The organism is Buttiauxella cochleicola, assembly GCF_021282405.1.
Lineage (GTDB): Bacteria > Pseudomonadota > Gammaproteobacteria > Enterobacterales > Enterobacteriaceae > Buttiauxella > Buttiauxella massiliensis.
The window spans coordinates 346030-403700 of sequence record NZ_JAJSOU010000003.1 but is presented as its reverse complement, the minus strand read 5'-3'; the positions used below and the strand labels follow the sequence as shown (position 1 = coordinate 403700).

Genomic DNA, 57671 nt, shown 5'->3' with positions numbered 1-57671 from the left:
TTCAACTCGCGAATATTTACACCGTTATCACGCAACTCACTCACCATGCCATCGAAACTGCTGTCCATCACCGAGCCTAAAGTCTGATACGCTTTTTGGGCGGCGCGTTGAATTGCTTGCTTGTCTTGATCGGCAAGTTTGTTCCATGTGTCTTTATTCATCACCAACGGATATATATGGCCCAACCACAGATCTTTGGAGATCAAAACATTAGGGGCCGTTTTATGCACGTTTAGCTCAAAACCGCTGTCGACGTTAACCATTAATCCGTCCAGAGTTCCTGCTTTCAGCGCGTCATAAATTCCCTCGCCCCACGGCATAGAAACGGGAATGGCACCGCTGTTTTTCAGAAAGTCCTGATGCCAGAAACTGGCTGAACGCCACTTGGTTCCTTTGATATCACCTATTGCGCTCAGGGGTTTGGTACTGAAAAAAGCCACGGGATAGCCGGTCGCAAGGAAGATGTTAACCACATTTTGCTTTGCTAACTCAGCCTGGAATTCAGGGATAGTGGCGTAAGCCTTGCGGAAAAACTCAACCTGTTTATCACCCGTTGGCCCGACAGGGAAACTTTTGAAGATCTGCTGCAGGGGAAATTCCTTCGCCGTGTATTCAGGCACCACGATTGCCATATCAGCAACCTTCCCTTCTTTAACGACACCCAGAGCATCATAGCTACGAGCCAGTTCACTGTTCCAGTGATCGTCAACCTTCAGGCGGCCGTGCGATTCCTTCTCAATTTCGGCAAAGAAAACATTCTTGATAAAGCTGGTGCGCATCCCGTCCAGTGGTTCATGGTCGGAATATTTCAGAATTTGAACTGCCGATACCGTGGTGGGTATGAACATCATGGTGAGGAAGACGGCCAGAATTTTTCTGGCCAGGGGTTTTCGTTGCATTGCGGTTCCTTCGCGTTGTGAAAATTAAGGTTCAAATGGGCGACGGCTAAACTGGTTATGCCCGCATTTCGGGCAAACGGGCAGCACATCAGGGGTATAAATCGCCAGGTGGAAATGGCAATTCTCACAAACCAAATTGCCAAGACCGACCACTTCACCGCTATGATAAACGCCGTGATGGTTGAGATCCTGGAAAACTTCGCGCCACTCGAGCTGCGTTTTGTCTGTGATATCAGCCAGTTCCTGCCAAAGACTCTCTTTAATCACTCGCATGAATACGCTGTCGGTAAATTCATCCTGGCTTTCGTTATAGCTGCGAGCAAACTCTTCTAAATCACGACGGACTGCGCGTGTCACTTCATCTACTTCGGTACGAGTCAGCTCCCCGGTTTCGTTCATGCGTTTACGCGCGCTGTCGACCAGTTCGTCAATATCGCGCTCTCCATTGCGTAACCGTTCGGTGAGTGAGGCCACCAGTTCACGGTAAAATTGAGCAACCTTGTTCATCGTCTACCTGCCTCCTTGAAGAGTTTCATGCGTTCAGTGTCATGTAACTGACTATAATAGTAGACCTTAATCGGGCATCTCTTTGTTAGATTGACCACAAGCAAGGTAAATATCTGCAAATGAGAAATGGTGATCACGGCCCTTGAAAGGCTGTTTTGCCGCACTCTTATCGGCTATGCTATGCGGATCAAATCACACGTTAGGATTGAAACCTAACCTGTAGCTGTTTTTCATCACAGGACCATTGGCTGCCATGCAAGAGCAATATCGCCCGGAAGAGATAGAATCCAACGTACAGCTTCACTGGCAAGAGAAGCGTACTTTTGAAGTAACCGAAGACGAAGGCAAAGAGAAGTATTACTGCCTCTCGATGCTACCCTATCCTTCTGGCCGACTACACATGGGCCACGTTCGTAACTACACCATCGGTGACGTTATCGCACGTTACCAGCGTATGCTTGGCAAAAACGTACTGCAGCCAATCGGCTGGGATGCGTTCGGCCTGCCAGCAGAAGGTGCAGCGGTAAAAAACAACACCGCTCCAGCACCGTGGACTTACGACAACATCAACTATATGAAGAACCAGCTCAAAACGCTGGGCTTTGGTTATGACTGGAGCCGCGAGCTGGCGACCTGTACCCCAGAATACTACCGTTGGGAACAGCAGTTCTTTACTCAGCTGTACAACAAAGGCCTGGTTTACAAAAAAACCTCCGCGGTTAACTGGTGCCCGAATGATCAGACCGTTCTGGCAAACGAACAGGTTATCGACGGTTGCTGCTGGCGTTGTGATTCCAAAGTTGAGCGTAAAGAGATCCCACAGTGGTTTATCAAAATCACCGCTTACGCTGACGAACTGTTAAACGATCTGGATACGCTGGACCATTGGCCTGAACAGGTCAAAACCATGCAGCGTAACTGGATTGGCCGCTCCGAAGGCGTTGAAATTACTTTCGACGTTGAAAACAGCGCTGAGAAGCTGACCGTTTACACCACGCGCCCGGACACCTTTATGGGTGTGACCTATTTGGCCGTTGCCGCAGGTCACCCAATCGCACAGCAAGCCGCACTGAACAACCCAGCGCTGGCTGAGTTCGTTGAAGAGTGCCGTAACACCAAAGTTGCTGAAGCTGAAATGGCAACCATGGAGAAGAAAGGCGTTGCTACTGGCATTAACGCTATTCACCCACTGACTGGCGAATCTGTTCCAGTTTGGGTGGCAAACTTCGTCCTGATGGAATACGGCACAGGCGCGGTAATGGCCGTTCCTGGTCACGACCAGCGCGACTGGGAGTTTGCGACTAAATATGGTCTGCAAATCAAACCGGTTATTCTGAATGCTGACGGCAGCGAGCCTGACTTGTCTGCATCTGCAATGACCGAAAAAGGCGTGCTGTTTAATTCAGGTGAATTCGACGGTCTGGACTTCCAGAACGGCTTTAACGCTATTGCCGACAAACTGGCTGCCAAAGGTGTTGGCGAACGCAAAGTTAACTATCGTCTGCGCGACTGGGGTGTTTCCCGTCAGCGTTACTGGGGCGCGCCAATTCCAATGGTGACTCTGGAAGACGGCACCGTTATGCCAACGCCTGCAGATCAGCTGCCTGTTATCCTGCCTGAAGATGTCGTAATGGACGGTATCACCAGCCCAATTAAAGCCGATCCTGAGTGGGCAAAAACCACTATTGATGGCAAACCTGCGCTGCGTGAAACCGATACTTTCGATACCTTCATGGAATCATCCTGGTACTACGCGCGTTACACCTGCCCGCAGTACGACAAAGGTATGCTGGATTCTAAAGCAGCTAACTACTGGCTGCCGGTTGATATCTACATTGGTGGCATCGAACACGCCATCATGCACCTGCTCTACTTCCGCTTCTTCCACAAACTGATGCGTGATGCAGGCATGGTGACCTCTAACGAGCCCGCCAAACAACTGCTGTGTCAGGGTATGGTTCTGGCTGATGCGTTCTATTACACCGGCGTTAACGGTGAGCGTAACTGGGTTTCCCCGGTTGATGCGATTGTAGAACGTGACGAGAAAGGCCGTATTATCAAAGCCTCTGACGCACAGGGCAATGAACTGGTCTATGCTGGCATGAGTAAAATGTCGAAGTCGAAAAACAACGGCATCGACCCACAAGTGATGGTTGAACGCTACGGCGCAGATACTGTTCGCCTGTTTATGATGTTTGCATCTCCTGCGGATATGACGCTGGAATGGCAGGAATCTGGCGTTGAAGGGGCTAACCGCTTCCTGAAACGTGTCTGGAGACTGGCTTACGAGCACACCAGCCGTGGCGCAGCACCAGCATTAGACGTTGCTGCATTAAGTGAAGATCAAAAAGCATTACGTCGTGATGTTCATAAAACCATCGCGAAAGTGACCGATGATATTGGTCGTCGTCAGACCTTTAACACCGCAATCGCTGCCATCATGGAATTGATGAACAAACTGGCGAAAGCACCACAGGACGGCGATCAAGACCGCGCACTGCTGAATGAAGCGCTGATTGCTGTAGTTCGTATGCTTTATCCTTTCACCCCGCATGTTTGCTTCGATATGTGGCAGTCTCTGGGTGGTGAAGGCGATATCGACAACGCACCATGGCCGCAGGCTGATGAAAAAGCGATGGTCGAAGACTCGCTGCTGGTGGTTGTGCAGGTGAACGGTAAAGTTCGCGGCAAAATCACTGTTCCAGCGGATGCAACGCAAGAACAAGTGCAGGAACGCGCAGGTCAGGAACATCTGGTTGCGAAATATCTTGAGGGTGTGACCGTACGTAAAGTGATTTACGTTCCGGGCAAACTGCTCAATTTGGTTGTGGGCTAAGCGCAGGAGGAACCGTGCGACATCCCTTTATCAGCTTGTTAGTTACTTTGGCGGTGCTTGTCACTGCCGGGTGCGGTTTTCACCTGCGTGGCAGCACGCAGGTTCCAGATCAAATGAAAACCTTGATCTTCAACTCTGGCGATCCGAACGGCCCACTAGCGCGCGAAGTACGCTCTCAGTTGCGCCTTAACGGCGTTACGATAGTCAGCGATACCGGAACGGGTGTTCGCAAGGATATTCCGTCGCTGCGCTTACTAGGCAGTTCGCTCGGAAAAGATACTGCATCTGTCTTCCAGGATGGTCGCACAGCGGAGTATCAAATGGTTATGACAGTTTCAGCGCAGGTGCTGATTCCGGGTCATGACATTTATCCGATTAACGCCAGAGTATATAAGTCATTCTTTGATAACCCACTCGCTGCACTGCAAAAAGATGCCGAGCAAGATTTATTGATCAAAGAGATGTACACCACGGCAGCTCAACAGCTTATTCGTAAGCTGATGACCGTGCATGTTGCTGATGTCGCTGAAACCGAAGCAGCTGAGACGCCTGTTACAGGCGCAACCTCAACCTCTACGCCAGCAACGCCAGCAGGGCGCACGTCGACCACGCTTTCGGCTACATCTGGTAGCCAATGATAAGGTTGTACCCTGAACAACTTCGCGCGCAGCTCAATGAAGGGCTGCGCGCGGCGTATCTGCTACTCGGTAACGATCCGCTATTACTCCAGGAAAGCCAGGATGCCATTCGCCAGATGGCTGGCACCCAGGGTTTCGAAGAACACCATACCGTTCAGATTGATGTCAGTACCGACTGGCAAGATCTGTTCTCGATTTGCCAGGCTTTAAGCCTGTTCGCCAGTCGCCAGACACTTCTGTTGCTACTACCAGAAAATGGCCCAAACGCTGCGATCAATGCCCAACTAGAAACTCTGGTGTCCCTGCTGCATGACGACATTCTTCTGCTGGTGCGTGGGAACAAATTCACCAAAGCTCAAGAGAATGCAGCGTGGCTAAGTAAACTGGCCGAACGCTGCGTTATTGTGACCTGTCAAACCCCGGAACAGGCTCAATTACCGCGCTGGGTAGCCCAACGCGCTAAACAGATGAATCTCACACTCGATGATGCGGCCAACCAACTGCTTTGTTATTGCTATGAAGGAAATCTGCTGGCACTGTCGCAAGCGCTTGAACGTCTTTCGCTGATTTGGCCTGATGGTACGTTGACCTTGCCTCGGGTTGAGCAAGCGGTAAACGATGCAGCTCACTTCACACCATTCCATTGGGTGGATGCGATTCTGGCAGGGAAAAGTAAGCGCGCATTGCATATTCTGCAACAGCTCCGGTTGGAAGCCAGTGAACCAGTGATTTTGCTGCGTACAATCCAACGTGAACTGCTACAACTGGTTAATCTCAAACGTCAATCGGCTAACACCCCACTACGCACGTTATTTGATCAACAACGCGTATGGCAAAATCGTCGCGCGCTGGTGACTGAAGCACTCAATCGCTTATCCGCCGAACAGCTTTATCAGGCGGTGCGTTTGCTTAGTCAAATCGAAATGACGCTGAAAAAAGATTACGGCCAGTCGGTCTGGGCCGAGCTGGAAGGGCTTTCTCTGTTGCTGTGCCATAAAGCACTGCCGGAAATTTTCATCGATGGCTAAGAGTGCGCTGAGGTTAACTGCTCTGTATGGCGGGACATTCGATCCCATCCATTATGGGCATTTAAAACCGGTCGAAGCACTGGCAAAACAGGTGGCGCTGCAACAAGTCACTATCATGCCGAATAACGTCCCTCCACATCGTGCGCAGCCGCTGGCGAACAGCGAGCAGCGCAAAACCATGGTCGAACTTGCGATTACCGGGAACCCGCTGTTTAAGCTGGATGACCGCGAATTACAGCGCGAAACACCGTCGTACACTGTTGAAACTCTCGAACAGTTACGCTCGGAGATTGGAGCTGAACAACCGTTGGCGTTTATCGTGGGACAGGACTCCTTGCTTAGCCTGCAACGCTGGCATCGTTGGGAAACACTGCTAACGTTATGCCACCTGCTGGTTTGCCAACGTCCCGGATATTCTCTGTCGATGAACACACCAGAGGAACAGCAATGGCTTGAAGCGCATCAAACCGGTTCGGTTGAAGAGCTCCATAACCAGCCTGCCGGTAAGATTTACCTCGCGCAAACGCCAATGTATGACATTTCGGCAACGGCTATCCGCCAACGATTAGAGCAGCATCAAACCTGTGATGATCTACTCCCCCCAGCAGTCGCTGAGTTTATTCGCCAACACCATCTGTATTGCTAAGAATGCGCTGCATGGCAGCCAGTAGTTTGTCGTTATCGACAGGGCTTTTAATCGCCACACGGTAATAGCGCGAATCTAGTCCCGGATAATTCGCACAGTGACGAATTAAAATATTCTCTTCCAGCAACCGCCGTTGCAGATCTAAACCTTCAATTTCGCAGCGTAGAAAAATATAGTTCGCCCGTGGAGGCCATACTTTAATTCCCGATAGCTCACCAAGACCTTTAAACAAGCGAGGTTGTTCGGTGCTTAGCCAACGATAACTCGCCTCAATATAATCCCTGTCATTGAGAATAACCTCTCCTGCCAATGCCGCAAACGCATTAATGGTCCAGGGTTCTCTTTGTGATCGAATACGTCCAACCACTTCCGTATTGGCACTCACCATATAGCCAAGTCGTAGACCAGCAATAGCAAAGAATTTGGTGAGCGAGCGCAGAACGTAAAGTCGGGAGAACTTTGCTAAGTACGGAATCAGGCCTGGCTCATCGGGTAAAAAATCGAGGAAGGCTTCATCAATGATTAAATCGATGTGGTTTTCCTGGCAACGCTGCGTAATAGCCAACAGTAAAGATTTATCAGGCATCAAACCGGTTGGGTTATTCGGTGTGCATAAAAACAAGCAATCCAAATCGGGCGTTAATGCTTGTAATAATGATTCATCAGGTTGCCAGCTTTGTTCTTCACTAAGATGGAAATCAATTATTTCGCAATTAATTTGCGTTAGCGCACGACGATACTCGGCAAAACCTGGCGTCAATAACAGCGCCTTACGTGGCAAGAGTTGCTGCACGAGATTAAAAATCAGCTCCGTTTCGCCATTGCCTGCCAATACCCAATCCTGGGGGACTTGATGATGTTCTGCCAAAGCCTGGTGCAGCGAGCGATATTCAACATCAGGGTAACGTTCAGCAATAGCCAGGTTTTCGGTAATGGCGCGCTTCAATGAATCGGGCATACCTAATGGGTTAATATTGGCACTAAAATCGATAAGTGAATTTGCATCCACACCCATAACAACTGCAGCTTCAATGATATTGCCACCGTGCTGACTACTGAACGCCATATATCCCCCCAATAAAACAGACTTCGAGCTTGAGGCGCAATGATACACTTATGCCAGGGCCAGCCAATGTTTGTACGAGGATGAGATGAAATTATGGTTAGTGCGCCATGGGCAAACCCAGGCAAATTTAGACGGTCTTTACAGTGGTATTTCTGAAACCCCACTGACTGCAGAAGGCATCAACCAGGCCGAAGCGGTAGGCGATATGCTAAGTCATGTTACTTTTGAGAAAGTACTTTGCAGTGAGTTGGGCCGGGCACAACACACCACTCAATTGATTCTCCAGCAACGTAAAATTCCTGTAGTGACCGAACCACGCCTTAATGAGATGAATTTTGGTGACTGGGAGATGCGCCACCACCGTGATTTACAGCGTTTGGATAGCGAAAACTACGCCGCATGGTGCAATGACTGGCAAAACGTTATTCCCCGCAATGGTGAAGGCTTCCAGCTTTTTTCCCGCCGTGTAAGCGAGTTCTCCGCATCGTTATCCGCGTTGCCAAAAGATGAAAATGTTCTGATTGTGAGCCATCAGGGAGTACTGAGTCTGCTTATCGCCACCCTGCTCAACATGCCACCCGCGTCATTGTGGCACTTTGTAATTGAACAAGGGGCGTGGAGTTCAATTGAGATTCGAGAGGGGTTTACCACGCTCAGAACTCTCAATAACCGTGCTATTTGTCCACCGGTGCAATAAGTTGCCAGCGTCTCTGGTATCGTCAACCATTGACACTACACCTCAGACTGTTATGCTCCGCTGCCATAATTTCCTGCCCGCAAGCATGACTTTCCAAAATAGTTTTACAAAAATGGCGATGCAAACCAGGCCACTCGGTGGGATGATACCCCGCTTTGAGCGCCGCATTGCCGAATTGTCAGTAAAGCTGCCCCATTATGGGTATCATGCGGGCTAAATCGAACACACTCTACTTTTCCCAGGGGGAACACTTGCAGGGTAAAGAATTTCAAGATTTCATCGTTGATAAAATCGACGACCTCAAAGGCCAGGACATCATCACTCTGGATGTTCAGGGTAAATCAAGCATCACTGATTGCATGATTATCTGTACCGGCACCTCTAACCGTCACGTTATGTCCATCGCTGAACACGTTGTAGAATCATCTCGCAAAGCCGGTTTTGAAGCTTTGGGCGTGAAAGGCGTGAATGCGACTGACTGGGTGGTTGTTGACCTTGGCGAAATTATCGTCCATGTGATGCAAGAAGAAAGCCGCCAGTTATACGAATTGGAAAAGCTCTGGGGTTAATGAGTGAAGCTCCAATTAGTAGCAGTTGGCACAAAAATGCCTGACTGGGTGCAAACCGGCTTTACCGAGTACCTGCGTCGTTTTCCCAAGGATATGCCATTCGAACTGGTAGAAATTCCCGCGGGAAAACGCAGCAAAAACGCTGATATCAAACGCATTCTCGAAAAAGAAGGTGAAATGATGTTGGCAGCGGCCGGCAAGGGCAACCGAATTGTCACGCTGGATATCCCGGGGCAACCTTGGGATACGCCGCACCTTGCCGTGCAGCTTGAACGCTGGAAACAGGATGGTAGAGATGTAAGCTTGCTGATTGGCGGCCCAGAAGGACTCGCTCCCGCATGCAAAGCTGCTGCAGAGCAAAGCTGGTCACTGTCCACTTTGACAATGCCACATCCTTTAGTCCGGGTGCTGGTAGCGGAAAGCCTCTATCGTGCGTGGAGCATTACGACCAACCATCCTTATCACCGTGAGTAGATATCGTCAGGTAGAACAAAGCTGCGGATGAAATTACAGAATTCTTTTCGTGACTATACAGCTGAGTCTGCGCTTTTTGTGCGCCGGGCGCTGGTCGCGTTTCTTGGTATTTTGGTACTAAGCGGTGTGCTTGTTGCCAACCTTTATAATTTACAAATCGTCCGTTTCACCGACTACCAAACTCGCTCGAATGAAAACCGCATAAAGCTGGTCCCTATTCCGCCTAGCCGCGGCATTATCTACGATCGCAACGGCACACCACTCGCACTTAACCGCACCATTTACCAAGTGGAAATGATGCCGGAAAAAGTTGATGACGTGCAGGCAACACTTGAAGCGTTACGTTCAGTCGTGGACTTAACTGACGAGGATATTGCCAACTTTAAGAAAGAGCGAGCACGCTCTCACCGCTTCACCTCTATTCCGGTCAAAACCAACCTCACCGAAGTGCAGGTTGCACGTTTTGCCGTGAATCAATACCGTTTCCCGGGTGTTGAGGTGAAGGGCTATAAACGCCGTTTCTACCCGTATGGCTCAGCACTAACACATGTCATTGGCTACGTTTCCAAAATTAACGATAAAGACGTTGAACGCCTTGATAAAGACGGCAAGCTGGCAAACTACGCCTCAACGCATGATATCGGTAAGCTCGGTATTGAACGTTATTACGAAGATGTCTTACATGGTCAGACCGGTTATGAAGAAGTTGAAGTAAACAACCGTGGCCGTGTGATTCGCCAGCTCAAGGAAGTACCGCCGCAAGCCGGGCACGATATCTATCTGACTATCGACCTTAAGCTACAGAATTATATTGAAACCTTATTAGCAGGAAGCCGCGCAGCAGTTGTGGTCACCGACCCACGTACCGGCGGCATTCTGGCGCTTGTTTCGATGCCAAGTTACAACCCGAACTTGTTCGTTGACGGCATCTCAAGCAAAGACTATTCCGGTTTGCTCAATGACCCGAACACACCGCTTATTAACCGTGCAACGCAAGGGGTTTACCCTCCGGCTTCCACGGTGAAACCGTATATGGCGGTATCCGCGTTAAGTGCCGGGGTGATCACCCGCAATACTTCCCTCTTTGACCCAGGCTGGTGGCAGTTGCCTGGTTCTGAAAAGCGCTATCGTGACTGGAAAAAGTGGGGCCACGGCCGCCTGAACGTCACCAAAGCGCTTGAAGAATCCGCTGATACCTATTTCTATCAGGTCGCTTACGACATGGGCATCGACCGTATGGGCGAGTGGATGCGTAAGTTTGGCTACGGGCACTATACCGGTATCGATCTCTCTGAAGAGAGGTCCGGTAACATGCCAACGCGTGAATGGAAACTGAAACGCTTTAAAAAGCCGTGGTATCAGGGTGACACTATTCCGGTCGGTATCGGCCAGGGCTACTGGACCGCGACACCGATTCAGATGAGTAAAGCAATGATGATCCTGATTAACGATGGCATCGTTCGCGTTCCTCATTTCCTGATGAGTACTGTTGAGAATGGTAAGCAAGTTCCGTGGCAGCAGCCGGTACAGCCTCCTGTAGGTGATATCCACTCTGGTTTTTGGGAAATTGCTAAAGACGGTATGTATGGCGTAGCCAACCGCCCTAACGGTACAGCCCATAAATATTTTGCCAATGCACCATATAAAATTGCGGCAAAATCAGGGACGGCACAGGTCTTTGGCCTGAAAGCTAATGAAACTTATAACGCTCATAAAATTGCTGAACGCTTACGCGATCATAAATTGATGACTGCGTTCGCCCCTTACGATAATCCGCAGGTTTCCGTCACCATGATTCTGGAAAACGGCGGCGCAGGCCCCGCTGTAGGCACCATCATGCGCCAGATCCTCGACCACATTATGCTCGGGGATAACAATACGGTACTGCCTACTGAAGTACCCGCACCACCGGGGGCTGAGGACCAATGACCATGACTGATAATCCAAATAAAAAGTCGTTCTGGGATAAAATCCACATCGACCCGCTCTTCCTTGTGACCATTCTGGCGCTGCTTATCTTTAGTGCGCTGGTAATCTGGAGCGCCAGTGGCCAGGACATGGACATGATGGAGCGTAAAATTGGCCAGATCCTGATGGGACTGGTTGTGATGATCGTGATGGCGCAAATCCCGCCTCGCGTGTACGAAGGTTGGGCTCCTTATCTGTATATTGTCTGCATAATATTATTAGTGGCGGTGGATGCGTTTGGAGCGATATCCAAAGGTGCACAACGCTGGCTTGACCTCGGCATTGTGCGTTTCCAGCCGTCAGAAATCGCAAAAATTGCCGTGCCGCTGATGGTGGCTCGCTTTATTAACCGCGATGTCTGCCCACCAACACTGAAGAATACCGGCATCGCGCTGATACTCATTTTCATGCCGACACTGCTGGTTGCCGCTCAGCCCGACCTGGGAACGTCTATTCTCATTGCCGCATCAGGACTGTTCGTACTGTTCTTATCCGGTATGAGCTGGAAACTTATCGGTGTTGCCGTGCTATTGGTTGCCGCCTTTATTCCGATTCTGTGGTTCTTCCTGATGCACGATTACCAACGTGCACGCGTAATGATGCTGCTTGATCCGGAAAGTGACCCTCTCGGTGCGGGCTATCATATTATTCAGTCTAAAATTGCTATTGGTTCTGGCGGATTACGTGGCAAAGGTTGGTTACACGGAACACAGTCGCAACTTGAATTCTTACCTGAACGCCACACTGACTTTATCTTTGCTGTTCTTGCCGAAGAGCTAGGCTTGGTGGGTGTTCTGGTATTACTGGCTCTCTACCTATTGCTTATCATGCGCGGCCTTATCATTGCCGCTCGTGCTCAGACCACATTTGGTCGAGTAATGGCTGGTGGGCTAATGTTGATTTTATTCGTATATGTGTTTGTTAACATTGGTATGGTTAGTGGTATCTTACCGGTGGTCGGCGTACCTTTGCCGCTGGTGAGCTACGGGGGCTCGGCCCTGATCGTTCTGATGGCCGGGTTTGGTATCGTGATGTCGATACATACCCACAGAAAAATGTTATCAAAAAGCGTGTAAGTGGATGAGGTGCGTAATGGTTAAGCGTTGGCTTGGGATCTGTGTCGTTGCTGCAATACTGGCTGGCTGCTCGTCTGATGATGGTGATCAACAACAGGTAAACCAGCAACCGCAACCGGCGGTGTGTAATGGCCCGACGGTTGAGATAAGCGGCGCGGAACCGCGCTTTGAACCGTTAAGTCCTTCAGCTAATCAGGATTACGAAAATAACGGTAAACGCTACAAAATCGTGCAAAATCCGGCAAACTTTAGCCAGGCAGGTTTTGCCGCTATTTATGATGCGGAACCAGGTAGCAACCTGACAGCATCGGGTGAGCCATTTGATGCGACTGCACTGACTGCTGCCCATCCAACACTTCCTATTCCAAGCTATGCGCGTATCACAAACCTCGCAAATGGGCGCATGATTGTCGTGCGTATTAACGATCGTGGTCCTTATGGCAATGATCGTGTCATTTCATTATCACGCGCCGCAGCCGACCGTTTGAACAACTCGAACAACACCAAAGTACGCATCGACCCAATTATTGTTGCCCAGGATGGCTCCATGTCCGGACCAGGGACTGTGTGTACGACTGTTGCCAAACAGACCTACATCCTCCCCGCTCGCCCTGATTTAAGTGGTGGAATGGGCAGTGCTTCTTCAGGAATGCCAACGGAAGCTCCGCAAGGTGAGGTACGCGCTATTAGTAACTCCTCGCTAAAAAGTGAAGACACTACCGGAGCCCCGGTCAATAGCAGTGGTTTCTTAGGTGCTGCAACGCCACTGGCCCCCGGTGTGATTGAAAATGACCAGCCTGCTGTTGCAGCTGCTCCTGCAGTAGCAGCAGCACCTGTACAACAAAATGCACCGGTTACTGCGCCAGGCTCAGTTCAGGGTAGCGTACAGACAGCAGCTCCAGTTGCCACAGCTTCCGGGCGTTATGTCGTTCAGGTCGGAGCAGTCAGCGATCAGAATCGTGCGACTCAGTGGCAACAAAAACTTAGCCAGCAATTTGGTGTGCCGGGCAAGGTTTCCACTAATGGTGCTATGTTCCGTGTACAGCTTGGGCCATTTGGCAGTCGGAACGAAGCGGCCGCTCTGCAACAACGTTTAATGAGTGAAGCCCAGCAGCAATCTTTCATCACTAACGCACCCGCTATGTAAGTGGTTGTGTCTGGCATCCGTCGTGCGTCAATTAATGTAAATTCCATTAACAAATGATGCGCAAAGACGGATGCCAGCAAAAATCGCTTTTGCTATAGTAAGGCACTTTTTTTATTCCCATCATGGATGTCGTTGTTCTAATCATGAATACAGCCCCTTCTTTTCGTTTTGTTAAACGCCTGGCGCTCACTACGGCCCTCACTCTTTCGGGGATGGCTGTCGCACACGCTGACGACCTGAACATTAAAACCATGATCCCAGGCGTCCCGCAGATTGATGCGGAAGCGTACATCCTGATCGATTACAACTCCGGTAAAGTACTGGCTGAGTCTAATGCTGATACTCGTCGTGATCCTGCAAGTTTGACCAAAATGATGACCAGCTACGTCATCGGTCAAGCGATGAAAGCCGGTAAATTTAACGAAAGCTCGATTGTGACTGTTGGACAGGATGCATGGGCGACCGGCAACCCGGTATTTAAAGGTTCATCATTGATGTTCCTGAAACCAGGCATGCAGGTGCCGGTATCACAGCTGATTCGCGGTATTAACCTGCAATCAGGTAACGATGCATGTGTTGCAATGGCCGATTTCGTGGCCGGTAGCCAGGATGCATTTGTTGGTCTGATGAATAGCTATGTTTCCGCATTGGGTCTGAAGAACACCCATTTCGGGACCGTACATGGTCTCGATGCCGAAGGCCAATTCAGCTCAGCGCGTGATATGGCGTTGATTGGCCAGGCGCTGATTCGCGATGTGCCGAACGAATACGCTATTTACAAAGAGAAAGAGTTCACCTTCAACAATATCCGCCAGACAAACCGTAACGGCTTGCTGTGGGATACCAGTCTGCAAGTTGATGGCATCAAAACAGGTCATACCGATGCTGCAGGTTACAACCTGGTAGCCTCTGCAACTGAAGGCCAGATGCGCCTGATTTCAGCAGTACTTGGTGGACGTACGTACAAAGGCCGTGAAACCGAAAGCAAAAAACTGCTGACCTGGGGCTTCCGTTTCTTTGAAACTGTCTCGCCACTGAAAGCCGGTAAAGAGTTTGCTTCTGAGCCAGCCTGGTTTGGTGATAACGATCGTGCATCGCTCGGGGTTGATAAAGACGTTTATCTGACAATCCCTCGTGGTCGCATGAAAGATCTGAAAGCGAGCTATGTACTAAACACCACTGAACTGCACGCACCACTGCAGAAAAACCAGGTTGTTGGTACCATCAATTTCCAACTCGATGGGAAAACTATCGAGCAACGCCCACTGGTTGTCCTTCAGGAAATGCCAGAAGGTAATTTCTTCAGTCGTATCATTGATTACATCAAACTGACATTCCATCATTGGTTTGGTTAATAATTGAACACTTGAAAGAATAGAAGTCGTCCCCATATACTATGAATCAAAGCAGCTCCCGCCCCTCCAGGCGGGAGTTATCATTTTTAATGCCGTAACGCTGGAGCTACCATGAAAACCAATCTGAAAGAATTGCTCGAATTCCCGACTCCCTTTACTTACAAAGTGATGGGTTTGGCGAAACCCGAGCTGGTTGATTTGGTCATTGAGGTGGTGCAGCGCCACGCACCTGGTGACTACACCCCGCAGGTTAAACCGAGCAGCAAAGGTAATTATCATTCTGTGTCGGTTACCATTAAAGCAACCCACATTGAGCAAGTTGAGACCCTGTACGAAGAACTCGGCAAAATCGAAATCGTTCGTATGGTGCTGTAATTCATACCCGGCCACTAGGCCGGGTACTGCTTTTTGCCCCGGTGAGATATACTCCCTCATCTTTCTAACCTGCCGGAGACGATGTTTTGTCTCAAGATACTATTCAAATCCGCCAACTTGGCCTGCAACCCTACGAACCCATTTCTCAGGCGATGCATGATTTTACCGATACCCGTGATGAAACGACCGCCGATGAAATTTGGCTGGTAGAACACGAGCGTGTCTTTACACAAGGCCAGGCAGGTAAAGCGGAGCACGTGCTCGTTCCTGGTGATATACCCGTGATTCAAAGCGATCGGGGCGGCCAGGTCACTTATCATGGACCCGGTCAGCAAGTGATGTACGTGTTGCTTAATCTTAAGCGTCGTAAGCTCGGCGTTCGGGAACTGGTCACTATTCTTGAGCAAACAGTGGTCAATACCCTTGCTGAATTTCAAATAGACGCTTATCCACGCGCGGATGCTCCTGGTGTCTATGTTGATGGACGTAAGATTTGCTCTCTGGGTTTACGTATTCGTAAGGGCTGTTCATTTCACGGGCTGGCATTGAATATTGATATGGATCTCAGCCCTTTTCTGCGAATCAACCCCTGTGGATATGCAGGACTTGAGATGACACAGGTCAGTTCACTACGCGCTGGAACGTCACTTGAAGATGTACAACCATTGCTCATCAATAAATTCATCGAGCTATTGAATAATCCGCCGGTTAAATACTTACCTGCTTAAGATTTATTACTCTGACAACTGCATCCTCGACGAATTACAGGCTGCGTAGTCACATCGACCTCCCGGCGGTTGCTATGAGGTCGATTTGCTAATTGTTAACTTCGAAAAGCGCACAATCCAACAACTCATTTACAATTCTTTCCCCATTTACTGCTCTGTCAGGCTGATTTATTCCCTTCAGTGATGATATACTTCGGGCGCTATTAAAAAATAGTTGATAAATAAAACATTCGATTAGCCTGATTTTTTTCAGCAACTGGAACACGTACGATATGAGTAAACCTATTGTAATGGAACGCGGCGTCAAGTATCGCGACGCCGATAAAATGGCTCTGATCCCGGTGAAAAACGTGGTGACTGAGCGCCAGGAGCTGTTAAGAAAACCAGAATGGATGAAGATCAAACTTCCATCTGATTCGACCCGAATTCAGGGTATCAAAGCGGCAATGCGTAAAAATGGTCTGCACTCTGTGTGTGAAGAAGCTTCCTGCCCTAATCTGGCGGAATGTTTTAACCACGGAACGGCAACCTTTATGATTCTTGGTGCAATCTGCACTCGTCGCTGCCCATTCTGCGATGTGGCTCATGGTCGCCCTGTCGCACCTGATGCCAATGAACCAGCTAAGTTGGCCCAAACTATCGCTGACATGGCATTACGCTATGTCGTTATCACGTCTGTCGACCGTGATGACCTGCGCGACGGTGGAGCTCAACATTTTGCCGATTGCATAAGCGCAATTCGTGAAAAAAATCCGACCATCAAAATTGAAACATTAGTGCCAGATTTCCGTGGCCGAATGGACAAAGCACTAGAAATTCTTACCGCCACGCCGCCTGATGTGTTCAACCACAACCTGGAAAACGTACCGCGTATTTATCGCAAAGTACGCCCTGGCGCTGACTATAACTGGTCGCTGAAATTGCTAGAGCGTTTTAAAGAAGCGCATCCGGATATCCCAACCAAGTCAGGTTTGATGGTAGGTTTAGGCGAAACGAACGCAGAAATTGTCGAAGTGATGCGTGACTTACGTCGCCACGGCGTCACTATGTTGACTCTGGGCCAATATTTACAACCAAGCCGCCATCACTTGCCAGTGCAGCGTTATGTTAGCCCTGACGAGTTCGAAGAGATGAAAGCAGAAGCTCTGGCTATGGGCTTTACCCATGCAGCTTGCGGCCCGTTTGTTCGCTCTTCATACCATGCAGATCTACAAGCTAAAGGTATGGAAGTTAAATAACGATGTAACAAATCGTTACCTTTAATTTGCGCCAGGCACAAAAAAACCGGCATAAATGATGCCGGTTTTTTTATATCTGGTCGAAAGCTGCGTCGTGATCAGTCTTTATGCGTAATACGGTCAGTTGTTGCATCCGTATCGTTGGCAGACTTAGCGGTAGTCTCGTCTTCATTCATGGCTTTCTTGAAGCCCTTGATTGCCGAGCCGAGATCACCACCCAGGGTGCGCAACTTCTTGGTGCCAAATAACAAAACAATCAGCGCACCGACCACCAACAACTTTGTAATACTAATCTCACCCATAACAACCTTCTTTAATCATGTGTGCCGTGGATACGGCGAACAATACACTGAGACAATTAACGGTCATTTTCTCGCGCGATACAATAGCAACCTGTAACAAGTTGAATCAAGATCGAGTTAAAAAACATCATAACAATTTGGGTAAACCAAACCGGCGGTTTTTCAAGACAGGTAACATGGCCCTTACTTCAGTTAAATATTCGCTATCCAACTCAGCATAGATCAAAGCCGGTCGCTGATTTGCAGATGCAATGACAACGCCGAGCGGATCCATAACTCGACTGTGACCAATATTTTTATTACCGCATTCACCTGATGCCACAACATAACATGTGGTATCAAGCGCACGAGCCGCCAATAACGTTGACCAATGCATCTCTTTATTTGGGCCACGTAACCATGCCGCAGGCAAGACTAAAACATCCGCGCCCGCTAAAGCCAGACTCAAAGCCATCTCTGGAAAACGCAGATCGTAGCAGGTCATTAAGCCCACTTTAAAACCTGCTACCTCAATTAATGGCGGCAATACCTCACCTGCATCAACCAGGCGCGATTCTTGTACATTAAACGCATCATAGAGATGAAGTTTCTGATACCGAGCTGTCACCTCACCGTCACGAATTACCAGCAAAGTATTTGCCGCACGACCCACCGTGGTTTTGATATGCAATGTCAGTATGGTTGTAAGATTATCATTACGACTCTGCTCGCAAAGCTTATCGATAAATTCATCGTCCATGATTTGCGCTGATTTTACGGATAAATCGGGGTCGCTATCATCACGAGCCAGGACAGCCTCGGGTAATACCAGCAATTGTGCCCCTGCAGCTTGTGCTTGCGCCATCAACCCCAGACAGGTTTGTACATTTTCCTGCCATACCTTGCTCACCGCAAATTGTCCTACTGCAACTTTCATTGTCATCTCTCAACAGGCTGCGAATAATTTCAGTATACCGGGTGTGAAACTTCCCGTGCTGAAGTTACACTCAAGCACTTTAAAATAAGAACGAACAGGAAACTATCGTGTTGCAGATGCTTTTAGCCGTGTTTATTGGCGGTGGGACAGGAAGTGTTGTGCGTTGGTTATTGAGTATGAAGCTCAACCCAGTACATGCAGCGATTCCCGTCGGGACGTTGACTGCAAACCTGGTTGGCGCGTTTATTATTGGGCTTGGGCTGGCGCTGTTTACCAGAATGACTCACCTCGACCCTGTCTGGAAACTTTTAATCACCACAGGTTTTTGTGGCGGCCTTACAACTTTTTCGACTTTCTCGGCAGAAGTTGTTTTCTTACTACAAGATGGGCGTCTGGCCTGGGCTGGATTGAATATGCTGCTTAATCTCGCAGGTTCACTCACCATGACTGCCATCGCATTTTGGATAGTTTCTTTAGCCTACGGTCAATGATTCAAGCCACGTTAAGGTTAGCTTAATTTTTGTCTGCCACTCTGGATCAAAATGAGTGTGAGGCAAACTTATGAAAGAACGTGTTGCTGGATGGACAGCGGTGCTGATGAGCACGTTGATTGTGATGTGCTTTGTGAAAGTTTATCTTTTCCCCTGAATTTAAAGCAAAAAAAACCCGCCTTAGCGGGTTTTTATATTCTACTGGTAAAGCCTTAGATAGGCATTACGTTTGCAGCAGATGGGCCTTTGGCACCGTTAGTGATTTCAAACTCAACGCGCTGACCTTCAGCCAGGGTTTTGAAACCATTGCTCTGGATTGCAGAGAAGTGTACGAACACGTCTTTGCTACCATCTTCCGGAGTAATGAAGCCAAAGCCTTTTGACTCGTTAAACCACTTAACGTTACCTTTAATCTTAGACATCTAAATTACCTTTACATGAAAAACGACACAAATGCTGTGTCGGGCATCAGTACACCAATTGTGATGGATTTTGTCCAGCCCAGAATTGCTAAAAAGTGATAAAAATTACTACCTCTTTTAAAAACTGTGCAGCAGTCCGTATTTTTGAATACCAGACAGCAAAAATACGCGATTTGTATGATTCCAGACTACCAATGCCCATCAGAATTGGAAGCGTAACCAGGCAAAGTAAACGTTACCGTTGTTGTACGTGCCGGGTATATAAGTCATCTGGAACGTTGCAGGGCCATAACCTACCGATGCCAAAGGTAAAATCACGGGAATCGGAATGTATTTCCAGTTATCACGTGCTGTTGCCCCTAGCGTATAGCCCAGACCAAGACGGAAGTTATCATCTGTCAAAGGACGCCAGATCTTCTCCCAGCCATAGCCACCGATAGGTTCCCATTTGTTATAGGAATCTTTGAACGCCATCAGATATAAACCATGCCAGTTGCCGCTGTCATCCCAACGCGTTTGCCCGAACCCAACCCCCCAAGGGCGTTCGTTATAGCGATCGGTTTTTTCTTTGTCGTATGCAAAGCGAGCATGCCAGGTTATTGCTGGCACATACAAATCATAATGTTGCGGCTCGTTCCATGTTTGTGAAACGTTATCAGACAAAGTATTCCAGGCGTCACCTAATACACTATTTTGGCTCGCCATTGCAGCAGGCAGCACCATTAATGGTGATACAAAAATAATAACAGAAAAGATGATTTTATTTGTTAGTGTCACATTGATTTCCACATCAAAATCCAATATACAGCCTAACAAATTATATATTAACAAAAGCTAAATAAGCCTATGGCTAATTCCTAAAAACAGCCTTTCACGCTTATTTGAATATCCCCAAAAAAAATCACCCTTGTTGTTTTTATAAGCTAAAAACAACAAGGGTAACCGACTATTATTTATGCTTTTTTAGTAACACATACATTGCGGGGATGACTAGCATCGATAGTAATGGGGCTGTAATCATGCCGCCAATCATCGGGGCCGCAATACGGCGCATCACTTCTGATCCCGTACCGTCGCCCCACATAATCGGCAATAAACCTGCCATTATAGTCGCAACAGTCATCACTTTAGGCCTGACGCGTAACACTGCCCCCTCATGAAGGGCGCGCATTAGCATGGGTTTTCCTCCCTGTGGATCTAACGCTTTATGCCTCGCAATAGCTTGATTTAAATAAAGTACCATTATTACGCCAAATTCAGCTGCTACCCCAGCCAATGCAATAAATCCTACCGCACCCGCAACGGATAAATTATATCCCAGCAAATATAGCAACCAAACACCACCAATAAGTGAGAATGGTAAAGTCCCCATTATTAACAACGCATCACTTACACGTGAGAATGTTACATAAAGCAAGACGAAAATAATGACCAGAGTGAATGGTAAGACTATTCTTAATTTAACACTTGCTCGCTCTAAATATTCAAATTGACCAGACCAGGATAATGAGACGCCATCAGGTAATTTCACCTGCTGGGAAACAGCACGCTGCATATCTTCCACTGCTGATTTTAAATCGCGCCCACGTAAATCCACATAAACCCAATTAGATAAACGGGCATTTTCACTTTTCAACATTGGTGGACCATCAGTGATAGTGATATCTGCCAATTCAGAAAGCGCAATCTGGCTACCATTTGCGGTAATCACCGGCAAGTTTTGCAATTTTTGGACGTTGTCACGTATTTCGCGCGGGTAGCGAATATTGATCGGATAGCGTTCACGTCCCTCAATCGTTTCACCGATATTTTGGCCGCCAATCACAGTTGCGACTAATGACTGTAACTCTTTGACTGAGACGCCATAGCGCGCCGCTTTAAGCCTGTCGATATTGATATCAACATAGCGCCCACCACCGAGTCGTTCCGCAAGAGCGGATGTGACACCAGGAACTTGCTTCACAACTCGCTCGATTTGCTCAGCCACCTGCTCAATGGCGGCAATATTATTGCCATTTACTTTAATACCTACCGGACTTTTGATACCCGTTGCCAACATGTCCAGGCGGTTACGGATAGGTGGCACCCAAACGTTAGCAATTCCCGGTACTTTCACCACGCTATCGAGTTCACTAACCAGCTTATCCATCGTCATTCCTGGCCGCCATTGATCGCGCGGCTTAAAACGAATAGTGGTCTCGATCATGGTTAGCGGTGCAGGATCGGTTGCAGTATCTGCACGTCCAGCTTTACCAAATACCGTCGCCACTTCAGGCACGGTTTTGATTAAGCGGTCTGTCTGTTGCAGTAGACGTCCGGCTTCACGTGCGGAAATACCCGGCAGCGTTGATGGCATGTACAGCAAGTCGCCTTCATCAAGCGGTGGCATAAACTCACTTCCAAGTCGGCTCAGCGGCCATAACGTCGCCAATAATACTAACCCTGCAACCAGCAGCGTAGTTTTCGGGCGCGCCAGCACTTTATCCAGCAGTGGTTCATAGGCTGCAATTAACCAACGGTTGATGGGATTTGCCTTTTCATCAGGGATTTTCCCGCGAATAAAATAGCCCATCAGCACTGGCACCAGCGTGATTCCCAACCCTGCCGCCACCGCCATGGCGTAGGTTTTGGTGAATGCCAACGGCGAAAACATGCGCCCTTCCTGCGCTTCGAGGGAAAACACCGGGATAAACGACAGCGTGATAATCAGCAAACTACAGAACAGTGCAGGCCCCACTTCCACGGCAGCTTGTTCTGATATCCGCCAGTAATCAGCTCCTGCTGGCTGTTTGCCAGGGTTGTCATGCCGCCACTGCTCCAGGACTTTATGCATGTTTTCGATCATCACGATCGCCGCATCAACCATCGCCCCTATCGCAATGGCGATCCCACCCAGCGACATAATATTGGCGTTCACCCCCTGGTAGTGCATGACGATAAATGCACCCAAAATTCCCAGCGGCAGGGTGATCATCGCCACCATTGCCGAGCGGAAATGGAACAGGAACAGCGCGCAAATAATGGCGACGACAATAAACTCTTCCAGCAACTTGTGGGACAGCGTTTCAATCGCGTTTTCAATCAGATGCGAGCGATCGTAAACCGGAACGATTTCGACTCCCGCTGGCAAACTTTTCTGGATTTGCTGGAGTTTTGCCTTCACTGCATTAATGGTATCCAGCGCATTCTTGCCATAGCGCATTACAATGATGCCGCCCGCAACCTCACCTTCACCATTAAATTCCGCCACGCCCCGGCGAATTTCAGGCCCCATGCGCAGCGTTGCTACATCGCTCAATAACACCGGCACGCCTTCGCGCGTGGTGATCACTACCTGTTTAAAATCATTCAGATTTTTCAGGTAACCTGCCGTGCGCACCATATATTCGGCTTCGCCCATTTCGATGACCGAACCGCCACCTTCCTGGTTAGCGCTTTGCACCGCACTAATAACTTGTTCATGTGTGATGTTCAGCGCCCGCATGCGCTGCGGATCGAGGACGATTTGGTACTGTCGAACCATGCCGCCTACGCTCGCAACTTCCGAAACATTCGGCACAGTTTTGAGCTCAAATTTAAGCGTCCAGTCTTGAAGGGCGCGTAAATCTGCCAGGCTGTGTTTGCCGGTTCTGTCCACCAGCGCATATTCATAAACCCAACCCACCCCCGTCGCATCCGGCCCTAACGAGGCTTTAGCTTCTGGAGGTAACTGCGACTGAACCTGGCTTAAATACTCCAGAACCCGCGAGCGCGCCCAGTACGGATCGGTGCCATCTTCAAACAGAATGTAGACATAGGAGTCACCAAACATCGAAAACCCGCGCACAGTTTTCGCGCCTGGTACCGAAAGCATGGTAGTGGTCAGCGGATAAGTAACCTGATCCTCAACGACCTGTGGCGCTTTGCCTGGGTAATTGATACGAATGATCACCTGTACGTCTGAGAGATCGGGCAGCGCATCCAGCGGCGCGCGTTGCAGGGACCAAATTCCCCATGCAGCCATCATGATCGCCGCAAGCAACACCAGCAGCCGATTTTTAAGTGACCAACGAATAACGGCGGCAATCATTTCATTGCCCCCGCCATCGGCATCAGATGAGTGATTACTGCGCCATGTTCGTCATCCATTGTGAAACTGAACATCACGCTATCTCCAACCTTCACACTCTGCGCGTCAGCGGCTGATTTCAGAGCAAAGTCCATGGTCATTGCATTCCATTTCAACGCTGGGATCGGTTTGTGCGAAAGGGTAATCGCGTCATCAGCAATGCCTTTTACTACGGCTTCCCCTTGATATTCTTGGGCAGTTGCCTTGGCAGTTTTCTCCTGTGGCAATGCACTACGAAGGCTTGCTTCGGAATCAATCAGGAACTGCCCGGAGGTCACAACTTTATCGCCCTCTTTCAATCCTTGTTTAATCTCAACCCAGCCATTTTGCGCCGCCCCAACCACGACATTCACCGGGTTGAAATGACCATCGTCCTGAGCGACTAACACTCGGCTATTACTGCCCGTTTCAATCATCGCCTCTTCAGGAATAGCCAGCACTGGCGGGAGATTAAGCTGCCTGGCTAGTTTCACATTGAGATACATCCCAGGCTTGAGCTTCATTTGATGATTGTCCACCACGATGCGCGCTTTCAGCGTTCGGGTGGACGTATCCATATTGGGGAGTAGTTCACTCACGCGGCCATGGAAAGTCTCACCAGGCCAACTATTGCTCGATGCCTGCATCTCACTTCCCACTTGCAGCACCTGCGCCTGAATTTGTGGGTAATCAATCACAATCCACACAGATTCGAGGCTGGCAACCTCAAACAACGGTGCGGTTGGTGTAACCTGCGCCCCTTCACGCGTTTCCAGCTTGTTGATGTAGCCTGCTTGTTTAGCCCGCACTGTCACACGCGTTTGCGGTTTCCCGGTGCGCTCAACCTGGTTGATAATTTCCGCAGGCATAAACTGGAGTTGCAGGCGCTCACGCGCGGCAGAACTTAACGCGCTATCGCCCAAACCGCGCACCGCCAGATATTCCTGTTGAGCCGCTGTCCATTCAGGTATCCAAAGCTGTGCGAGTGGTTCACCTGCTTTCACAAATTGCTGCGGCGCATTAACAAATAGCTTCTCAACGACGCCATTAGCACTGGCCGGAATAATCTGCACGCTGCGCTCATCGGTAGAAACAGTGGCAAAAGCATCAAACTGATAATCCAGCACTTTCTTCTCAACCAGCGCTGTTCTTATTCCCAGATTTTGTTGTTGGCGAGCGCTTACCGTCACTCCGCCATCTTCAGTGGTTTCATCGGCGTAACGCGGCACCAGGTCCATATCCATAAACGGCGATTTACCCGGCTTATCGAAACGCTGTCCGGGCGTCATCGGGTCATACCAATAAAGAACTTTGCGTTCTGGCTGAACAGATTGTGTAGTAGTGGTGGAATGGCTTTGTTTACCCGCGTAATACCCAGCGCCAAGTGCCGCCGCGATAGTGAGCGCTAACAATGAGAGTTTCGTTATGGTTTTCATTATTGGTTGTCATCCTGTGGCGTCAGGTAGCGGATGGCGGCCCAGGTTTCAGCCACGCTTTTTTCAGCGCTATTCGCGGTCAGTTCGGTATCGAGTAAGGTGCGGCGCGCGGTGAGCAAATCGGAAAGCGTGGATTGCCCGGCACGGTATTGCGCTTCAATCAGTGAAAGACGCTGGCGTTGCAACGGCAAAATCTCTTCTTGCTGGCGCAGCCAGAGTGTTTGAGCTGCCTGATACTGCGCGACAAGCGTGCGCACCAATGCTATACGGTCGCGGTTCGCCAATGCCAATTGGTCGTTGGCTTCCATTGAACGCGACATATCCGCCGCGAGATCTTTGTCCTGGCGCTGAGATTTAAACATCGGTAAATCGACGGTAAACATCACGCCTGCCATATCGTCGTAATCATCGGCGCGATGGGCGTAATAAACCTCAACCCCCACGTTCGGCTTCGCGGCGACTGCAGACTGCGCCGAACGCGCTTTGGCAACATCCGCCTCACGCGCCGCTTCTATCACTTCCGGGTGCTGCCCGACATTTTGTTCCAGTATTTCCGGGTCCGCAGGCAAGCGCTGATAGCGCGGTAATGTGCCGCGCGTGTTCTCAATGTTCTCACCGGTTAATTGCAGTAACCGAGTTTGCGCCAGCGTCACATCGCGCTGGGCGAGCGTGACTTTGTCCTGCATACCCAATAGCGTCATGCGGATATCCACTACGCTGGATGCCGGGGAACTACCACTGGCGACGGTGGTTTTTTGCACGCTGATTTGGCGTTCGGTTTCTGCCACCAGCTTTTGAGCTCCCACCAGCACCTTTTGCGATAACGCTAAATCGAGCCAGGCCTGCGCCGTAACTCTTTGTAACGTCGCTCGAATCACTTCCGCTTTCGCAGCGCTGCTGGCCGATTGCGCCAGAATAGTTTCTGCTTTACGGTCGCGTTTTTCCTCGCTGACGTAATCCTGCATGATGCCAATGCGCTGCATGGTCATGCCTTCACGAGTAAAACGGTGGCTGTTGCTGCCCTGTACCGGCACGTTTTCAATGCCGAATTTCAATTTCGGGTCGGGTAATTCGCGGGCAGAATCAGCCATCGCATTCAGCGCGTTGCTCTGATTACGGTTGGCAGAAAGTTCTGCGGAATAATGAACGGCCGCGGCCAGGGTCTGTTGCAGGCTGAACTCTGCCGCATTTGCGACAGAGACAGACACAGCAAACAGCACCCCGCCGAGCCATAAGCTCAGGGAATGTTGTTTCATAATGGCCTCAGTTACTTAGTCGGGGTAACCGAAGCGAGTTGGTAACCTTCAGCCTGCTGGCTAAAAGTGAAATCAACCGTGTCACCGGCTTTCACCGTCGCTAATGAACCCGCTTCAGGCAAGCTGAATGTCATCGTCATTGCGGGCCAGTTAAGGGCAGCGATAGGTTTGTGGGCAATTGAAATGGAATCGTTGGTGACTTTCTTTACCACACCATGGCCGTGGTAAACCTCAGAGGCCATTGGCTGAGCCATCGACATTTCATGAGTCATATCGTGAGAAGCTGCGTGAGCCAAAGTAAAGAAAGCTGATACTGACAGCGCAACGGCTGTAAAGAAACGTGCAGAAATAGCAGACATAAAAATCTCCAGAACTAAAGTCAAAGGATGAAATCCGTAAGGGATGAACCAAGACAGTGCTGGAGTTATTCTCTAAAACGACAAAACCGTATTGTGGCCGGAGGGCCAGTTGCAGGCGGAGTTAATAAGGCAACCGAGGTAACCGTTTCAGTGCATTCGGGGATCACTAAGGCCAGAGTATCGGTAACCGGCAATGCGGCCAAAGAACTGTAGCCGTTATCTTTTTGCATCACGTCCGGAATGCAATGTTTATCACACAGCGTTCCCTTCGCTTTCACCATATCCCAATGGTTTTTCATCAGCATATGTTCGCTATGCTGAACGGAAAGGGATGGCGCGCTAATTTCTACCGGGCAGTCATGCGATGCCACTGCGACCTGGCTGTTGACAAACAGCCAGCCAAACGCCAATAGCAGCATCAAAAGATGCTTTCTGAGGAAGCGTAAACGGCTTGTCGACCAGAAAGTGGATTGCAACTTGGTTACCCCAAAATATACGAGGCGGCAGTATAAGCATTAGACCTTTTTATTTTAAAGAGATTTTTAGTTGCTTTACATTCAGATAGGTAATTAACAATTATGTAATATAATTTTAATTAAATTCCCTCCATATGATTATTAACAGACCAATAAGCGATATAAATATATACCGCTTATCAATAAGTAAATGTCATAATTGCAAGGCTGCCGACAAAAGTGTCATGGCAGCAGAACGAAGCTTACTAAATTTGATGCTCATCAGAATTCTGCGCCAATGATTCAGGCAGATTGGCACCGTTTTCGCCGACGACTGCAAAGCGTCTTATTTTTTTATTTTCTGGCATGGCGTTGCGCTCAGGTACTGCTCACCCCTTAATGGGTAAAGATGCCGAACGCGACAGGGGACTCAAATGCTAACTACTCTTGAATTACTTATTGGGGTTGTGGTTATTGTCGGTGTAGCTCGCTACATCATCAAGGGCTACTCCGCGACCGGCGTATTATTCGTCGGTGGTTTAACGTTACTGATTATAAGTGCCCTGATGGGCCACAAGGTTTTACCTGGCAATGCCGAAAGCACTGGGTATACCGCAACTGATATCGTTGAATATGTCAAAATCCTGCTGATGAGCCGCGGTGGCGATCTTGGCATGATGATCATGATGCTGTGCGGTTTCGCATCATATATGACGCATATCGGCGCTAACGATATGGTGGTTAAGCTTGCGTCTAAACCACTGAAATTAATTAACTCACCCTATATCCTGATGATCGCCGCTTATTTCGTGGCTTGTCTGATGTCGCTGGCGGTTTCATCTGCAACCGGCCTGGGTGTGTTGCTGATGGCAACGTTGTTCCCGGTCATGGTGAACGTGGGAATTAGTCGTGGTGCGGCAGCAGCAATTTGTGCTTCTCCTGCAGCAATCATCCTGTCCCCAACTTCTGGTGACGTAGTGCTGGCGGCAAAAGCTGCAGAAATGTCATTGGTTGATTTTGCCTTTAAAACCACCGTGCCAATTTCTATCGCTGCCATTATTGCCATGGCGATTGCCCACTTCTTCTGGCAACGCTACCTGGATAAAAAAGAAAACGTCAGCCACGAAATGCTCGATGTCAGCGAAATCCAGACTACTGCGCCTTCTTTCTATGCCATTCTGCCATTTACGCCAATTATCGGCGTGCTGATTTTCGACGGCAAATGGGGTCCACAGCTGCATATCATCGCTATTTTGGTGATCTGTATTCTGATTGCCGCGGTGATTGAATTCTTCCGTAGCTTCAAAGCGCAAACCGTCTTCTCTGGCCTTGAAGTCTGCTATCGCGGTATGGCTGATGCCTTCGCAAACGTAGTTATGCTGTTGGTTGCTGCGGGTGTGTTTGCACAAGGCCTTAGCACCATTGGCTTTATCCAGAGCCTAATATCGATTGCTACCTCGTTCGGTTCAGCAAGTATCATTCTGATGCTGGTGCTGGTCGTGCTGACGATGTTGGCTGCGATGACCACCGGTTCCGGTAACGCACCGTTTTATGCCTTCGTTGAGATGATCCCTAAACTGGCTCACTCATCCGGTATCAACCCTGCGTACCTGGCGATTCCGATGCTGCAAGCCTCCAACCTTGGACGCACCATTTCTCCGGTTTCCGGTGTGGTTGTTGCGGTTGCAGGGATGGCAAAAATCTCTCCATTCGAAGTGGTAAAACGCACGTCAGTACCGGTTGCTGTTGGTCTGATTGTCGTGATTATCGCCACCGAAATTCTGGTGCCGTCTGCTGCTATTCTGCCTTAATCTTTAGCTTTGTAATAAGCGCCTCATTGAGGCGCTTTTTTTATGTTTAAATAAAGTGACTTCTGGAAGCCTGAGCGAGAAAACGATGAAATTAATGTGGCAAAACACGCTAATCCTGACTTCCCTACTGGCCACCAGCCATCTGTTACACGCGGAGGAACTCACCGCCAAACAGTATGCCGATTTTGACCGTTACGTGTTGGCTCTGTCCTGGCAAACCGGTTTTTGCCAGAGCATGCATGAGCGTAACCGCAACGAGCCTGCCGAATGTACAACGCAGCAAGAGCAAAATGACAAGCGCACTTTCTTAACCGTGCACGGCCTATGGCCAGGTTTGCCAAAATCGGTAGCGGCGCGCGGTGTGGATGAAAAACGATGGATGCGCTACGGCTGTTCAACCCGCCCGGTGCCGAACATGGCTGAAGTTCGCGGTTCGCAAAAATGCCAGGCACCAGCACCTGCGTTATCAACAGATATCGCCAGCAAACTTGCGGGTGTCATGCCAGGGGCTGGAGGTCAGTCGTGCCTTGAACGCTATGAGTTCGCAAAACATGGCGCGTGTTTTGGTTTTAACCCCAACGCCTATTTCGGCACCATGGTTCGCCTGAACAATGAATTCAAACAAAGCGCTTTCGGTGAATTTTTGGCAACAAACTACAGCAAAGTCGTCACGCGAAAAGCGTTCAATAAAGCGTTGGAAAAGAGCTGGGGAAATGATGCGGTGAAGGCGGTAAAACTGACCTGTAACGGTAACCCGGCATACCTGACGGAAATGCAAATCTCGCTTGATGCTGCAAAAATTAATGGCCCGCTTAATGAAGGTTCGTTTGCCACACAAAGAAATCCAGGCAACTGCGCGAAGCAGTTCCGCCTGGATGCTGTAGGTTATTGATCGTTAAGCAACATGTGGCTGTTTAGCCGACTCGTCTGCGACTGACTTTCCATTATCGGGAGTCAGATCGCAGTTCTTTGGTAGCGTCAGAGTTATCAGTGCCGCAATCACCAGCGAACCAGCCAGGGCGCAGACTGCCATGTTCTGCCCATAGAGATAAATCATCATCCCCACCAGCCACGGGCCACAGAAGCCCCCAAGATTGCCTAATCCGTTAATCACACCACGTGCCCCACCGGCAACTTCTGGTGATGCAATTCGCCCCGGAATCGACCAGAACGGACTGGTTGCAGCCTTCAGGAAGAACCCGCACACCACTAAAGCAATGTAGGCCGCGATAATGTTATGACGTAAAACTACCGACGCCAGCAATGCCGCGGCAAAGCACAACAGTGAAATCATTACCCACAGTCGGCGTTTACCGGTTTTATCGCTGAGCATTGAAATGACATAGATACCGATAATCGTCGCGACAAAAGGCACTATTGCCAGCAGCCCGACACCCGCCATATTCGCGCCGGTAAGGTTTTTGAGGATTGTCGGCAGCCACAGCGTGTACCCGTAATCACCGGTTTGGTAGAAAAAGTTAAGTGCAACCAGCTTCATTAGACTGCTGTTACGAAATACATCGCGCAACGGAGCATTACTTACCGGCTGCTTCAGGCTTCGCGCCTGACGGTCGCGTTCAAATTCCGCCAGCAGGTATTCACGTTCTGCAGCAGGTAACCAGCGAGCCTCCTGCGGACGGTCGCTAATCAGCCACCACCACACCGCCAAGACCACAATCGACAGCAAACCTTCGATGATAAACAGCCAGCGCCAGTCCAGACTCTGAATAATCGCACCCGAGATTGGCGCGGTTACCATACCGCCGATAGGAGCGAACATCATGACGAAAGCATTCGCTCGCCCAATTTCGCGGTCCGGGAACCAGTTGCTGATCATCGTTAACACGACTGGCAGCATTCCGCCCTCGGCGACACCGAGCACAAACCGCAGAACTAAGACCTGATAGTGGTTGGTGACAAAACCTGTGGCAACAGAAACGATAGCCCACGCCACCAGCGACCAGGCGATAAACCGTTTACCACTACCGTTCACGGCCGCCCGCCCACCGGGAATCTGCAAGAAAAGATAACCGATGAAAAATATCCCGCTGGTGAGACCTGCCATTTGGCTGGTTATACCTAAATCAGCCTCCATTCCACCGGGAAGTGCAAAACTAATATTCACCCGATCCATAAAAGAAATAATACAGGCGATTAAAATAGGCGCGACCACGCGCCACCAGCGAGTGCCGGGGATTTTCTTTTCCATGGTATTTATCCGTGACAATAAAAGTCATTGCCCTTTTTAATAAAGGGCTCCGGGAAATTACTTAATACGGTGCGGTAGAGGTTTATGGTTGAAATAAGCCTCAACGTTTTCAAATACGATATTACTCATGCGCTGGCGTGTTTCATGTGTGGCGCTGGCAACATGCGGTTGTAATACCACATTCTCCATACAGATTAATTCAGCAGGTACATTAGGTTCATTCACAAAAACATCCAGCCCGGCACCGGAAATATCACCATTTTGCAAAGCGGTAATTAAATCCTGCTCATTGATAATACTGCCGCGAGCGATATTAATGACCAATGCATGTTTAGGTAATGCCTCGAATACTTGTTGATTCACAATGCCGTGACTTGCCTTGCCACCCGATACCGCAACAATAAAAAAATCACTATTGCGGGCAAGACTTAATACATCCTCACACCAGTGATACGGCAGTGAGCTATCCATTTCGCGATCGGTGTAATAAATTTCCATATCAAAGCCGATGGCACGACGGGCAATGGCTCGGCCAATATTCCCCATCCCAAAGATGCCGATACGTTTACGGCTCACCTGGGTTGCCAATGCAGGGCTTTCCTGAAGCCAGCGCCCTTCTCGTACGAAGCGGTCACCCTGGCAGAGCTGGCGAGCACTACTCAACAGCAAACCGAAAGCCAGGTCAGCGACATCGTCGGTGAGTGCCCCGGCAGTAATGGTCACCGCAATATCGCGACGGCGAGCATATTCCAGATCCACCGCATCAGTGCCGACACCAAAAACAGCAATCACACCGACCTGAGGCAGATTTTCCAGCACGGTGGTAGTCACGCCGATATCCCCCCGCGTCACAACAGCACCAATTTGTGCGCCGTTATCAGCAAGCCAGGCCGCAGCGTCAGACTGCTGGTAAAGGCGATGAACGGTGTAATGAGTCTCCAGTTGCTGCTGAAGTACATCCATCACTGGAGCAATAAGTAATACGTGTTGGGTAGGTTGCGACATGGTTCCCCCGGTTAAGTCAGCTAAGTCAATATTTCTGCTTAACATCAAAGCCTTTTTAAGCGCAGGGTTTTGCGACGTAGGTCACGCCAATCCATGTTAGAAAACCGTGTTACCGTTAGCGTGATCGCTTCAGCATTTAAGCGACTAAAGCGTGCCGCCAAGAGATAAGCGATAGTGCAAATCGACTTGTTCAATTGTTGGTTGTTTATTGATTTTCTTCAATAAAATTTCCGTGGCGACTTTCCCGATCTCAAAGCGTGGCGTGACAACACTGGCAAGTTTTGGAACCGTAACCTGGCCGATTTCCAGGCCGTGAAAACCAGCAATTCCCATCTGTTCCGGCACACGAATGTTGGCAGCCAGGCATTCTTGTAACACGCCTGCGGCGAGATCGTCATTAGTACACAAAATACCGTCCATATCCGGGTACATCTGGCGCGCCATCGCCATCATTCCTGTTCCTACGCTTACAGAGGAAACTTTATTTGGCATTAGCCGTCCATCAGTCAAACCCGCGTCAGCCATGGCTTTGCAATACCCTTCATACCGTTTGATATCACGCACATCGGCCATCGAACCTAAATAGATAATCCGCTTCTTGCCACTGGCAATCAGCATATTGGTCATATCAAATCCGGCCCGGAAATTATCAAAGCCGACGTTAATGCGCCCGCTACCAGATACCAGGTCCATCACTTCAGCCACAGGGATTCCGGCAGCACTTAAATACTTCTCGGTCCGCAGCGTATGCACGGTTTCCGTCAGGATAAGCCCTGCGACGTTAAAACCCAGCACCGTGGCAATTTGTTCTTCTTCGCGCTCGCGGTCGTAATCGTAATTAACCACCAACGTCTGGTAACCCATTGGCTTTGTTACGGATTCGATACCTGCCAGTAAATCGGCAAAAATCTGGTTATTAAAGGAGGGAATAATGACGCCGATACGCGGCTGCATATTGCTCGCCAAAGCCCTGTTTTCAGGGTCAGGCATATAATTGACTTCCGCCATCACTTCAGCGATTCGGGCGGCAGTTTCCGGGGCTACTTTATCCGGCGTGCGCAAATAACGGCTGACGGTCATTTTTGTCACCCCCGCAAGGGCGGCAATGTCCTGCAATGTAATGCGCTGGTACTTCATCTGGTTTTCCTGATAACCCGCGGGAAAAGGATTATGCCTCGCATCCTTAACAAAAGAAAAGCTACCACACTTCACACTCCAGGTATCACGCGGGCGTAACACTATTCGCAGTGATCTACTTCACAGTTTTACCCGCTCTGAACCGCTTTGATAAGGGATATTAAATACGATGCAAAAATAACAGGAATTCACCATGACGAATTTGTTTACGCTCGACAACAAACGCGTATTAATTACCGGCTCTGCACAAGGAATTGGCTTTTTATTAGCACAAGGCCTGGCTGAGCATGGTGCTGAAATTATCATCAATGATATTACTGCTGAACGCGCCGAACATGCGGCAATGAAATTACGTGACAGTGGTTATACCGCCTGGACTGCTGCATTTAATGTTACCGACCCGGAAGCGGTGGAAACTGCGATTGAAAATATCGAGCAAGAGATCGGGCCGATTGATGTATTAATTAATAATGCTGGCATTCAGCGTCGCCATCCATTTACTGAATTTCCGGTTAATGAATGGAACGATATTATTGCCGTTAATCAGACTGCTGTATTTTTAGTTTCACAATCTGTTTCAAGACGCATGGTAAAACGCCAGGCTGGGAAAATAATCAATATTTGCTCAATGCAGAGCGAGCTGGGCCGCGACACAATTACGCCATATGCCGCAGCAAAAGGCGCGGTGAAAATGTTGACCCGCGGTATGTGCGTGGAACTGGCGCGTTACAACATCCAGGTTAACGGTATTGCGCCGGGTTACTTCAAAACAGATATGACCAAAACCCTGGTCGACGATGAAGCTTTCACCCAGTGGCTATGCAAACGCACACCAGCGGCTCGCTGGGGTGATCCTGAAGAATTGATTGGTGCTGCGGTGTTCCTGTCGTCAAAAGCGTCAAACTTCGTGAATGGCCACCTGCTGTTTGTTGATGGCGGCATGTTGGTTGCGGTGTAAGGGGGGAAATATGATTATTGATAAACTTGAGAATGCCGCTCAAAACCCGGTATACCCAACTGTGATTCGTCATGCGTTACAAGCCATTATCGCAAACCTTCCACAGCAATTAGCCAACGGCAAATACCCGATTGAAGGCGAGCTTATCTATTTCTCGGTGTTTGATGGCAAAACAATACTCCTGGAAGAGCAACGCCCTGAATTGCATGCCCGTTATATCGACGTGCATATCGTGCTTGAAGGCGAAGAGATAATCGGTGCCGCACCGGTGGATCAACAGCAGCAACAAGATGGTGAGTTTGACGAACAAAATGATATCGGGTTCTATAAAAACATGGGCTGTGAAACATTGATAAAACTACGGCCAGGGGACCTGACGATTCTTTTCCCCGGCGAGCTTCATCGCCCTATGGCAACGCTAAATGAACCGGCTGCGCTGAGGAAAATTGTAGCGAAGATTGATATGAGTTTAATTACCAGATAACACCTGTCCGATTAAATACGGAAGACAAAAAAACAATCAGTTCACTATTAGTTCCGGGTTTGTAGACATATGCTTTGTTTATCAAATGCGGAGGTAATTATGAACAAAACGAAACGTTTTTTAATGCAGTTAAAAGCCCAATTCGAACGTGAAGAAAAAGCGCATAAGCTGTTGGGTTTGATTTGGCTTTCACCCCAACAACGCTATGAAATTTTAAAAGAGATTATGTTGCCGGTCGCGGTTAAATGAGTGGCTGAATGGCGGGTAATAGCCACTTACCCGCCTACAACAGCTAACCTTTCAAAAAGGCCAACAAATCAGCATTAATCCGGTCCTTCTCCGTGGTGCAAATACCGTGTGAGCCACCTTCATAAACTTTGAACGTCGCATCTGGCAGTGTCGCCGCTGTCACCTTGCCACAGGTTTCAAAGGGCACAATCTGATCGTCGTCGCCATGAATAACCAGCGTCGGAATGGTCATTTTCTTCAGATCTTCGCGCAAATCGGTTTCCGAGAACGCTTTGATACAGTCATACAACGCTTTGATGCCACCTTGCATGCCTTGCTCAACAAAACTCTCTCTGACACCTTCTGAAATTTCAGCCCCTGAGCGGTTATAGCCGTAGAACGGTAGCGTCAGCTCTTTGAAGAAGTCCGCACGGTTCGCACGCACGCCTTCGCGGATACCATCGAACACATCAATGGGTACACCATTTGGGTTGAAGTCCGTTTTGACCATGATGGGCGGAACGGCACTTATCAGCACCGCTTTTGCCACACGACTGGTGCCATGGCGGCCAATATAACGTGCCACTTCCCCGCCGCCGGTTGAATGCCCAACGTGAACGGCATCTTTGAGATTGAGATGCGCGGTCAATTCGGCAAGATCATCGGCGTACTGGTCCATGTTATTTCCGTCCCAGCTTTGCGATGAGCGCCCATGCCCTCGCCTGTCATGAGCAATAACCCGAAATCCTTTCTGCCCTAGGAAAAACATCTGGTCTTCAAACGCATCCGCCGTTAATGGCCAGCCGTGGCTGAATACTACCGGTTGTCCTTCTCCCCAATCCTTAAAGTAAAGAGAACTGCCGTCCTTTAACGTGAGTTTGTCGTAATGGCTCATGATATCTCCGGTTCAGGTGATGACCGCACAAGGCCTGAGTGAAACGTGCCTATAAAGAGTAATGCAAGTTTTGCCCATGGCAGGTTTATTTACGGTCAGCAATTAATCAATGCGGCTTATGGACGGTTTCTTTCGATAGTTTGAAGTTGCTCTCAAAATGTTAATAAACATGGAGCACTCCATTCCCGAAGGCGTCATGTTACCGATATCATGTTACCGGTATCAGAGAGATGGTGATTTATGCTTAACGCATATCTTGCCTACTAATTCGGCGCAGAGGACAAACATATGACCGAAATAACAGCACATTACGGCGCAGGGACCCTACTTGGGATCGCAGCTTGTGCAGTCGTACTCCTACTTATTCTCATCATGCGCTTCAAAGTGCATGCATTCTTAGCATTAACTCTTGTGAGTGTTGTTGTTGCACTGGTCACCGGTGTGCCGTTCGATAAAATTGTCCCAACAATTTTGGGCGGTTTTGGTAGTACCCTGGCGGGCGTTGCCCTGCTGGTTGGCCTGGGTGCCATGATTGGTCGTTTACTTGAAATCTCTGGCGGTGCCAAAGTATTGGCTGACACACTGGTCGGGAAATTTGGTTCACACCGCGCGCCACTAGCGCTTGGCGTTGCATCTTTGCTGTTTGGCTTCCCAATCTTCTTCGATGCGGGCCTGGTGGTGATGTTGCCAATTATTTTCAGCGTAGCAAAACAATTCGGTGGTTCTACGCTGAAATATGCGCTGCCTGCTGCGGGTGCATTCGCTGTAATGCACGCACTTTTGCCGCCGCATCCGGGTCCGGTTGCTGCAAGTGAATTGCTCGGCGCGAACATTGGGCTTCTGGTCATTGTTGGCCTGGTTATCGCGATTCCAACCTGGTATCTCGGTGCGTATCTGTTTGGCCTGTATGCTGGCAAGAAATTCGAAGTACCATTGCCTTCTTCTTTCCTCGGCAATGTAGAAGCTGATCCAAACCACCAGCCACCATCTTTTGGCACTGTATTGTCAATTCTGCTGCTGCCACTGGTGCTTATTTTCCTTGATACCGGCCTGAACACAGCAACTGTGCTCGGTTGGGTAACGGCTGACAATATCGTAGTTCAGTTCCTGCGCATGTTGGGTAAAACCCCGATTGCATTGCTGATAACTGTATTCTTTGCTCTTGCTGTGTTTAGTGGTCGTCATAGCCGCCAGCATCTGGAAAAAGTTTGCGATGGCGCGCTTGGTCCAATCTGCGGCATCATTTTGGTGACCGGTGCGGGTGGTATGTTCGGTGGTGTTCTGCGTGCCAGCGGCATTGGTGATGCGCTTGCTGGTGTGCTGTCTGATACAGGTATGCCAGTGATTGTTGCCGCGTTTGTTATCTCTACCGCTCTGCGTGTGGCACAAGGTTCTGCGACCGTTGCTCTGACTACCACTGCGGCACTTATCTCGCCAATGGTTGCGGCAACGCCAGGCCTGAGCCAGTTCGATCTGTGCTTCATCGTGGTGGCAATTGCAGGTGGTGCAACTGTTCTGTCTCACGTGAACGACTCCGGTTTCTGGCTGGTTGGCCGTTTCCTGGAAATGGACGAGAAAACCACACTGAAAACCTGGACTGTGATGGAAACGCTGATTGGTACTATCGCTTTCCTGTTCGCATTAGTCGGTAGCATTATTCTGTAACTGCAGTTTGTGACTCAGGTCACTTTAAACTATACGTTAAGCTCAGTATTATCACTGCAGACCAAACCCTCACTCTTACCGGTGAGGGTTTTCTTTTGTAAGGTCCACATCAGGCACATGAGTGCCTGTTTTTTTACACGGAGAGAAATATGTCCAGACCAGCCATTATCATTAATGAACTCGATGCCGAGCGTATTGACCGTTTGCTGGAGCAACCACAATTTGCTAACCAGCCGGTAGCTACAGTGCTGAACGCAGAACTGGACAGAGCAGAAATGTGTAAGCCTGAAGATATTCCGGCCGACGTCGTAACGATGAACAGCCGCGTTAAATTCCGCGATCTATCCTCAAAAGAAGAGCATGTTCGCACGCTGGTTTACCCGATAAACCTAACAGACAGCGACAATCAACTTTCAGTGATGGCACCAGTGGGTGCGGCGCTGTTGGGTTTGCGTGTGGGCGCGACAATTAACTGGACGTTACCGAACGGTAACCAGACGCATCTGGAAGTGCTGGAGTTGCAATACCAGCCGGAAGCCGCTGGCGAGTACCACCGTTAAATGATGTGTCCCCCTTTCTTGAAGGGGGACAATAATTATCAGGCCGATTCCCTTAGCACCAACTCCCCTGAAATAATAATTTTCTGAGCAGGCAGCGCCGGCTCTTTAATCTTATTCACAATCAATGTTGCCGCCTGTCGGCCTGCTTCTTCGCTGGATGACGAAACGTAAGTGAAGCGTGGCGAGGTGAGATTAATGTGCATCATGTCTTCGAAACCAATCAACGAAACCTGTTGAGTCAAAAACACATCTTTACCGACCGTTCGCCCAACCTGCTGGATACCATTGAGGCAGCCAATAATTGCTGATGGTGAATGGCAGAGCATTGCGGTGATTTTGCTGTTTTTCTCAAGCAATTGACGTGTTAAACGTGCAGCATTCTCGGTGTCGTTTTCACAAACTGGAGCCCACTCTTCGCGAAACGGCAAATTGTATTGCGCCAGTGCATTGCGATAACCCAGTAAACGCTCTTCGCGCATCAAGTTGGATGCCGTTCCACCCAAATAGGCGATATTTCGATGACCACGGTCAATCAAATAACGCGTCGCCTGGTTTCCGGCCTGGCGATTATCCCGCCCAATCACGTCACGATGGCTGCTTACCGTGGACTCCGCGATAATCACCGTCGGCAATGGGCATTCAGAAATGAGTGAGGGGATCGAGGCTAAACGGTGGTTAGCATCCAGATAAATAACACCCGCCACGCCTTGCTGCGAAAAAGATGTTAAACACTGTTGCAGCTGTTGATCATCGTCCTGCGGGTGGCCCAGAAAAACCATATAGCCTTGTTTTTCCAGATAATGGACGACGCTTGCCATAACGTTTACACAAAAGGAGTCATTGAAATCACGGATAACCAGGCCGATAAGATTTGAGGTGCTGGAACGCAGATTCGCCGCCGCAACGTTATGGACGTAGCCAAGCTGTTTGATCGCAGCGTTAACCTTTTCAATAGTTGCCTCAGAGATCTTACCTTTTTGGCGTAGCACCAATGACACGGTGGAGACAGAAACTCCCGCCAGTTGGGCTACATCAATAATATTGACCTTTTTCATCCCGTTCCTATGCACTAAATATCCTTGTTATCAATACCATAAAGCCCCCAGTAAACATACCGGGGGCTAACTATTTTGCATCTCTTTCCCCTATAGCATTCAATTTGCAGGAAGGCGGCAAAAGAACTTAGCCCCAGGAACTTACTTGAGTAAGTTCCTGGGGTAAGTGAATGCAGCCAACGCATCTGCAGCTTGAAGGATGACGGGGAAAGTTATTTACCAATCATTGTGGACATCGTCTGTGCGATAAATTGCGCTCGTGCGCCAAATATCACCTGAATGCCCGAATCGCCAACAAACACTACACCGCGTGCACCGAGACTGTTGAGACCGTCTTTGTCTACCCGGTCGCTTTTTTCCACTTCCAGACGCAGACGCGTAATACATGAACCAACAGAGTTAATGTTCTCTGCACCACCCAACAAGCCGATAATATCGCCAGCAAGTTCAGTGTCGGTTTTATCGTTAGCGTTGGCAGTAATATCAGCGCGGCCCGGTGTTTTCACATCGAAACGGCGAATAACAAAACGGAAAGTGAAGTAATAAATCAGCGCCATCGGTATACCGACGATCACAGCCGACAAGAAGTTAGTCTGATAACCGTTGAAAGACGGCAGGATCCCGAAGGAGATGTAGTCAATCATGCCTGCCGAGAACGACTTGGCGATATGCGCATGCAGCAGGTACATACACATGTAAGACAGGCCAGCCATAATTGCGTTGAATACATACAGGATTGGCGCAACAAAGATAAAGGTAAATTCAACCGGTTCAGTAATGCCTGTCAGGAAACAGGTCAATGCCGCAGAGAACAGAATACCGGAGGCAATTTTCTTATTTTTGGTGTTCGCTTCGTGGTACATCGCCAGACATGCTGCAGGCAGTGCAAACAGCATCAGTGGGAATTCACCCTGCATGAATTTGCCTGCGTTATGGTAGCTGTCGCTGCTAAAGGATTTCACGCCTTCTTCGAGCATCTTGAACCAGATTGTCTGGTCACCGTGGATAACCTGGCCTGCTGTCGTCGTGTACTCACCAAATGAATACCAGAATGACGGATACCAGATGTGGTGCAGCCCCAACGGAATTAACGCACGTTCAACCAGGCCGAAGATAAACGTTGAAAGCGCCTGATTATCACCATTCACAATAACCGACAGCGAATCAATTCCCGACTGGATATATGACCAAATCCATGGCAATGCCATCCCGAGCAGGAAGGATAAAAACGCGGTAGCAATGGCAACAAAGCGTTTACCCGAGAAGAAACCGAGGAACTCAGGGAGCTGCATGGTGTGGAATTTGTTATAGCACCATGCGGCCAGAATGCCGGAAATCAGGCCACCAAACACCCCCATCTGCAACGTTGGGATGCCAACAACCATGGCATATTTCCCGCCTGCTGCCGCCATTTCTGGCGTGATATGCATCACCGTGCCAATTGTGACGTTAATAATAAAGACTGATACCGCCGCCGACAGTGCAGCAATCCCCGATTCAGCAGCCAAACCCACAGCCGAGCCAATCGCAAACAGCATCGGCAGGTTGTCGAAAATCACCCCACCCGCATTCATCATTAACGGCAAATGGAATTTATCGCCGAAGGCCAGTAACAAGCCTGCCGCCGGCAACAAAGAGATAGGTAGCATTAATGCACGACCTATCATCGACAATTTAGATAACGATTTTGTAATACTGGATAGCAAACTCATAAACAATCCCCCGGTGTTGACGCCGCCTACGCGTTTTTGGTTTTACGCGTTTTTATGCTTGGTAGAACGTTCTAGTAGAACGTTCTACCTATACTGACGAAACGTTTTTTGCCCGGCAACTAAAATATGCGTTGTAGCCATACTGTTATCGAATATTTGAAGTTGAGCAGGTTTTGACCTGCAATTTATAGGGGCTTATTGGAAGTGAAGCAGATGTTGTGAGGCGGATAAGCTCGTGTCATCCGCCAAAAGCATGACGCCGTTACCGCAAATTCTTACGTATAACAAACAGCAAGAACGCCATCAGCAAACCTGGCAACCAAACCCATTGTAGTTCAGACCAAATTACCGCCTGACCACGGGGTTCGAGGTAGCGGGAGAGCTGAAAAGGAGCGACACGTATCACCTGCCATGGCGCAAAAAATCGTTCATCTGACCACGGCCATAGCCAGCCAACACCCTTGCCGCCTGTAGTAACCGAGTCCAACAGGCTATGCGAAAGCAGTGACACCGTCAGGAATAACCAGACGCGAACAAAACCTGCGCGGAACCAACGATAGCCAAACAGACACAGTAGCGGCACCACAAATGCAAACAGCAAAGAGTGCGTGAACCCACGGTGACCAAAAGCATTGCCATACGCCACGCCAAATTTAAACGCCAGTACATCGGCATCCGGCAACATCGCCAGAATGATCCCGCCCAATAGCAGACGTGGAGGAATAATTTTTGTGCCAAGCCCTAATCCTAAACAAATGGGTACTGCAGCATGAGTGATGATAGTTGGCATAGAAGGCGTTGTCTGATGAGTGGAAAAAGCAGAATAGCTCAGGATAAACAAAAAGAAACCAGGCTAAACATCCGAAACTGGTCGCCACCTCCCCTCTACCAGCCTGGACTAAGAGGAACATTTCACCGTGATAATTTATGGCTTCGCGATCAAGGTTTTCACACCAAAACCTGCCAATCGACATCTCATATCTGCCGCTATAAAATCTGTAAACGTAGACATTTGTCGACTTTTCATCTAAAAGTTCTGCGGTTGGCATTAGACAAATCTCGCCAGCTAATAATAATGGCTGAATGTTAAAGAGCGGCAAGTCAGCTAGCCGCCGGGCATTTCGCCACTGATCAACACAACCACACACCCTCTTGGGAGAATTTATGCAATCCTCGGTTAACAACAACGAGAGCCGAACGTTCTTCGGTCATCCTTACCCGTTAGGCTCACTGTTCTTTACTGAGATGTGGGAGCGATTCTCGTTTTACGGGATCCGTCCCTTACTCATTTTGTTTATGGCAGCAACGGTTTACGACGGCGGTATGGGGCTTGCGCGTGAAAACGCATCGGCAATCGTCGGTATCTTTGCTGGCTGTATGTATCTGGCGGCGCTGCCAGGCGGATGGCTTGCTGATAACTGGTTAGGGCAACAGAGAGCCGTATGGTATGGCTCGATTCTCATTGCCCTTGGCCACCTGTCGATAGCGCTTTCCGCGTTCATGGGCGACAACCTGTTCTTCATCGGCCTGATGTTTATCGTTCTTGGCTCTGGCTTGTTCAAGACGTGCATCTCAGTCATGGTCGGAACGCTGTATAAAAAAGGCGATGCGCGTCGTGACGGCGGTTTCTCGTTGTTCTATATGGGCATCAACATGGGTTCGTTTATTGCCCCCCTGATCTCCGGGTGGCTGATAAAAACCCACGGCTGGCACTGGGGCTTCGGTATCGGCGGTATCGGAATGCTGGTTGCGCTGGTTATCTTCCGTGTGTTCGCCGTTCCGGCCATGAAACGCTACGACAGTGAAGTGGGCCTCGATTCAACCTGGAACAGCCCGGTTGCTAAGAAAAACGGTGTCGGTGGCTGGTTGCTGGCACTGGCGGTCGGCGTGGCTGTTATCGTGACCCTGATTGCAAAAGGTGTGATCGTCATTAACCCCGTTGCGGTTGCCAGTGTGCTGGTATACGTGATTGCGGCGTCGGTAGCGCTCTATTTTATCTATCTGTTCATGTTCGCGGGTCTTAACCGCAAAGAGCGCGCCAGGTTGCTGGTTTGCTTTATTCTGCTGGTCTCTGCGGCCTTCTTCTGGTCTGCATTTGAGCAGAAACCCACTTCGTTCAACCTGTTTGCAAATGACTACACCGACCGCATGATCGGCGATTTTGAGATCCCTGCGGTGTGGTTCCAGTCAATCAATGCGCTGTTTATCATTTTACTGGCACCGGTATTTAGCTGGGCATGGCCGCGCCTCGCACGTAATAACATCCGCCCAAGCAGTATCACTAAGTTTATCATCGGCATTTTATGCGCCGCTGCAGGTTTTGGTTTGATGATGCTGGCAGCACAAAATGTTCTGAACAGCGGCGGTGCTGGTGTGTCGCCACTATGGCTGGTGGGAAGCATCCTGATGCTGACACTCGGCGAGCTGTGCCTGAGTCCAATTGGACTTGCGACCATGACGCTGCTGGCTCCAGAAAGAATGCGTGGCCAGATGATGGGACTGTGGTTCTGCGCCAGTGCGCTGGGTAACCTTGCGGCAGGCCTGATTGGCGGTCACGTGAAAGCCGACCAGTTGGATATGCTGCCTAACCTGTTCGCGCGTTGTTCCATTGCGTTACTGATCTGTGCGGCTGTACTGTTCGTGCTGATTATTCCGGTACGCAAAATGCTGGAAAATGCTCAGGTGAAGACAGAACAAAAACCGGTTAGCAACGCCTGATTAGTCATATCGTCACCCGCAATGAGGCCAGTCTGACGACAGGCCTCATTCTTTGAGCAGGCCCGAAAATATTCGTAGAATTGCAGAAAATTAATGCAGAAGGGGAAACCCTCGCCGGAAAGCGAGGGTTAAACGGGAAGCTTAAGCTTCGACCGTGATGCTCAGTGTTTCAAAAACCACAGTCTGGCCTGCAACGATTTTGCAGCGTTTGCGGGTTTCCACTTCGCCGTCTACTTTCACCAGCCCTTCCGCAATCACCGCTTTCGCCTGTGCGCCGCTTTCACACCAGCCTTCCAGCTTCAGCAGATCGCATAATTCAACGTGTGGGTGTTTACCTAATGAGAAGGTCGCCATTTTATTCTCCATGGACATCATGATATTCCTCGCAAGCCTGCAAGGTATTCTGGATAAGAGTGGCGACGGTCATTGGGCCAACGCCACCCGGAACCGGCGTAATATACGAGGCTTTGGCAGCGGCTTCATCATAATTTACGTCGCCGACCACTTTACCGCTCTCCAGACGGTTAATACCCACGTCCACCACAATCGCCCCTTCCTTGATCCAATCACCTGGAATAAAGCCAGGTTTACCAACAGCAACGATCACCAAATCAGCATTTTCAACGTGATGACGAAGGTTTTTGGTAAAGCGGTGAGTCACGGTAGTGGTGCAACCCGCCAACAGCAGTTCCATGCTCATCGGACGGCCAACAATGTTGGATGCGCCAATCACCACGGCGTTCAGGCCGTAGGTATCAATACCGTAACGCTCAAGCAGCGTCACGATGCCACGTGGCGTACAAGGGCGCAGACGCGGCGAACGCTGGCACAGGCGACCTATGTTGTAGGGATGGAATCCATCAACATCTTTATCCGGGTCGATACGCTCCAGAACTTTCACATTATCGATACCTGCAGGCAGTGGTAACTGCACCAGGATACCGTCAATTTCTTTATCTGCGTTAAGCGTATCAATCAGCTCCAGCAGCTCTGCTTCAGAAGTTGTGTCAGGCAAATCGTACGAGCGGGAAATAAAGCCCACTTCTTCACATGCCTTACGTTTACTTCCAACATAAATTTGCGAAGCAGGATTCTCGCCAACCAGAACAACCGCAAGTCCTGGAGCACGTTTTCCAGCGGCAATTCGGGCTTTCACTTTTTCAGCAACTTCAAGCCGTACCTGCTGCGCAATCGTTTTACCGTCAATAATCTTTGCTGCCATCAGTCAGATGATTCCGTCTGTAATCGAAAAGGGAGGGGATTGTTTCTATTTTGTCAGAAGCGCGGCTCGCTGTCAGGCATTGTTAAGCCTTTATGCTCAATTGTCGCGCAGGCAGTTCAAAAGCCATTGACTCGTAAGGTACTGACCGTATAATCCGAACCCGCAATGCTTCCGAAAGGAATACAGTGCGCCCTTAGCTCAGTTGGATAGAGCAACGGCCTTCTAAGCCGTAGGTCACAGGTTCGAGCCCTGTAGGGCGTACCATTTAAAATTAATGAGTTACGCAAAACCCCTCACTAAAAACCACGCATCCATAAAGTTTATGTAACGGCTGGTGTAAGTAAATTTTCTCAACACCCATCAACATTAGCGTGGCTTAGCCAGCATTCCCGGATAGTACTTAGCGATGATGTCATTCATCCTTTCAATCAGAGCCAGGCGTTTAAACGTCAAATGGGCAGTTCCCTTCTAAAAGTAACGAATACTGAAGAACTCATCCTCGTAAACTTCCTTAGTCGGATTATCCCGAATATGCTCCATCAACCAGGTAGAGATATCACTACGGTTGTCAGGTATCGGTTTGCAATCGAGTAAAAACAGCATCCGCTCCAAATCTGCCAATTGATCACGCCTCCAGCCCCAGTTCAGACTAAATCCCCAGAGGTTATGCATCACCAGATTGTTAAAGATGATCTTTTTACCAAAGCTGCAAGGACTATTGGTTTTGTAATCCCACGACAGCCCTTTAAAGACATTGATAATGCCACGCTCAAATACATCCATTTTGTTCCGATGTAGCTGCTCAAAAGTACTGAGGATAACGTCAGTCGGTTTTCCCCTGGCTTCCCAGGCCATCGTTAATGCTTTTCCTGTCAGACCTGAGTCCGGAGAAAACGACATCGCCCAGCCTATTGGCTTGCGGGAAAATAAATCCAGAACAACCGCCAGATAAGCCCAGCGTTTGCCCGTCCAGATGTAGGTCACGTCGCCGCACCAGATCTGATTAGGTTCCGTTACTGCAAACTGGCGATCCAGATGATTAGGGATATCCACATGCTCTTTTATGGCTTTTTTGTAGCGATGCTCCGGTTGCTGGCAACTAACAATATTCAGCTCTTTCATTATCTTACTGGCCAGCCAGCGACTCAACGGAACACCTTTTGCGCTGACCATATCGGCAATGCTCCGGGCCCCCGCAGAGCCATTACTGGCATGATGAACTTCACGAACCAGGTTCAGTATAACGATTTGTTTTGCATCAGGTTTCTGCAGTCGGCTTAGCCAGTACCGATAGCTACTGCGATGGATCCCGAACACATTACAAATAAAAGCAACAGGAACCGCGTCCTGAATTTCTCAAATAACGAGAATTGCTCAGGGAGTTTGACATCAAGAGCGCGGTAGCTTTTTTTTAATATATCGCCTTCCATTTCAATACGTTGCAGTCGTTTTTCTAATTCACGAATGCGAAGTTGCTCAGGCGTCATCGGAGAGGCCTTTGGGGATTTCCCTGCCCGTTCTTCTTTCAGTTGTCGAACCCACTTATCCATCGTGGATTTGCCGACATTCATTGCCGTTGCAGCGGCGGCAACGGTGTAGGCGTTATTTCACCTCAACATCTGGCAAAGGTGCACGTGCGATAAACTTCTGTACGGTGTCCCTGTCTGCTGTGGCGGCAAGCGCTCCTTTTTGCATCGTGACCAACGCGCCACAGGCGCTTGCCTGGGCTAATGCCTGCTTAAGTTGGGTGAGATTTTGTGGCAGTTGCTCAATTGCAATATGCGCCAGCAGACCAGCAACAAAGGCATCTCCGGCCCCGGTGGTGTCGACACTCTCAACGTTATAACCGCTGAAATGAATAACCTGATTTTGCCATAATACCTTGGCCCCTTGCGCCCCGAAGGTAATTACTTTGATGGCAGCCGGAAGCGCCTTTAACGCGTTGACTGCCGCAGTATACTGATGGGTGCCAGCAAGCCAGTACCACTCTTCTTCTGACAATTTAAGAATATCGGCCTGCATGGCGAAATGGCGCACAGCAGACAGCATTTGCTGCCTGTCGGGCCACATCTGCTCGCGTAAATTAACATCAAAACTTAGCAGCCCACCCGCTTGCTTAATCTTCCCTATTGCTCGCGTGAGTGTTTCACGGCAGCCTTCTGCCACCAGCGCCAACGAACAAAAGTGCAAAATATCTGCGCCAAACTCCGGCAGTGTCTCCGCGGTGATGAACTGATCGGCTGACGGGTTGACCAAAAACGTAAATTCGCGCTCGCCGCCTTCGGCCAAAGAAACCAACACCGTGCTGGTACGATGCACAGAGTCTGTCTGCATATGTTGGGTGTCCACGCCGTAATCAACCAGCGTGCGCTGCAAATATGTGCCAAATGTATCGTCCCCGACCCGGCCGATAAAACCACTCTGGCAACCCAGCCGTGCGCACCCCACCGCAACGTTAACCGGGGCGCCGCCTGCGCAGGCGCGATATTGCATGTCCGCAAGTGGTAGCAGATCCACAACCGCATCACCATATGTCCAGATATTCATGACTGCTCCTTAAAAAATCGTCACGCGTTAAAACAAGTATTTAAAACGCAGGCGTGCGCCATAACGTGGTTGATCATCACCTTCTTCTTGTGCTGTAGAATTAAGCCAGGAAGCATAAGCACCGAGGTAAATATTGAAATTGGGCATATCCATAATATTGGGCAATTGCCAGGAGGTATGGATTGTATGGATATCGTAATTGCCAGGGGCCAGGATCGCGCATTCGTTACCACACTCACTGTTCAATCCGGAAATATTGAAGTCAGAAATTTTGTTATGTGCATAGATATAACCTAACTCAACACGATGCCAGAGCGCATTAATCCCGGTGCTAAAGTCTTTTTCGTCTTCTGCATTCATATAAGCGGTATTAAGATTTACTACCACACCCTCTTGCGGATTGTTTTTCAATGTATTCCAGCTCATTGTTAAACCATACCCTGTACGCCCGGATTGATCGTGCCAGGTTCCGGCAGCATCTTTATAGCCGTAGGCGTTGTTAATAAGGTTTGTTTCCATAGCCGCCGCCATAGAATAGTCTCCTGAACGCCAGGCAATAACCGGGCGGACGTAAACCACATTTTTTTGATTATCGAGTTCCGTTCCATGATAACGCTGGTCGACATACAGTGAACTGCCATCTTCTACCAGCGTATTCACTTCCATATACCAGTTATCTAACGTCTTACTGAACAGCAGATTTCCCCCGCTGTTACTACGCCCTCGCGCCTCTTTCATCATATAGATGTACCCATAACCGTCGCTATACAGGTCATTAGCAGTGTTTCCGGAATACTCGATAAAGGTGTCCTGGTTGAGCGGAAACATATCGTAGGCTTCAAAGCGCCCGACCTTTACTAACCAGTCTTGCTGTTGCCCAAAGAAGAATGCCGCATCATCAAGGTTCATTTTCCCGTTCATATCCGCCAGCGGTTGAACAGTAAAACCGGCATATTGGCCATTCGACGAGTGTTGAATACCGTCAACGCCTAACAGAATTCTCCCATTAATATCCCAGCGTTCTTTATCTCCCGGCGCCCAATTTTTATTAGCGCTGGTTTTCACCGAAGTTAAACTGCCGGTACGGCTGGCGCCATCAAGATTAAATTCCACGTCGCCATAGAACTTTAATTCCGAGTTATTATTTAAAGCCAGTTTAGGTGTGGGTTTTTGTTCTACCGAAATTATTTTATTTTCATTTTCTGTGGTGGGCACTTGTTTTAATGTTGCAATTTCCGACTCTGCTTTATCAGCGCGTTTTTCAGCATCCTGTAAGCGTTGTTCAAGCAAAGCAAAACGTTGTTCAATGGTTAACGGTGATTGTGAAAAACCCGAGGTAGAATATAAACCGGCGCAGAGCACCGACCCGATTATTATTTTCATCGATTATTCCTTTATAATTTTAATAATGCCGAAGTGCTATACCGCGGAAATAATTACCGCGGCATTTATTTATCCCTATTTATTCTAAATGCCAGGCTCCACATTCAACGAATTCGGCACTTCCTGACCAGGCAAAGAGACTCAACAGGCGTGACTGCGGATATATCCTGCTGCTCAGACAAGCTTCACCGTCATTGACGAACACTTCTACCGATGAACTGTCAAAAAACACCCGAAGTTTCAACGTTGCTGCATTGGGGAGTGGGATGCTCCGTTGCCCACAGAGACCGAACTCCGGGTAATTGCGCTCCAGAACCAATCGTTGTGCCTGGTTATCGACATACAGGCGCATACCGTCCTCCAGCGCCATGCCGTATTGCTCTGCATCGCAGGCGGCCAGTTCCCACTGCAAAATGACTTCTGTGGTTTCACAGTTATTCATCACCGGTAGCGTTTTGTTGCTCAGGGTGCTGACAGGCCAACTGAACCAGCTCTGGCGTAGGTTTTCCAGCTCTCTGGCAGGGCGCATTTGCAGGCGATTATCGGCAGTGAGTGTCAATTCACGTGGTAGCGTCAGCATGCCTGCCCAGCCGTCTTGTTGTTCCGGCATCGGGGATTCCCACATGGCCATCCAACCCATGACGATGCGGCGGCCATCCGGGGCAAGAAAACTTTGCGGCGCATAGAAATCGTGCCCGTGGTCCATCTCCTGGAACGTGCTCTGTTGCACGAAAGTCGCACCCGGTTGCCACTGACCAACCAGATAACCACTCTGAAATAAGTTACGATTTTCATAACCCTGAGCCGCCATACCCTGTGGCGAGAACATCAGGATCTGTTTGCCGTTAAGAGTGAAGAAGTCCGGGCATTCCCACATGAAGCCCATGCCCTCGCCCGCTTCGGCCAGCACACCCTCTTCTTTCCAGCGTCGTAAGCACTCGGAACGGTAGAGCCTGACCTGCCCGGTATCACCCACGCGCGCGCCCACCACCATGTACCATGCATCTTCTTCCTGCCACACTTTCGGGTCGCGGAAATGATGCAGACCCGCAGGGGTGTCAATCACCTGGCCCTGACGGGAAAATTCGATGCCATCTTTGCTGGTTGCCAGGCACTGCACCTGGTAGAGGTTGTTGTCATTGGTTGGATCACCGTGAAATTTATGGCCGGTGTAAATCAATGCCAGTTCATCAGCATTCACCACCGCAGAACCCGAGAAACAGCCATCTTTGTCTTCCGGCCCAACCGGTGCCAGCGCCACCGGCAAATGTTCCCAGTGCAGCATATCGCGGCTGCGCGCATGCCCCCAGTGCATCGGCCCCCATTTCGTGGAGTAAGGATGATGTTGATAAAACGCGTGATACCACCCGTCAAACCAAACCAAGCCGTTGGGGTCATTCATCCAACCCGCTCGCGGAGCAAGGTGGTAGCGTGGATACCAGCGCATGTTCAGTTGGTCTTGTTTTTCGTTCAGCGCCTTCTCGGCATTAGCAATCAATAACGTCATGACAACTCACTCTTGGGTAATTCAAATGGTGGAAGGTTGCGACAGCAGCCCGTCGGATGAGGACTTATTGCCTCGCAAAAAGAAAATCGAAAGAAAAGTGGTACAGAACACCATCAGCCCCATGATTAGATAAGACTGGGCAAATCCGTATTTTTCATAGCTGTAGCCCGCAAGCGGCGACAGGAAGGCCGCAATCACTGAGCTGGTGCAGGCAAAGCCCACCAGATAGAGCGTTGATGAGAGGCGTTTATCAAAATTGAGGCTGTTGTATTTGAAGATCGAGACCAGCAGGATAGGCAACTCCACCGCGTGCAGGAGTTTAGTTATCGAGATAAGAACCGGCCCTTCCACCAACCCGGATGCGACCATTCTTAATGCCATGACCATGCCGGCAAAGATCAGCCCATTCTTCGCGCCAATGCGATTCACTAACCAGGGGGCGCAGAACATTCCTGCCGCTTCCAGAAACACCTGGAATGAATTGAGGTAGCCAAACATCGCGTTGCCTTCACGCAAAGTGGCAAATTGTGAAGCGAAATAGACCGGGAACTGCTGGTCGTAAACGCCGTAAATACAGGTGCCCACGACGAAGAAGATCAGCGCCCGGAATTTTGGCAGGGTGATTAAGCGCAAAGCATCTGCGATCTTCACTTTTTCTGCACCCAGTTCGACTGTTTCCAGACTCGCAGCCGTATTGACTTTTAACTGTATCAACAGGAAAAAGAACACTAACCCTGAGCAAGAAGCGACGAGGAAGTTAAGTTTAGGGTTGATATTAAACAGCAAACCGGCAAAGAACGTCGCCACCGCCCAGCCCAGTGATCCCCACATGCGGGCTTTGCCAAATTCAAATGTGCTCTGGCGTGCCACCCTTTCGGTATAAGACTCCAGAACGCCAATCCCGCCATTGAAGGTTAAACCGATAAACAGGCCGCCAAAAACGCTCCCCAGCAGAATATTCACGCTAAGCAGGTAGCCAAAAATCAAATAGGCCGGGCCAGATAGAATCAGCAATGCGGTGATGTACCACAGCAGGTTCTTCCTTAACCCTAGCCTGTCCTGAATGAAGCCGTAACAAACCTGCGCGCAGAGTGCCGAAACCGAAAGCACCGAGAAAATAATGCCGGTGTCAGTAGCTTTTAAACCCACTTCCTGGTGTAACCAGATAGAAAGTAACGAGCTGGAAGAGGACCAACTGACGAAAAAGAAGAACAGTAACGCGCTTAATAACGGATAACTGCGGGAGTGATGTTTTTTCATCAAAGCAATCTCATGTAGGGTCAATGATGAAATGATAACGTTAACATTAACGAAATCTCATGAAGTTTAGCGATGAGACATGATGTTAATCACATAAGTTAACGTTAACATGATATGTTTGAGATCGTGATCAAATTTTCATGTCGATGGCAGGGATGTATTACAGCGACTCGTCCCCCAAAATATCGCGTCAGCCTTTTACATCACAATCTGAGTTGTATAGCCTGATGCACAAAGGGCTCGGGTTGAAATTTCTCTTATCAGGATAGGTACTTATGGCATCGCTTAAAGATGTGGCCAAACTTGCAAATGTCTCATTGATGACGGTGTCACGTGCATTAAACAACCCGGAACGGCTTAAACCCGACACCCTGACACGCGTTCAGGCTGCTATCAGCCAGCTGAATTATGTGCCCGACTTGTCTGCTAAAAAGATACGCGGTGCCCGGGCAACGCCCGACACCATCGGTGTGCTGGCGCTCGATACGGTCACCACGCCTTTTTCTGTTGAGATTACCTTATCGATTGAAGAAACGGCCCGGGCTCACGGCTGGAACAGTTTTGTGGTGAACATGTTTTCCGATGATAGCCCGGAGACGATGGTCGATTTGCTGCTGTCACACCGCCCCGGCGGCATTATCTACACCACGATGGGGCTGCGCCAGGTCCCTATACCACCAAAGTTACTCACCCTTCCCTGTGTACTGGCCAACTGTGAAAGCTTGCACGACCCGGTTGCCAGCTACATTCCTGACGACGAACAAGGGCAATATGAGGGGGTGAAAGCGTTACTGACCGCAGGATACCGGCAGCCATTGTGCCTGCATTTGCCCTCTCAACATCTGGCCACGATTCGCCGGCGTAAGGGACTAGAGCACGCTTGCCGTGAAATGGGCGTAAACCCGGATCATTTGATTCACCATTACATGGAATTGGGCGATGAACATTACCGCGACATTCCGGCAATGGTTGAAGCCCATATGCCTGATGGAAAACCCCGCTTTGATTCGGTGGTGTGCGGTAACGACCGCATCGCATTTATGGTTTACCAGGTACTGCTCTCCAGAGGCATCCGCATTCCGCAAGATGTGGCTGTGCTGGGTTATGACAATATGGTGGGAATTGGCGATCTGTTTCTCCCACCGTTGTCGACAGTACAACTTCCCCATTACGACATTGGCCGTCTGAGCGCACTGCATATCATCAATGGGGATACCCACCGCGATACCGTGCGCGTCAATAGCCCGTGGCTGCTACGGAATTCTATCTAATCTAAAGGTCACGCAATGGATGTTGTAGGGTGGATAAACGTTATCGTCATCCACCGTTTGAACCCTTCGCTTATCTGACATGCATTAGCGCAGGCGGTACTTCATAATCAAGATGGGTAGAGCAAACAGCAATGTCAGAAGATTCGCCGCGCTAATAGCCAGGTCATTGATTAATAGCCCATAAAAAAACCACATCATCAACCCACAAACAAACATCGCATACATCAGGCCGGAGATGCCTTGCGTGTTGCGTGTGGAAATCACTTTCACCGCCTGCGGCAAAAATGACAACGTCGTCAGGCTTGCCGCCATATAACCAATTACAGATACCCATTCCATGATTACGCCTTCGCGTCTGAAGTTTTCGCCATGCTGATGCTAACGGGTTGGGGCTCTACAGGCGCTGTAGATTTACGGTACTTATCCAACAGGTGGATCTGTATTTTTCTCAGCATATCGCCATTCAGTTTGTAGAGGCGGAAGTAGAAAACCAAGGTTATCAGGAAGAAGACCGCAGGTAGCGCAATCATGATGAACTGCATACCGGCGACGGTGCTTTCAGACTGTGCCACATTAGGTACATAACCAATGATGCCAAGGACCAGAGCGATGAAGAATGCAGCAAATGCCGAGCCCCCTTTTACCACCAGCGTTTGCACCGAATAGGCAATGCTTTCGCAACGAACATTGAGTTTATACTCGCCATAATCCACGGTGTCCGCCACCATAATGACCTGTAGCACCCAGAACAACGCCGTCCCTACGTTGAGCAAAATTCCCGCAATGGAAATCAACCACACATTGTGATACCCCGCCAGCGCTATCCAGAGCAGTACCCCGCCACCAAGAATCGGCAATACCGATGCACCCGCCCACAGTAAGCGGCGTGACAACGCTTTTACCAGCCGAGGGAACAGAATCAGGGTTAACAGGTTTGCCGCCCCTGCGTAAGACATGTAATACGGGAAGAGGCTGGCGTCACCGATAACGTAGGTGAAGTAATAAATCGCAAATCCGGAAATAATGTTTGATGCGATGTTGTAAGCCAGCGCCATACCCAGCAGGCAAGAGAGCTGATCGTTTTTATAGATCAGCCCCACGATGGCTTTTAAGCTGATGCGGCTACTGTCTGCGGTTGCGTCACTGTCTGATGAGTAGACCTCTTTTACGTTGCGCAGCGTGATGAGGGTTGAAGCAATGAAGAAGGCTATCAACACCAGTGTAAACATCTGGAAGCCGAAACCACGGTCTTCGCCGCCGACATAGCTGACGAACGGTAGCGTAATGCCTGCGGTGATAAACCCGGACAAACTGGCAAAGAAACGTGGAAACGGCACCAATTGTTCGCGTTCACGTTTATCCAGGGTAATGGTAGGCACCATCGACCAGAATGGAATGTCCATGATGGTGTAGGTCATGCCCCATAAGATATAGGTCACGCAGACGAACACTAACTGCGTTGTGCCTTCAAACAGATGCGCACTGAACAGTAAAAACAGCACAATCGAGTTGGCAATCGTCCCCACCAGGATCCACGGCTTAAATTTCCCCCAGCGGCTACGTGTACTGTTGACTATCCAGCCCATGATCGGGTCGTTGATAGCATCCCAAATCCTTGCGACTAAAAACAGCGTGCCCACCACGCCCACCGATAAACCTACAATATCGGTGTAGTAATACATCAGGTACATGTAAACGATGCCAATAGCGAAATCTTTACCGAACGCCCCAAATCCATAACTGAGTTTTGTTGTAATTGATATGCTCATATAGGGTACCGGGTCACTGTTACCAGTGCCCTCCTTCTGTTATTAGATATGCGAGAAGCCGGGCCTCACGCCCGGCGTACTGAATTATGCGCGATGAAGCCAGGCCGGTAACCAATCACCGTGTGCAGCAATCAGGTCATCAACCAGGGCATAAATCTCTTCGATGCCGAGTACGGCTGAAGTATGAGGGTCAAGCAGCGTAGCGTGATAAACCCGGTCGCGATTTTCTGTCAAAATCGCTTCGGTCAGTAAGGTCTGAACATTCACATTAGTTTGCATAAGTGCAGCCAGATGCGACGGCAGTGTGCCAACACGGGTCGGTTGAATTCCGTTAGCATCCACCAGGCACGCCACTTCAACACAGCAGCCCTGCGGCAGGTTGTCGATAAGGTTATCGTTGCGCACGTTGCCATAGATAACACTCGGCTCGCCGGTCCACAGCGCGTTCATAATGGTGCTGGCATATTCACGAGATGGCTTGATATCGATGCTTTCTGCCGTTTTGTACTCTTCAAGCTCCTTGCGCCAGTTAGCCAGTTGCTCAACACAACGTTTTGGGTACTCATCCAACGGGACTTTATAACGCTCAATCAGGTCTTCGCGCCCGGGCTTAATAAACCACGGCGTATATTCCGCAAAGTGCTCAGAAGATTCAGTTACGAAATAGCCCAGCTTTTTAAACATCTCGTAGCGGACGATATTTTCACAGCGTGGATTACCATGCAGGTTAGGCTTCGGCGCTTCCCCACTTTCGTAGGCTCGCAGCAGATCCGGATAAATACTGACGTACTCGCCCTGCTCATTTTTTTTCTCAAGCGAGAGATAAAACGCCATATGGTTGATACCGGCGCTGCGATAGCGCAACGAAGCCGGATCGAGCGATAAATCACGCGCTAACTCTTCAGCCGTGCCCTGCACCGAGTGGCACAGCCCCACTTGTTTAATCTGCGGGTAGCGCGCGTACATCGCCCAGGTGTTCATCGCCATCGGGTTCACGTAGTTAAGCATCGTGGCATCGGGGCAGACTTGTGTCATATCTTCACATATCTGCCATAAATGCGGGATGGTACGCAGGGCACGCATAATGCCGCCGGGGCCTAACGTATCAGCAATGGTTTGTTCCAGTCCGTGCTGTTTACAGACAGCGAAGTCCGTGACGGTGCAGGGTTCGTACCCGCCAATCTGGAAAGCGACTACCACGAAATCGGCATCCTGAAGGGCTTGTTTCTGGTCGGTATGACAGGTGATTTTTCCGCAGGCACCTGCTGAATCCATCAGTTTGCGTACCACAATGTGCGACTCTTCCAGACGCGTCTCATCAATATCCATCAAGGCGATATGGGCCGATTTCAGCGCCGGACGATGAAAAACATCTCCGAGAATATTTTTTACAAAAATCGTCGAGCCTGCGCCGATAAAGGTAATTTTGGGTGCTGACATTTTCTTTCTCCGTGGCATACGTGGCATGAGTGAACCCCGCTAGCCTGGCACGCCAGGTGCCCGTTCTCCTCCCTCTTCCTCGCTTAGCATTCCGGAAAGCTCAGATTGGTTTCACCCCGCGCTTAAATCTGAGTTTTCCGGAGTTTTTTACCAGGAAAGCAGAGAATACCGGCTTATCGGTTTAAAAACGCACGCTTCTATCGCCAAATTTGTGCCGCTCTCACAGTCACCCAAAGAGTTTTGTGCCAGTATTTCTGACAATTCAGGAAACGGAGAGAACAATGGACATCATCCCAAATTGCCTGCCACCAGACCCGCATATGTGCAGCAGTACCGATAGCAATACGCGCAGCCCTTTGTCGCTCTACTCCGAATACCAACGCATGGATATCGAGCTGCGCAGGCCGCGGAGTATGGAAGCCTGCCACTGGCACGGGCAGGTCGAGGTGAATGTGCCGTTTGATGGCGACGTAGAATATTTGATTAACAATGAAGCGGTGCAGATTAAACAGGGGCATATCACGATATTTTGGGCCTGTACCCCACATCAGCTCACCCGCCCTGGCGACTGCAAGAATATGGCTATCTTTAGTCTTCCCATGCACCTGTTTCTTTCCTGGCCGCTGGACCGGCAGCTTATTAACCATATCACCCACGGCACGGTACTTAAGTCCCTGACCGCACAGCAGCTCAGCCCCTTTGAAGTGCAGCGCTGGCAGGAGGAGATCAAAAGCCCCAACGAACAAATTCGCCAGTTAGCCATCGATGAAATTTGCCTGATGTTCAAGCGTTTTAGCCTGTCGGGTTGGCAGCCGATTCTGGTGAATAAACCCGCCCGTACACGCAGCAGCGGCAACAATGTGTCACGCCATGCGCAATTTTATGTCAGCCAAATGCTGGAATTTATCGGCGAGAATTACGACCAGGCGTTGACCATCGAACAGGTTGCTGAACACGTCAAACTCAACCCGAATTATGCAATGGGTATATTCCAGCGTGTGATGCAGCTCACCATGAAGCAATACATCACGGCGATGCGCATTAACCATGTACGGGCACTTCTTAGTGATACGGACAAGTCGATTCTGGATATTGCCCTCACCGCTGGGTTCCACTCCAGCAGCAGTTTCTACAGCACATTTAACAAATATGTCGGGATGTCGCCGCAGAATTATCGCAAGCTGCGCCAGTTAAGAGGTGCCGGCTAATCAGCCGGGGCGCTTAAAAATTATGCGCTTACGTCCAGTTTTAGTTGGTAAAGGGGTCTGACGCTCAGTTGTACGAAAACTCACGTTAAGGGTAAAGGCAGCGTTACAAAATCGTCTCCCAGGAGGCTATGTTTCATAGTGTGAAGACTAATTGCCGCTAATCACTTTACAGAAGATAATGATTATTGAGTCCGGATTTAGGTTGTAGGGCGCAATCTGGTTGCGGAATTAATGATCATTTTTATGAAGTGGAATACTAAATCTGGCCCCCTGAATCGAGGCGATATCATCGCATCATAGTCAAGACAAGTGACACAATGTCCAGAAATAGCAGACGTAATTTTAGCCCAGAGTTCAGACTTGAGGCTGCCCAGTTAGTTATTGATCAGCACTACACCGTTACCACAACGGTTACAGCAATGAAATTAGTTTTCTTATCCTCCAAAAGCCCCCCTTCTTAGACTATTCGCAACCAATTCAATCCAGATCAAATTTCAAGGGATCATCGTTGTACACAGAGTGCCAATTTAGGGATAGTACCGACAGCGTATCCTGTTTTTAATTGGCAAAACGGTGGTTATGATGAATATCTATGAAGAGCAGTATCAATTATTAAAGCAAAATGGCGCGCAGGCGTGGGCTGGTAAAGGTTATAA

The 57671-nt window shown here is 49.4% G+C and carries 54 protein-coding genes, 1 tRNA gene and 2 pseudogenes (2 of these 57 only partly in view); 27 read left to right on the top strand and 30 right to left on the bottom strand.

From position 1 onward, the window contains the following. Together dctP and LVQ79_RS06170 are read right to left on the bottom strand one after the other, a co-directional pair. On the bottom strand, positions 1-899 hold the 5' portion of the coding sequence (dctP, locus tag LVQ79_RS06175; RefSeq protein ID WP_232864268.1) for a TRAP transporter substrate-binding protein DctP. It extends 148 nt beyond the left edge of the window; 899 of the gene's 1047 nt are visible here — the first part of the coding sequence; its start codon is at positions 897-899; its stop codon lies off the left edge, out of view. A 24-nt stretch (positions 900-923) separates the two neighbouring features. Continuing rightward, on the bottom strand, positions 924-1406 hold the full coding sequence (locus tag LVQ79_RS06170; RefSeq protein ID WP_064517046.1) for a zinc ribbon-containing protein: 483 nt from the start codon (positions 1404-1406) through the stop codon (positions 924-926). Positions 1407-1659: 253 nt separating this feature from the next. Here LVQ79_RS06170 and leuS point away from each other — a divergent pair, with 253 nt between their 5' ends. The 4 genes from leuS to nadD are packed head-to-tail and all read left to right on the top strand — an operon-like array spanning position 1660 to position 6554. Next, positions 1660-4242 carry a leucine--tRNA ligase gene (gene leuS / locus LVQ79_RS06165; protein ID WP_232864267.1) on the top strand — a complete coding sequence of 861 codons (2583 nt, stop codon included), beginning with the start codon at positions 1660-1662 and terminating at the stop codon, positions 4240-4242. Positions 4243-4256: 14 nt separating this feature from the next. Beyond that, positions 4257-4880 (top strand): LPS assembly lipoprotein LptE, encoded by a 624-nt coding sequence (gene lptE, locus LVQ79_RS06160; RefSeq protein ID WP_151992885.1) that lies wholly within the window; start codon positions 4257-4259, stop codon positions 4878-4880. After that, positions 4877-5908: a DNA polymerase III subunit delta gene (gene holA / locus LVQ79_RS06155; protein ID WP_232864266.1), complete on the top strand. Its 1032-nt coding sequence runs from the start codon at positions 4877-4879 to the stop codon at positions 5906-5908. Before lptE ends, holA begins: the two co-directional genes overlap by 4 nt. Then, the gene (gene nadD / locus LVQ79_RS06150) at positions 5901-6554 is read left to right on the top strand and encodes a nicotinate-nucleotide adenylyltransferase (RefSeq protein WP_232864265.1); all 654 of its coding nucleotides are present in this window, start codon (positions 5901-5903) and stop codon (positions 6552-6554) included. Before holA ends, nadD begins: the two co-directional genes overlap by 8 nt. Here the strand turns inward: nadD and cobD are convergent. Further along, positions 6526-7620: a threonine-phosphate decarboxylase CobD gene (gene cobD, locus LVQ79_RS06145; RefSeq protein ID WP_232864264.1), complete on the bottom strand. Its 1095-nt coding sequence runs from the start codon at positions 7618-7620 to the stop codon at positions 6526-6528. The genes nadD and cobD overlap by 29 nt on opposite strands. Positions 7621-7705: 85 nt before the next feature. Here cobD and LVQ79_RS06140 point away from each other — a divergent pair, with 85 nt between their 5' ends. The 10 genes from LVQ79_RS06140 (at position 7706) to lipA (ending at position 17247) form a co-directional block, all read left to right on the top strand. Further along, entirely contained in the window at positions 7706-8317 is a 612-nt protein-coding gene (locus LVQ79_RS06140) for an adenosylcobalamin/alpha-ribazole phosphatase (protein WP_232864263.1), read from the top strand. A gap of 251 nt (positions 8318-8568) precedes the next feature. After that, positions 8569-8886, top strand: a complete 318-nt coding sequence (gene rsfS, locus LVQ79_RS06135; protein ID WP_232864262.1) for a ribosome silencing factor — start codon at positions 8569-8571, stop codon at positions 8884-8886. Positions 8887-8889: 3 nt separating this feature from the next. Continuing rightward, positions 8890-9360 carry a 23S rRNA (pseudouridine(1915)-N(3))-methyltransferase RlmH gene (rlmH, locus tag LVQ79_RS06130; RefSeq protein ID WP_151992891.1) on the top strand — a complete coding sequence of 157 codons (471 nt, stop codon included), beginning with the start codon at positions 8890-8892 and terminating at the stop codon, positions 9358-9360. 27 nt (positions 9361-9387) lie between these two features. After that, positions 9388-11289 (top strand): peptidoglycan DD-transpeptidase MrdA, encoded by a 1902-nt coding sequence (mrdA, locus tag LVQ79_RS06125; RefSeq protein ID WP_232864261.1) that lies wholly within the window; start codon positions 9388-9390, stop codon positions 11287-11289. A 2-nt stretch (positions 11290-11291) separates the two neighbouring features. After that, positions 11292-12404 (top strand): peptidoglycan glycosyltransferase MrdB, encoded by a 1113-nt coding sequence (gene mrdB, locus LVQ79_RS06120; RefSeq protein WP_064553411.1) that lies wholly within the window; start codon positions 11292-11294, stop codon positions 12402-12404. A 16-nt stretch (positions 12405-12420) separates the two neighbouring features. Continuing rightward, the gene (rlpA, locus tag LVQ79_RS06115) at positions 12421-13551 is read left to right on the top strand and encodes an endolytic peptidoglycan transglycosylase RlpA (RefSeq protein ID WP_232864260.1); all 1131 of its coding nucleotides are present in this window, start codon (positions 12421-12423) and stop codon (positions 13549-13551) included. Between the two features lie 143 nt (positions 13552-13694). Next, the gene (gene dacA / locus LVQ79_RS06110) at positions 13695-14906 is read left to right on the top strand and encodes a D-alanyl-D-alanine carboxypeptidase DacA (RefSeq protein WP_034457229.1); all 1212 of its coding nucleotides are present in this window, start codon (positions 13695-13697) and stop codon (positions 14904-14906) included. 111 nt (positions 14907-15017) lie between these two features. Further along, positions 15018-15281, top strand: a complete 264-nt coding sequence (gene ybeD, locus LVQ79_RS06105) for a DUF493 family protein YbeD (protein ID WP_034456720.1) — start codon at positions 15018-15020, stop codon at positions 15279-15281. Between the two features lie 86 nt (positions 15282-15367). Continuing rightward, positions 15368-16009, top strand: coding sequence for a lipoyl(octanoyl) transferase LipB (gene lipB / locus LVQ79_RS06100; protein ID WP_232864259.1), 642 nt, complete (start codon positions 15368-15370; stop codon positions 16007-16009). 272 nt (positions 16010-16281) lie between these two features. Continuing rightward, positions 16282-17247 (top strand): lipoyl synthase, encoded by a 966-nt coding sequence (lipA, locus tag LVQ79_RS06095; RefSeq protein ID WP_064517014.1) that lies wholly within the window; start codon positions 16282-16284, stop codon positions 17245-17247. Positions 17248-17345: 98 nt separating this feature from the next. Here lipA and tatE read toward each other — a convergent pair whose 3' ends face one another. Further along, positions 17346-17549, bottom strand: a complete 204-nt coding sequence (gene tatE / locus LVQ79_RS06090) for a twin-arginine translocase subunit TatE (protein ID WP_064517012.1) — start codon at positions 17547-17549, stop codon at positions 17346-17348. Positions 17550-17676: 127 nt separating this feature from the next. Next, the gene (locus tag LVQ79_RS06085; protein WP_232864258.1) at positions 17677-18465 is read right to left on the bottom strand and encodes a deaminated glutathione amidase; all 789 of its coding nucleotides are present in this window, start codon (positions 18463-18465) and stop codon (positions 17677-17679) included. Between the two features lie 107 nt (positions 18466-18572). Between LVQ79_RS06085 and crcB the strand changes: the two genes are divergently transcribed. Beyond that, a complete protein-coding gene (gene crcB / locus LVQ79_RS06080) occupies positions 18573-18956 on the top strand; it encodes a fluoride efflux transporter CrcB (RefSeq protein WP_232864257.1) in 384 nt (127 codons plus the stop codon). Between the two features lie 212 nt (positions 18957-19168). Here the strand turns inward: crcB and cspE are convergent, their stop codons facing one another. The 7 genes from cspE to LVQ79_RS06045 all read right to left on the bottom strand — a co-directional run bounded on the left by cspE (position 19169) and on the right by LVQ79_RS06045 (position 26935). After that, positions 19169-19378, bottom strand: coding sequence for a transcription antiterminator/RNA stability regulator CspE (gene cspE / locus LVQ79_RS06075; RefSeq protein WP_004100146.1), 210 nt, complete (start codon positions 19376-19378; stop codon positions 19169-19171). A gap of 201 nt (positions 19379-19579) precedes the next feature. Further along, a complete protein-coding gene (pagP, locus tag LVQ79_RS06070) occupies positions 19580-20137 on the bottom strand; it encodes a lipid IV(A) palmitoyltransferase PagP (protein ID WP_370639834.1) in 558 nt (185 codons plus the stop codon). Between the two features lie 190 nt (positions 20138-20327). After that, positions 20328-23447, bottom strand: coding sequence for an efflux RND transporter permease subunit (locus LVQ79_RS06065; protein ID WP_232864256.1), 3120 nt, complete (start codon positions 23445-23447; stop codon positions 20328-20330). After that, entirely contained in the window at positions 23444-24901 is a 1458-nt protein-coding gene (locus LVQ79_RS06060) for an efflux RND transporter periplasmic adaptor subunit (protein WP_232864255.1), read from the bottom strand. The genes LVQ79_RS06065 and LVQ79_RS06060 overlap by 4 nt, the downstream gene beginning before the upstream one ends. Then, a complete protein-coding gene (locus LVQ79_RS06055) occupies positions 24901-26157 on the bottom strand; it encodes a TolC family protein (protein WP_232864254.1) in 1257 nt (418 codons plus the stop codon). The genes LVQ79_RS06060 and LVQ79_RS06055 overlap by 1 nt, the downstream gene beginning before the upstream one ends. Before the next feature lie 11 nt (positions 26158-26168). Further along, the gene (locus tag LVQ79_RS06050) at positions 26169-26516 is read right to left on the bottom strand and encodes a copper-binding protein (protein ID WP_232864253.1); all 348 of its coding nucleotides are present in this window, start codon (positions 26514-26516) and stop codon (positions 26169-26171) included. Between the two features lie 65 nt (positions 26517-26581). Next, positions 26582-26935 (bottom strand): hypothetical protein, encoded by a 354-nt coding sequence (locus LVQ79_RS06045; RefSeq protein WP_154149942.1) that lies wholly within the window; start codon positions 26933-26935, stop codon positions 26582-26584. 470 nt (positions 26936-27405) lie between these two features. Between LVQ79_RS06045 and dcuC the strand changes: the two genes are divergently transcribed. Together dcuC and rna are read left to right on the top strand one after the other, a co-directional pair. Beyond that, positions 27406-28782, top strand: a complete 1377-nt coding sequence (dcuC, locus tag LVQ79_RS06040; protein WP_232864252.1) for an anaerobic C4-dicarboxylate transporter DcuC — start codon at positions 27406-27408, stop codon at positions 28780-28782. A 94-nt stretch (positions 28783-28876) separates the two neighbouring features. Next, complete coding sequence (gene rna, locus LVQ79_RS06035; protein WP_370639833.1) at positions 28877-29674, top strand: ribonuclease I; 798 nt, start codon at positions 28877-28879, stop codon at positions 29672-29674. A gap of 3 nt (positions 29675-29677) precedes the next feature. On the opposite strand, the gene LVQ79_RS06030 is transcribed toward rna, so the two are convergent. The 3 genes from LVQ79_RS06030 to LVQ79_RS06020 all read right to left on the bottom strand — a co-directional run bounded on the left by LVQ79_RS06030 (position 29678) and on the right by LVQ79_RS06020 (position 33133). Then, a complete protein-coding gene (locus LVQ79_RS06030; RefSeq protein ID WP_232864250.1) occupies positions 29678-30991 on the bottom strand; it encodes an MFS transporter in 1314 nt (437 codons plus the stop codon). Positions 30992-31048: 57 nt separating this feature from the next. Next, complete coding sequence (locus LVQ79_RS06025) at positions 31049-31996, bottom strand: 2-hydroxyacid dehydrogenase (protein WP_232864249.1); 948 nt, start codon at positions 31994-31996, stop codon at positions 31049-31051. A gap of 144 nt (positions 31997-32140) precedes the next feature. Beyond that, positions 32141-33133: a LacI family DNA-binding transcriptional regulator gene (locus tag LVQ79_RS06020; RefSeq protein ID WP_232864248.1), complete on the bottom strand. Its 993-nt coding sequence runs from the start codon at positions 33131-33133 to the stop codon at positions 32141-32143. Between the two features lie 193 nt (positions 33134-33326). Here LVQ79_RS06020 and idnO point away from each other — a divergent pair, with 193 nt between their 5' ends. The 3 genes from idnO to LVQ79_RS06005 all read left to right on the top strand — a co-directional run bounded on the left by idnO (position 33327) and on the right by LVQ79_RS06005 (position 34824). Next, positions 33327-34091 carry a gluconate 5-dehydrogenase gene (gene idnO / locus LVQ79_RS06015; protein WP_151992910.1) on the top strand — a complete coding sequence of 255 codons (765 nt, stop codon included), beginning with the start codon at positions 33327-33329 and terminating at the stop codon, positions 34089-34091. Positions 34092-34101: 10 nt separating this feature from the next. Further along, on the top strand, positions 34102-34575 hold the full coding sequence (locus LVQ79_RS06010; protein WP_232864247.1) for a NanQ anomerase/TabA/YiaL family protein: 474 nt from the start codon (positions 34102-34104) through the stop codon (positions 34573-34575). 99 nt (positions 34576-34674) lie between these two features. Then, on the top strand, positions 34675-34824 hold the full coding sequence (locus LVQ79_RS06005; protein WP_232864246.1) for a hypothetical protein: 150 nt from the start codon (positions 34675-34677) through the stop codon (positions 34822-34824). Between the two features lie 43 nt (positions 34825-34867). Here the strand turns inward: LVQ79_RS06005 and LVQ79_RS06000 are convergent, their stop codons facing one another. Beyond that, positions 34868-35698, bottom strand: a complete 831-nt coding sequence (locus tag LVQ79_RS06000; RefSeq protein WP_232864245.1) for an alpha/beta fold hydrolase — start codon at positions 35696-35698, stop codon at positions 34868-34870. Between the two features lie 288 nt (positions 35699-35986). On the opposite strand from LVQ79_RS06000, the gene LVQ79_RS05995 reads away from it, so the two are divergent. Both LVQ79_RS05995 and rnk read left to right on the top strand, forming a co-directional pair. Continuing rightward, complete coding sequence (locus tag LVQ79_RS05995; protein ID WP_151992913.1) at positions 35987-37363, top strand: GntP family permease; 1377 nt, start codon at positions 35987-35989, stop codon at positions 37361-37363. A gap of 149 nt (positions 37364-37512) precedes the next feature. Continuing rightward, positions 37513-37923, top strand: a complete 411-nt coding sequence (rnk, locus tag LVQ79_RS05990; protein ID WP_232864244.1) for a nucleoside diphosphate kinase regulator — start codon at positions 37513-37515, stop codon at positions 37921-37923. A gap of 38 nt (positions 37924-37961) precedes the next feature. Here the strand turns inward: rnk and malI are convergent, their stop codons facing one another. From malI to LVQ79_RS05975, 3 genes are all read right to left on the bottom strand, one after another. After that, positions 37962-38978: a Mal regulon transcriptional regulator MalI gene (gene malI / locus LVQ79_RS05985; protein WP_232864243.1), complete on the bottom strand. Its 1017-nt coding sequence runs from the start codon at positions 38976-38978 to the stop codon at positions 37962-37964. 212 nt (positions 38979-39190) lie between these two features. Then, entirely contained in the window at positions 39191-40690 is a 1500-nt protein-coding gene (locus tag LVQ79_RS05980) for a PTS transporter subunit EIIC (RefSeq protein WP_151992915.1), read from the bottom strand. Between the two features lie 262 nt (positions 40691-40952). Further along, positions 40953-41480: a metal-dependent hydrolase gene (locus LVQ79_RS05975; protein ID WP_232864242.1), complete on the bottom strand. Its 528-nt coding sequence runs from the start codon at positions 41478-41480 to the stop codon at positions 40953-40955. 374 nt (positions 41481-41854) lie between these two features. On the opposite strand from LVQ79_RS05975, the gene LVQ79_RS05970 reads away from it, so the two are divergent. Further along, positions 41855-43408, top strand: a complete 1554-nt coding sequence (locus LVQ79_RS05970; protein ID WP_232864241.1) for a peptide MFS transporter — start codon at positions 41855-41857, stop codon at positions 43406-43408. A gap of 141 nt (positions 43409-43549) precedes the next feature. Here the strand turns inward: LVQ79_RS05970 and ybcJ are convergent, their stop codons facing one another. Both ybcJ and folD read right to left on the bottom strand, forming a co-directional pair. Continuing rightward, positions 43550-43762, bottom strand: a complete 213-nt coding sequence (gene ybcJ / locus LVQ79_RS05965) for a ribosome-associated protein YbcJ (protein ID WP_064516971.1) — start codon at positions 43760-43762, stop codon at positions 43550-43552. A gap of 1 nt (position 43763) precedes the next feature. Then, positions 43764-44630, bottom strand: a complete 867-nt coding sequence (folD, locus tag LVQ79_RS05960; protein ID WP_232864240.1) for a bifunctional methylenetetrahydrofolate dehydrogenase/methenyltetrahydrofolate cyclohydrolase FolD — start codon at positions 44628-44630, stop codon at positions 43764-43766. Positions 44631-44817: 187 nt separating this feature from the next. Here folD and LVQ79_RS05955 point away from each other — a divergent pair. Beyond that, a tRNA-Arg gene (locus LVQ79_RS05955) sits at positions 44818-44894 on the top strand. A 102-nt stretch (positions 44895-44996) separates the two neighbouring features. Here the strand turns inward: LVQ79_RS05955 and LVQ79_RS05950 are convergent. The 6 genes and pseudogenes from LVQ79_RS05950 to LVQ79_RS05925 form a co-directional block, all read right to left on the bottom strand. Next, a pseudogene (locus LVQ79_RS05950) lies at positions 44997-45449 on the bottom strand (DUF4942 domain-containing protein); the annotation flags it as partial. Further along, positions 45449-46228: pseudogene (locus LVQ79_RS05945) on the bottom strand (IS3 family transposase); the annotation flags it as partial. The pseudogenes LVQ79_RS05945 and LVQ79_RS05950, both read right to left, overlap by 1 nt. 4 nt (positions 46229-46232) lie before the next feature. Then, on the bottom strand, positions 46233-47177 hold the full coding sequence (locus LVQ79_RS05940) for a PfkB family carbohydrate kinase (RefSeq protein WP_370639830.1): 945 nt from the start codon (positions 47175-47177) through the stop codon (positions 46233-46235). 27 nt (positions 47178-47204) lie between these two features. Next, entirely contained in the window at positions 47205-48560 is a 1356-nt protein-coding gene (locus LVQ79_RS05935) for a carbohydrate porin (RefSeq protein ID WP_232864239.1), read from the bottom strand. Between the two features lie 79 nt (positions 48561-48639). Beyond that, a complete protein-coding gene (locus LVQ79_RS05930) occupies positions 48640-50067 on the bottom strand; it encodes a glycoside hydrolase family 32 protein (protein ID WP_232864238.1) in 1428 nt (475 codons plus the stop codon). Positions 50068-50088: 21 nt separating this feature from the next. Beyond that, a complete protein-coding gene (locus LVQ79_RS05925; protein ID WP_232864237.1) occupies positions 50089-51330 on the bottom strand; it encodes an MFS transporter in 1242 nt (413 codons plus the stop codon). Positions 51331-51602: 272 nt separating this feature from the next. On the opposite strand from LVQ79_RS05925, the gene LVQ79_RS05920 reads away from it, so the two are divergent. After that, positions 51603-52598, top strand: coding sequence for a LacI family DNA-binding transcriptional regulator (locus tag LVQ79_RS05920; protein ID WP_172893312.1), 996 nt, complete (start codon positions 51603-51605; stop codon positions 52596-52598). Positions 52599-52682: 84 nt separating this feature from the next. Here LVQ79_RS05920 and LVQ79_RS05915 read toward each other — a convergent pair whose 3' ends face one another. The 3 genes from LVQ79_RS05915 to LVQ79_RS05905 form a co-directional block, all read right to left on the bottom strand. Next, a complete protein-coding gene (locus LVQ79_RS05915; protein ID WP_232864236.1) occupies positions 52683-52937 on the bottom strand; it encodes a SemiSWEET transporter in 255 nt (84 codons plus the stop codon). A gap of 2 nt (positions 52938-52939) precedes the next feature. Beyond that, entirely contained in the window at positions 52940-54367 is a 1428-nt protein-coding gene (melB, locus tag LVQ79_RS05910; protein WP_232864235.1) for a melibiose:sodium transporter MelB, read from the bottom strand. Between the two features lie 84 nt (positions 54368-54451). After that, the gene (locus LVQ79_RS05905; RefSeq protein ID WP_232864234.1) at positions 54452-55807 is read right to left on the bottom strand and encodes an alpha-glucosidase/alpha-galactosidase; all 1356 of its coding nucleotides are present in this window, start codon (positions 55805-55807) and stop codon (positions 54452-54454) included. Positions 55808-56088: 281 nt separating this feature from the next. Between LVQ79_RS05905 and melR the strand changes: the two genes are divergently transcribed. Next, positions 56089-57015 (top strand): transcriptional regulator MelR, encoded by a 927-nt coding sequence (gene melR / locus LVQ79_RS05900; protein ID WP_232864233.1) that lies wholly within the window; start codon positions 56089-56091, stop codon positions 57013-57015. 579 nt (positions 57016-57594) lie between these two features. After that, a protein-coding gene (locus LVQ79_RS05895) for a class I SAM-dependent methyltransferase (protein WP_502258307.1) crosses the window boundary here: on the top strand, positions 57595-57671 show its beginning. The gene runs 361 nt beyond the window's last position; only the first 77 of its 438 coding nucleotides appear in the window; its start codon is at positions 57595-57597; its stop codon lies beyond the right edge, outside the window.

Coding starts and splice junctions, on each gene's coding strand:
- LVQ79_RS06055 (WP_232864254.1), bottom strand. CDS start 26,157: ATGAAACAACATTCCCTGAGCTTATGGCTCGGCGGGGTGCTGTTTGCT.
- dcuC (WP_232864252.1), top strand. CDS start 27,406: ATGCTAACTACTCTTGAATTACTTATTGGGGTTGTGGTTATTGTCGGT.
- LVQ79_RS06050 (WP_232864253.1), bottom strand. CDS start 26,516: ATGTCTGCTATTTCTGCACGTTTCTTTACAGCCGTTGCGCTGTCAGTA.
- LVQ79_RS06000 (WP_232864245.1), bottom strand. CDS start 35,698: ATGAGCCATTACGACAAACTCACGTTAAAGGACGGCAGTTCTCTTTAC.
- ybeD (WP_034456720.1), top strand. CDS start 15,018: ATGAAAACCAATCTGAAAGAATTGCTCGAATTCCCGACTCCCTTTACT.
- LVQ79_RS06045 (WP_154149942.1), bottom strand. CDS start 26,935: ATGCTGCTATTGGCGTTTGGCTGGCTGTTTGTCAACAGCCAGGTCGCA.
- LVQ79_RS05970 (WP_232864241.1), top strand. CDS start 41,855: ATGCAATCCTCGGTTAACAACAACGAGAGCCGAACGTTCTTCGGTCAT.
- LVQ79_RS06060 (WP_232864255.1), bottom strand. CDS start 24,901: ATGAAAACCATAACGAAACTCTCATTGTTAGCGCTCACTATCGCGGCG.
- malI (WP_232864243.1), bottom strand. CDS start 38,978: ATGAAAAAGGTCAATATTATTGATGTAGCCCAACTGGCGGGAGTTTCT.
- LVQ79_RS06170 (WP_064517046.1), bottom strand. CDS start 1,406: ATGAACAAGGTTGCTCAATTTTACCGTGAACTGGTGGCCTCACTCACC.
- mrdA (WP_232864261.1), top strand. CDS start 9,388: ATGAAATTACAGAATTCTTTTCGTGACTATACAGCTGAGTCTGCGCTT.
- cobD (WP_232864264.1), bottom strand. CDS start 7,620: ATGGCGTTCAGTAGTCAGCACGGTGGCAATATCATTGAAGCTGCAGTT.
- LVQ79_RS05915 (WP_232864236.1), bottom strand. CDS start 52,937: ATGGAATGGGTATCTGTAATTGGTTATATGGCGGCAAGCCTGACGACG.
- LVQ79_RS05905 (WP_232864234.1), bottom strand. CDS start 55,807: ATGTCAGCACCCAAAATTACCTTTATCGGCGCAGGCTCGACGATTTTT.
- rnk (WP_232864244.1), top strand. CDS start 37,513: ATGTCCAGACCAGCCATTATCATTAATGAACTCGATGCCGAGCGTATT.
- LVQ79_RS06010 (WP_232864247.1), top strand. CDS start 34,102: ATGATTATTGATAAACTTGAGAATGCCGCTCAAAACCCGGTATACCCA.
- LVQ79_RS06065 (WP_232864256.1), bottom strand. CDS start 23,447: ATGATTGCCGCCGTTATTCGTTGGTCACTTAAAAATCGGCTGCTGGTG.
- rna (WP_370639833.1), top strand. CDS start 28,877: ATGTGGCAAAACACGCTAATCCTGACTTCCCTACTGGCCACCAGCCAT.
- LVQ79_RS06005 (WP_232864246.1), top strand. CDS start 34,675: ATGAACAAAACGAAACGTTTTTTAATGCAGTTAAAAGCCCAATTCGAA.
- melB (WP_232864235.1), bottom strand. CDS start 54,367: ATGAGCATATCAATTACAACAAAACTCAGTTATGGATTTGGGGCGTTC.
- leuS (WP_232864267.1), top strand. CDS start 1,660: ATGCAAGAGCAATATCGCCCGGAAGAGATAGAATCCAACGTACAGCTT.
- tatE (WP_064517012.1), bottom strand. CDS start 17,549: ATGGGTGAGATTAGTATTACAAAGTTGTTGGTGGTCGGTGCGCTGATT.
- LVQ79_RS06085 (WP_232864258.1), bottom strand. CDS start 18,465: ATGAAAGTTGCAGTAGGACAATTTGCGGTGAGCAAGGTATGGCAGGAA.
- LVQ79_RS05930 (WP_232864238.1), bottom strand. CDS start 50,067: ATGACGTTATTGATTGCTAATGCCGAGAAGGCGCTGAACGAAAAACAA.
- LVQ79_RS05975 (WP_232864242.1), bottom strand. CDS start 41,480: ATGCCAACTATCATCACTCATGCTGCAGTACCCATTTGTTTAGGATTA.
- LVQ79_RS05995 (WP_151992913.1), top strand. CDS start 35,987: ATGACCGAAATAACAGCACATTACGGCGCAGGGACCCTACTTGGGATC.
- folD (WP_232864240.1), bottom strand. CDS start 44,630: ATGGCAGCAAAGATTATTGACGGTAAAACGATTGCGCAGCAGGTACGG.
- LVQ79_RS06030 (WP_232864250.1), bottom strand. CDS start 30,991: ATGGAAAAGAAAATCCCCGGCACTCGCTGGTGGCGCGTGGTCGCGCCT.
- ybcJ (WP_064516971.1), bottom strand. CDS start 43,762: ATGGCGACCTTCTCATTAGGTAAACACCCACACGTTGAATTATGCGAT.
- mrdB (WP_064553411.1), top strand. CDS start 11,292: ATGACTGATAATCCAAATAAAAAGTCGTTCTGGGATAAAATCCACATC.
- LVQ79_RS05920 (WP_172893312.1), top strand. CDS start 51,603: ATGGCATCGCTTAAAGATGTGGCCAAACTTGCAAATGTCTCATTGATG.
- LVQ79_RS05935 (WP_232864239.1), bottom strand. CDS start 48,560: ATGAAAATAATAATCGGGTCGGTGCTCTGCGCCGGTTTATATTCTACC.
- LVQ79_RS06140 (WP_232864263.1), top strand. CDS start 7,706: ATGAAATTATGGTTAGTGCGCCATGGGCAAACCCAGGCAAATTTAGAC.
- holA (WP_232864266.1), top strand. CDS start 4,877: ATGATAAGGTTGTACCCTGAACAACTTCGCGCGCAGCTCAATGAAGGG.
- LVQ79_RS05980 (WP_151992915.1), bottom strand. CDS start 40,690: ATGAGTTTGCTATCCAGTATTACAAAATCGTTATCTAAATTGTCGATG.
- lipA (WP_064517014.1), top strand. CDS start 16,282: ATGAGTAAACCTATTGTAATGGAACGCGGCGTCAAGTATCGCGACGCC.
- LVQ79_RS06025 (WP_232864249.1), bottom strand. CDS start 31,996: ATGTCGCAACCTACCCAACACGTATTACTTATTGCTCCAGTGATGGAT.
- LVQ79_RS05940 (WP_370639830.1), bottom strand. CDS start 47,177: ATGAATATCTGGACATATGGTGATGCGGTTGTGGATCTGCTACCACTT.
- melR (WP_232864233.1), top strand. CDS start 56,089: ATGGACATCATCCCAAATTGCCTGCCACCAGACCCGCATATGTGCAGC.
- nadD (WP_232864265.1), top strand. CDS start 5,901: ATGGCTAAGAGTGCGCTGAGGTTAACTGCTCTGTATGGCGGGACATTC.
- rlpA (WP_232864260.1), top strand. CDS start 12,421: ATGGTTAAGCGTTGGCTTGGGATCTGTGTCGTTGCTGCAATACTGGCT.
- LVQ79_RS06020 (WP_232864248.1), bottom strand. CDS start 33,133: ATGAAGTACCAGCGCATTACATTGCAGGACATTGCCGCCCTTGCGGGG.
- dacA (WP_034457229.1), top strand. CDS start 13,695: ATGAATACAGCCCCTTCTTTTCGTTTTGTTAAACGCCTGGCGCTCACT.
- idnO (WP_151992910.1), top strand. CDS start 33,327: ATGACGAATTTGTTTACGCTCGACAACAAACGCGTATTAATTACCGGC.
- cspE (WP_004100146.1), bottom strand. CDS start 19,378: ATGTCTAAGATTAAAGGTAACGTTAAGTGGTTTAACGAGTCAAAAGGC.